At 45.8% G+C, this 57,671-nt stretch carries 46 protein-coding genes and 1 pseudogene (2 of these 47 cut by a window edge); 29 read left to right on the top strand and 18 right to left on the bottom strand.

The features are described from left to right. Window positions 1–524, bottom strand: partial view of a metal ABC transporter ATP-binding protein gene (locus HGH47_RS04415; protein ID WP_371922055.1) — the 5' portion only. Its footprint begins 160 nt before the window's first position; 524 of the gene's 684 nt are visible here — the first part of the coding sequence; its start codon is at window positions 522–524; its stop codon lies off the left edge, out of view. 78 nt (window positions 525–602) lie between these two features. Continuing rightward, window positions 603–2,090, bottom strand: coding sequence for an HDOD domain-containing protein (locus HGH47_RS04410; RefSeq protein ID WP_432910616.1), 1,488 nt, complete (start codon window positions 2,088–2,090; stop codon window positions 603–605). 529 nt (window positions 2,091–2,619) lie between these two features. Here HGH47_RS04410 and HGH47_RS04405 point away from each other — a divergent pair. The 4 genes from HGH47_RS04405 to HGH47_RS04390 are packed head-to-tail and all read left to right on the top strand — an operon-like array spanning window position 2,620 to window position 7,815. Then, the gene (locus HGH47_RS04405; RefSeq protein ID WP_212566492.1) at window positions 2,620–3,465 is read left to right on the top strand and encodes a sulfide/dihydroorotate dehydrogenase-like FAD/NAD-binding protein; all 846 of its coding nucleotides are present in this window, start codon (window positions 2,620–2,622) and stop codon (window positions 3,463–3,465) included. Between the two features lie 55 nt (window positions 3,466–3,520). Beyond that, window positions 3,521–5,032 (top strand): NADPH-dependent glutamate synthase, encoded by a 1,512-nt coding sequence (gltA, locus tag HGH47_RS04400; protein WP_212565694.1) that lies wholly within the window; start codon window positions 3,521–3,523, stop codon window positions 5,030–5,032. Between the two features lie 18 nt (window positions 5,033–5,050). Then, complete coding sequence (locus tag HGH47_RS04395; RefSeq protein WP_212565693.1) at window positions 5,051–6,430, top strand: tryptophanase; 1,380 nt, start codon at window positions 5,051–5,053, stop codon at window positions 6,428–6,430. Between the two features lie 59 nt (window positions 6,431–6,489). Continuing rightward, window positions 6,490–7,815, top strand: coding sequence for a sodium-dependent transporter (locus HGH47_RS04390; protein ID WP_212565692.1), 1,326 nt, complete (start codon window positions 6,490–6,492; stop codon window positions 7,813–7,815). 96 nt (window positions 7,816–7,911) lie between these two features. Here HGH47_RS04390 and HGH47_RS04385 read toward each other — a convergent pair. Continuing rightward, window positions 7,912–8,151, bottom strand: a pseudogene (locus HGH47_RS04385) (DHH family phosphoesterase); the annotation flags it as partial. A gap of 215 nt (window positions 8,152–8,366) precedes the next feature. Between HGH47_RS04385 and yedE the strand changes: the two are divergent. The 5 genes from yedE (at window position 8,367) to HGH47_RS04360 (ending at window position 12,776) form a co-directional block, all read left to right on the top strand. Next, window positions 8,367–9,416 (top strand): YedE family putative selenium transporter, encoded by a 1,050-nt coding sequence (gene yedE / locus HGH47_RS04380; protein WP_432910610.1) that lies wholly within the window; start codon window positions 8,367–8,369, stop codon window positions 9,414–9,416. Window positions 9,417–9,561: 145 nt separating this feature from the next. Next, window positions 9,562–9,771 carry a sulfurtransferase TusA family protein gene (locus tag HGH47_RS04375; protein WP_432910608.1) on the top strand — a complete coding sequence of 70 codons (210 nt, stop codon included), beginning with the start codon at window positions 9,562–9,564 and terminating at the stop codon, window positions 9,769–9,771. Then, complete coding sequence (locus tag HGH47_RS04370; RefSeq protein ID WP_432910605.1) at window positions 9,768–10,037, top strand: DUF3343 domain-containing protein; 270 nt, start codon at window positions 9,768–9,770, stop codon at window positions 10,035–10,037. The genes HGH47_RS04375 and HGH47_RS04370 overlap by 4 nt, the downstream gene beginning before the upstream one ends. A gap of 9 nt (window positions 10,038–10,046) precedes the next feature. Further along, window positions 10,047–11,114 (top strand): selenide, water dikinase SelD, encoded by a 1,068-nt coding sequence (gene selD / locus HGH47_RS04365; protein WP_432910603.1) that lies wholly within the window; start codon window positions 10,047–10,049, stop codon window positions 11,112–11,114. A gap of 156 nt (window positions 11,115–11,270) precedes the next feature. Beyond that, a complete protein-coding gene (locus HGH47_RS04360; RefSeq protein ID WP_432910601.1) occupies window positions 11,271–12,776 on the top strand; it encodes a CoA-acylating methylmalonate-semialdehyde dehydrogenase in 1,506 nt (501 codons plus the stop codon). Window positions 12,777–12,836: 60 nt separating this feature from the next. Here the strand turns inward: HGH47_RS04360 and HGH47_RS04355 are convergent, their stop codons facing one another. The 5 genes from HGH47_RS04355 to iolG (HGH47_RS04335) are packed head-to-tail and all read right to left on the bottom strand — an operon-like array spanning window position 12,837 to window position 17,331. Then, the gene (locus tag HGH47_RS04355; RefSeq protein ID WP_212565685.1) at window positions 12,837–13,625 is read right to left on the bottom strand and encodes a DeoR/GlpR family DNA-binding transcription regulator; all 789 of its coding nucleotides are present in this window, start codon (window positions 13,623–13,625) and stop codon (window positions 12,837–12,839) included. A gap of 12 nt (window positions 13,626–13,637) precedes the next feature. Then, the gene (locus HGH47_RS04350) at window positions 13,638–14,441 is read right to left on the bottom strand and encodes a 5-deoxy-glucuronate isomerase (protein WP_212565684.1); all 804 of its coding nucleotides are present in this window, start codon (window positions 14,439–14,441) and stop codon (window positions 13,638–13,640) included. Window positions 14,442–14,446: 5 nt separating this feature from the next. Next, entirely contained in the window at window positions 14,447–15,463 is a 1,017-nt protein-coding gene (iolC, locus tag HGH47_RS04345; RefSeq protein WP_432910596.1) for a 5-dehydro-2-deoxygluconokinase, read from the bottom strand. After that, entirely contained in the window at window positions 15,463–16,305 is an 843-nt protein-coding gene (locus HGH47_RS04340; protein WP_212565682.1) for a ketose-bisphosphate aldolase, read from the bottom strand. The genes iolC and HGH47_RS04340 overlap by 1 nt, the downstream gene beginning before the upstream one ends. A 15-nt stretch (window positions 16,306–16,320) precedes the next feature. Beyond that, complete coding sequence (iolG, locus tag HGH47_RS04335) at window positions 16,321–17,331, bottom strand: inositol 2-dehydrogenase (protein ID WP_432910594.1); 1,011 nt, start codon at window positions 17,329–17,331, stop codon at window positions 16,321–16,323. A 333-nt stretch (window positions 17,332–17,664) separates the two neighbouring features. Here iolG (HGH47_RS04335) and iolD point away from each other — a divergent pair, with 333 nt between their 5' ends. From iolD to iolG (HGH47_RS04305), 6 genes are all read left to right on the top strand, one after another. After that, complete coding sequence (iolD, locus tag HGH47_RS04330) at window positions 17,665–19,599, top strand: 3D-(3,5/4)-trihydroxycyclohexane-1,2-dione acylhydrolase (decyclizing) (RefSeq protein ID WP_432910592.1); 1,935 nt, start codon at window positions 17,665–17,667, stop codon at window positions 19,597–19,599. Window positions 19,600–19,771: 172 nt separating this feature from the next. Further along, window positions 19,772–20,668, top strand: a complete 897-nt coding sequence (gene iolE, locus HGH47_RS04325; protein WP_432910589.1) for a myo-inosose-2 dehydratase — start codon at window positions 19,772–19,774, stop codon at window positions 20,666–20,668. A 343-nt stretch (window positions 20,669–21,011) separates the two neighbouring features. Further along, window positions 21,012–21,980, top strand: a complete 969-nt coding sequence (locus HGH47_RS04320; RefSeq protein ID WP_432910587.1) for a substrate-binding domain-containing protein — start codon at window positions 21,012–21,014, stop codon at window positions 21,978–21,980. A gap of 58 nt (window positions 21,981–22,038) precedes the next feature. Continuing rightward, window positions 22,039–23,553: a sugar ABC transporter ATP-binding protein gene (locus HGH47_RS04315; protein WP_253675869.1), complete on the top strand. Its 1,515-nt coding sequence runs from the start codon at window positions 22,039–22,041 to the stop codon at window positions 23,551–23,553. 35 nt (window positions 23,554–23,588) lie between these two features. Next, entirely contained in the window at window positions 23,589–24,596 is a 1,008-nt protein-coding gene (locus HGH47_RS04310) for an ABC transporter permease (RefSeq protein ID WP_253675868.1), read from the top strand. Next, window positions 24,597–25,610 carry an inositol 2-dehydrogenase gene (gene iolG / locus HGH47_RS04305; protein WP_253675867.1) on the top strand — a complete coding sequence of 338 codons (1,014 nt, stop codon included), beginning with the start codon at window positions 24,597–24,599 and terminating at the stop codon, window positions 25,608–25,610. It begins immediately after the preceding gene. Here iolG (HGH47_RS04305) and HGH47_RS04300 read toward each other — a convergent pair. Beyond that, the gene (locus HGH47_RS04300) at window positions 25,607–27,367 is read right to left on the bottom strand and encodes a hypothetical protein (protein WP_432910583.1); all 1,761 of its coding nucleotides are present in this window, start codon (window positions 27,365–27,367) and stop codon (window positions 25,607–25,609) included. The genes iolG (HGH47_RS04305) and HGH47_RS04300 overlap by 4 nt on opposite strands. Window positions 27,368–27,464: 97 nt before the next feature. Beyond that, complete coding sequence (locus HGH47_RS04295; RefSeq protein ID WP_432910580.1) at window positions 27,465–29,105, bottom strand: hypothetical protein; 1,641 nt, start codon at window positions 29,103–29,105, stop codon at window positions 27,465–27,467. 210 nt (window positions 29,106–29,315) lie between these two features. Between HGH47_RS04295 and HGH47_RS04290 the strand changes: the two genes are divergently transcribed. Together HGH47_RS04290 and HGH47_RS04285 are read left to right on the top strand one after the other, a co-directional pair. Further along, window positions 29,316–30,497, top strand: a complete 1,182-nt coding sequence (locus tag HGH47_RS04290) for a glycosyltransferase (RefSeq protein WP_432910577.1) — start codon at window positions 29,316–29,318, stop codon at window positions 30,495–30,497. A gap of 568 nt (window positions 30,498–31,065) precedes the next feature. Continuing rightward, the gene (locus HGH47_RS04285; RefSeq protein WP_432910574.1) at window positions 31,066–32,721 is read left to right on the top strand and encodes an ABC-F family ATP-binding cassette domain-containing protein; all 1,656 of its coding nucleotides are present in this window, start codon (window positions 31,066–31,068) and stop codon (window positions 32,719–32,721) included. A gap of 126 nt (window positions 32,722–32,847) precedes the next feature. On the opposite strand, the gene HGH47_RS04280 is transcribed toward HGH47_RS04285, so the two are convergent. The 5 genes from HGH47_RS04280 to HGH47_RS04260 form a co-directional block, all read right to left on the bottom strand. Then, the gene (locus HGH47_RS04280; protein ID WP_432910572.1) at window positions 32,848–34,344 is read right to left on the bottom strand and encodes a hypothetical protein; all 1,497 of its coding nucleotides are present in this window, start codon (window positions 34,342–34,344) and stop codon (window positions 32,848–32,850) included. Window positions 34,345–34,480: 136 nt separating this feature from the next. Further along, window positions 34,481–35,020: a flavin reductase gene (locus HGH47_RS04275; RefSeq protein ID WP_212565671.1), complete on the bottom strand. Its 540-nt coding sequence runs from the start codon at window positions 35,018–35,020 to the stop codon at window positions 34,481–34,483. 29 nt (window positions 35,021–35,049) lie between these two features. Further along, on the bottom strand, window positions 35,050–35,946 hold the full coding sequence (locus HGH47_RS04270; RefSeq protein WP_432910568.1) for a DUF368 domain-containing protein: 897 nt from the start codon (window positions 35,944–35,946) through the stop codon (window positions 35,050–35,052). A gap of 69 nt (window positions 35,947–36,015) precedes the next feature. Then, complete coding sequence (locus HGH47_RS04265) at window positions 36,016–36,975, bottom strand: GGDEF domain-containing protein (protein WP_432910566.1); 960 nt, start codon at window positions 36,973–36,975, stop codon at window positions 36,016–36,018. After that, window positions 36,975–37,964, bottom strand: a complete 990-nt coding sequence (locus HGH47_RS04260) for a GGDEF domain-containing protein (protein WP_432910564.1) — start codon at window positions 37,962–37,964, stop codon at window positions 36,975–36,977. Before HGH47_RS04260 ends, HGH47_RS04265 begins: the two co-directional genes overlap by 1 nt. 267 nt (window positions 37,965–38,231) lie before the next feature. Between HGH47_RS04260 and HGH47_RS04255 the strand changes: the two genes are divergently transcribed. The 5 genes from HGH47_RS04255 (at window position 38,232) to HGH47_RS04235 (ending at window position 46,501) form a co-directional block, all read left to right on the top strand. Next, window positions 38,232–39,845: a Na+/H+ antiporter NhaC family protein gene (locus HGH47_RS04255; RefSeq protein WP_253675859.1), complete on the top strand. Its 1,614-nt coding sequence runs from the start codon at window positions 38,232–38,234 to the stop codon at window positions 39,843–39,845. 74 nt (window positions 39,846–39,919) lie between these two features. Further along, window positions 39,920–41,419, top strand: a complete 1,500-nt coding sequence (locus tag HGH47_RS04250; RefSeq protein ID WP_212565666.1) for a LamG-like jellyroll fold domain-containing protein — start codon at window positions 39,920–39,922, stop codon at window positions 41,417–41,419. A gap of 17 nt (window positions 41,420–41,436) precedes the next feature. Continuing rightward, entirely contained in the window at window positions 41,437–44,724 is a 3,288-nt protein-coding gene (locus HGH47_RS04245) for a tetratricopeptide repeat protein (protein ID WP_432910559.1), read from the top strand. A gap of 87 nt (window positions 44,725–44,811) precedes the next feature. Continuing rightward, window positions 44,812–45,459, top strand: coding sequence for a deoxyribose-phosphate aldolase (deoC, locus tag HGH47_RS04240; protein WP_212565663.1), 648 nt, complete (start codon window positions 44,812–44,814; stop codon window positions 45,457–45,459). A 139-nt stretch (window positions 45,460–45,598) separates the two neighbouring features. Continuing rightward, entirely contained in the window at window positions 45,599–46,501 is a 903-nt protein-coding gene (locus tag HGH47_RS04235; protein WP_253675856.1) for an adenosine deaminase, read from the top strand. Window positions 46,502–46,566: 65 nt separating this feature from the next. Here the strand turns inward: HGH47_RS04235 and mnmG are convergent, their stop codons facing one another. After that, a complete protein-coding gene (mnmG, locus tag HGH47_RS04230; RefSeq protein ID WP_212565662.1) occupies window positions 46,567–48,462 on the bottom strand; it encodes a tRNA uridine-5-carboxymethylaminomethyl(34) synthesis enzyme MnmG in 1,896 nt (631 codons plus the stop codon). Between the two features lie 93 nt (window positions 48,463–48,555). Between mnmG and HGH47_RS04225 the strand changes: the two genes are divergently transcribed. The 7 genes from HGH47_RS04225 (at window position 48,556) to HGH47_RS04195 (ending at window position 54,811) form a co-directional block, all read left to right on the top strand. Further along, window positions 48,556–48,948 (top strand): thioesterase family protein, encoded by a 393-nt coding sequence (locus tag HGH47_RS04225; RefSeq protein ID WP_212565661.1) that lies wholly within the window; start codon window positions 48,556–48,558, stop codon window positions 48,946–48,948. 83 nt (window positions 48,949–49,031) lie between these two features. Further along, window positions 49,032–50,096, top strand: coding sequence for a Holliday junction branch migration DNA helicase RuvB (gene ruvB, locus HGH47_RS04220; RefSeq protein ID WP_230974500.1), 1,065 nt, complete (start codon window positions 49,032–49,034; stop codon window positions 50,094–50,096). 199 nt (window positions 50,097–50,295) lie between these two features. Further along, entirely contained in the window at window positions 50,296–50,718 is a 423-nt protein-coding gene (sufU, locus tag HGH47_RS04215) for a Fe-S cluster assembly sulfur transfer protein SufU (RefSeq protein ID WP_016522648.1), read from the top strand. Window positions 50,719–50,760: 42 nt separating this feature from the next. Then, window positions 50,761–51,912 carry a haloacid dehalogenase-like hydrolase gene (locus HGH47_RS04210; RefSeq protein WP_212565660.1) on the top strand — a complete coding sequence of 384 codons (1,152 nt, stop codon included), beginning with the start codon at window positions 50,761–50,763 and terminating at the stop codon, window positions 51,910–51,912. Window positions 51,913–52,209: 297 nt separating this feature from the next. Next, window positions 52,210–52,992 (top strand): restriction endonuclease, encoded by a 783-nt coding sequence (locus tag HGH47_RS04205; protein WP_212565659.1) that lies wholly within the window; start codon window positions 52,210–52,212, stop codon window positions 52,990–52,992. Between the two features lie 10 nt (window positions 52,993–53,002). Continuing rightward, a complete protein-coding gene (locus HGH47_RS04200; RefSeq protein WP_212565658.1) occupies window positions 53,003–54,157 on the top strand; it encodes a site-specific DNA-methyltransferase in 1,155 nt (384 codons plus the stop codon). A 33-nt stretch (window positions 54,158–54,190) separates the two neighbouring features. After that, window positions 54,191–54,811, top strand: coding sequence for a hypothetical protein (locus HGH47_RS04195; RefSeq protein ID WP_212565657.1), 621 nt, complete (start codon window positions 54,191–54,193; stop codon window positions 54,809–54,811). A 93-nt stretch (window positions 54,812–54,904) separates the two neighbouring features. On the opposite strand, the gene HGH47_RS04190 is transcribed toward HGH47_RS04195, so the two are convergent. Beyond that, entirely contained in the window at window positions 54,905–57,307 is a 2,403-nt protein-coding gene (locus HGH47_RS04190; RefSeq protein WP_432910550.1) for a peptidase U32 family protein, read from the bottom strand. A 115-nt stretch (window positions 57,308–57,422) separates the two neighbouring features. Next, window positions 57,423–57,671 carry the 3' portion of a VWA domain-containing protein gene (locus HGH47_RS04185; protein WP_432910548.1) on the bottom strand. The gene runs 1,980 nt beyond the window's last position, so the window shows 249 of its 2,229 coding nt (coding positions 1,981–2,229); the start codon falls outside the window, past its right edge; it ends in the stop codon at window positions 57,423–57,425.

Genomic DNA, 57,671 nt, shown 5'->3' with positions numbered 1-57,671 from the left:
GTCAGGCCTTGTTCCGTATTTAATTTTTTAATAAAGGTATAAATTTCCTGCTGGCTTTGTATATCGATGCCTGTTGACGGTTCATCGAGGATGAGTAAATCAGGCTCACCGATAAGAGCACGGGCGATATACATTTTTTGCAGCTGCCCGCCGGATAGCGTCCCTGCCAACGCATATTTGTAATCGAGTAGCCTGACATCCGAAAGATAACGGTCGATAAGGCCTTTATCGCGCTGCTTGCGCAATATCCGATACGAATTTAAGGTTTCGTAAACGGTAATGGGAAAGCCTGTTATCGCCGCCTTTTTTTGCGGTACATAGCCGATACTGTGCGCCCCGCAGCGGATACTCCCCGTATCGGGAGTTAACAGTCCGAGGAGCAGCTTTATCAGTGTACTTTTTCCTGCGCCGTTTTCGCCGACAATCGAGATATATGCTCCTTTCTTAATTGTAAGACAGAGATTTTCAAATAATGGTTTTTTACCGGCTCCGTATTTAAACGATAAATCTTGAATACAGACCATTCCACACATGTCGCTGTGTTCGTGTGCGGGAATAGAAGTCTGCGGGAGTGTCGATTCCTGTTCGTTCATACGGATGTGTTATACGGGTTCGTGGAATTTTGAATTGAGCTTTCCGCATAGTTCACGTAGCTGCGCTTCATTTTCAATATTATGCTGCTGTAGCAAAACCGGCGGAATTTGATAGTAACTGATATTGCCATCAAAAAACTGTAACATAAATTCAGCAAAACTTACCGTAGAAACAAGCTCATAATATTTTTTAGGGGCAGCTTCCGGTTCGTATTGGTATTTTATCGTATTAATAATAGCTTCGGGTAAATGCCATTTTTCAGCAACAGCGACACCGATTGCTTGGTGCTCCATCCCCGACATCACGCTTTTGATGACCTGATCGGGAATGTTTTTTTCGGTTTGTAAGTCTTTAATCTTTCCCAATACTTCCGGATAAATGGAACTGAATACGATTTTACCTAAATCGTGCAAAAGGGCACAGACATATATTTCTTCGAGAAGCTTGGTTTTTCCTTGCATTTTAGCAAGATTATATGCGAAAAATGCACATCGATAGGTATGATTCCACAGCCTTTTTTGTTCGTTTCCTGTTACTTTTAAAACTTGTAGTGTTCCAACGGAATACAACAAATGCTGAATACCCCGTAAACCGGCCATTTTAACCGCTTCAGTAATACTCATACATTCTTTTGTAAGTCCGAACGCAACCGAGTTGACGAGTTTTAAAAGATCGGTTGTCAGCGCAATATCATCACTGATAAAAGATGCAATTGCCCCCATCGTTGCATTCGGATCATTGATGAGCCGCTGTATTTGCACGATTTTTTCGGGAAATTGCGGAATTTCTTCAATATAATCTACAATCGTCTTAGTCAATTCCACGAGGTGCTGGTTCACTGTAAAATCAATCGGAATGGTAATCCGATTGATCGTTAAGTCTTTTTCAGGGATCAATTCGAACGCATCTTCCTGCAAACCGATTTTTTTAAGCATAAGAAGCATGATAATTAAACCAAGTCCTGCCCCTTCCGTATCGTCAATCGCCTGCATAAAAGCTTGGTCTACATTTTCATAGTCCCGCGCGACAACCATCCGGTCAAAAATGCGTTTAAATTCAGTCGCAACCATCTGCACATTATTGCGTACCTCGAAAATAATATGCCCCTGCTTAACCTGCATAATGACTTTAATATAAAGCCCCTCTTTTTTTTGCTGCTGCAGATAGTAATCGATATTGCCGAGGCTTTCTTGTTTAAAATTGAGCATTCCTTCGTCGTAGGACTTCTGATCATAAATATCAAAGCCCTTTTCTTTAAAATACACTCGCTTGGTATTTGCTTTTTTTGCGTTTGTGGTCAGCTCATTGAGGCAATAGACGATATAGTCTTGAATGCCGTCCTGATGAACCGCTTCGAGGAAAGCCTTCGCAACATCGACGATGTAGGTTTCCGTTTCCTTGGGGAGCGTATACGTGTTAATCGAGATGGGTATATTCATCTGCACCGCTTGCTTAATCTTGTTTTTATCTACCGGTATAGTTGCAACATTATCCATATATTCAGTATAAGAGAAATTGATAATTTTCGCAATGCTTTATATTGATATTCCTAGGGTAAACGCATTAGGCCGTCTTTTTAACAACCCCGCAGAAAAATTGAAACTATTCGACCAGAGTTGAATCTCTTCGTGATTCAAATGGTCTCACAGTCTCAATTTTTCTGCGATTTTTATCTACCCTGCCTGATGTGTTTACCTATTTGCTAGAAAACTGTGCGAAATTTTATTTCCCTGAAATGCAACAGTTGAATAAAATATGAATTTTTGAAACCGTTGCATTGGTGCGCCTCAGGCGCACACGTCAATACGCAAGTTTTCGAAAGAAAACTTGACGGTTAAGATGAGCGGCAGCATTGTAGACGCTCATCTTATACCTATGAAATTTCGCACAGAAGGAAGGCAACCGCTAAAAATATTTTTGATACGGTTGCCCTGTTGATATTCCGTACCATTACGAGTAAAATAGCACGAAATGTGTATCACCTATAAATGATACCATATTTTATCTATATAAAGAGGTCGAATGATTCACACGATTTTAGAGAAGAAACAATTCTCAAAAGATGTTTTCTATCTGCGCGTTGCGGCACCGGAAATTGCCCGTCAGAGAAAGGCAGGACAATTTGTTATTATTCAGCTTGATATCGATTACGGCGAGCGCATTCCGCTTACCATCGCCGATGCCGATCCTTCCGAAGGGTGGATAGCCCTTGTCGTTCAGGCAGTTGGGGCAACCACGATTAAGCTCTGCCGAAAAGAAGTAGGCGATTCGATTGCGGCAATTCTCGGTCCGCTCGGTAATCCCACGCATATTGCAAAGGTCGGAAAAGTTGTCTGTGTCGGCGGCGGTATTGGTACGGCGCCTTTACACCCGATTGCCCAAGCTTATAAACGTGCCGGTAATGAAGTTATCATTATCATCGGCGGTCGTACAAAAGAACTCGTGATTTTCGAGGAAGAAATGCGCAAGATAGCGGATGAGCTCATTATCGTAACGGATGATGGAAGCTACGGCCGAAAAGCGCTGGTTACCGAACCGTTAAAGGAAATCTGCGAAAGCGCAGCGCCGCCTCAAGAGGTTATCGCAATCGGTCCACCGATTATGATGAAGTTCTGCGCAGCAACAACTCGTCCGTTCGGAATACACACGGTGGTCTCGTTAAATACGATTATGATTGATGGCACTGGAATGTGCGGAGGATGTCGCGTTACGGTTGACGGAAAGACAAAGTTTGTCTGTGTAGATGGACCTGAATTTGACGGACACAAAGTCGATTTTGACAATATGATGATGCGGATGAAGGCCTTTAAGGAACGGGAAGATCACGATCGTCATGCATGCAGAATTGGACTGTCAAACGGCGCCAATTAATCCGAACAAGGATGAACCGGCATTTTCGGAGACTTGCCGGATAGAGGAGTATGAAATGGAAAATGAAAATACAAATACCGAACATCACTATGTGCCCCGTGAAGAACTTGCGGAACAGGCAAAAACATATTGGGGCGAACTGAAAGATAAAGAATTAAAAATGAAGGATCGCGGCGCTATCCCGATACAGGAAATGCCGGTACTTGAACCGCATGCCAGAGCCCGCCTTATGGACGAGGTTGCAACCGGCTATACCGAAGAACAGGCGCGGATAGAGGCGGAACGTTGCTTAAACTGTAAGAACCGCCCCTGCGTACAGGGTTGTCCGGTCGGTATACCCATCCCCGAATTTATCACCTGTATTCAGAAGGGAGATTTTAAGGCCGCTGTCGATACGATTAAAACGACGAACTTGCTTCCCGCTATCTGCGGCCGCGTATGTCCGCAAGAAAAACAGTGCCAAGCAGTATGTACCGTCGGCAAAATGCATAAATCAGTGGATAAGGCGGTTGCAATCGGCAGATTGGAACGCTTTGTTGCAGATTGGGAACGAAATAATAACAAGACAACAATTCCGCCGGTTGCTCCCGATACCGGAAAGAAGGTTGCGATTATCGGATCGGGACCTGCAGGTCTTGCCGCCGCCGCCGATATCCGCCGTGCCGGTCATGCGGTAACCGTATTCGAAGCCTTCCATAAAACGGGCGGCGTTATGGTCTACGGAATCCCCGAATTCCGGCTCCCCAAAGACATTGTCGCGAAAGAAGTGGAAAATCTTAAAAAGATGGGCGTCAAATTTGAAACCAACTTCTTAGTCGGACGGACGGCAACACTGGAACAGCTGCTCCAAGAAGACGGTTTCGACGCCGCCTTTATCGGTACCGGCGCAGGACTCCCTAAATTTATGAACATCGACGGGGAAAACCTTATCGGCGTATTCAGCGCAAACGAGTATTTAACCCGCGCCAATTTGATGAAGGCCTATCAAGAAGATAAGGCGGACACACCGCTGTATCCTGCAAAGGTTGTTGCGGTTATCGGCGGCGGGAATGTCGCGATGGATGCCGCCCGTATGGGATACCGGCTCGGTGCCGATAAAGTGTACTGTATTTACCGCCGTACCCGTGCCGAAATGCCTGCCCGTGCCGAAGAAATCGCCCATGCGGAAGAAGAAGGTGTTGAGTTCTGCTTTTTGCAAAACCCGACGCGCTTTATCGGCGACAAAGACGGTAAGGTGTGTGCAGTCGAAGTGCTGAACTACGAGCTCGGTGAACCCGATGCTTCCGGCCGCCGCAGCCCCGTCGCCATTCCGGGTACTGAGCATCAAATCCCGGTGGATACGGTTATCGTTGCACTCGGTAACAGCTCTAACCCGCTGATGGCAAAAACGACGGAAGGATTGCAGGTAACAAAAAACGGCAACATCATCGTCGATGAAAACCAGAAAACCAGCATCCCGAAAGTCTGGTCGGGCGGAGATATCGTACTCGGTGCGGCAACCGTCATCCTCGCGATGGGTGAAGGACGCAAAGCGGCGGCGAGCATTAACGAATATTTAGCACAGTAACACAAAAGGAGAAATCGTATGAAAAAGTATGTACCGGAACCGTTTAGAATCAAAATGGTAGAGCCAATTAAAATGACAACCCGCGAAGAACGCCTCAAAAAGCTTGAAGCGGCAAAGTACAATATGTTCAACTTGCGCGGGGAAGATGTGTACATCGACTTATTAACCGATAGCGGCACAAACGCAATGAGCGATAGGCAATGGGCGGGTGTAATGGTCGGGGATGAGGCGTATGCCGGCGGCAAAAGCTATTTTAAATTGCTCGAAGCGGGACAGGATATTTTCGGATACGAATTTATCCAACCGGTACATCAAGGACGGGCGGCGGAAAAAGTGATGTTCCCCTTATTGCTTAAAAAAGGGCAGTTCGCTCTTTCCAATATGTTCTTTGATACGACAAGAGCGCATGTCACTTTGTCCGGCGGGAAACCGGTAGACTGCGTGTGTGCGGAAGCGAAAAAGCCGTCCGTCTATGCCCCCTTTAAGGGCAATATGGATGTTGAAAAACTTGAAAAGTATATCAATGAATACGGCAAAGAAAATATCGGCATGATTGTTATGACCATTACCAACAACTCTGCCGGCGGTCAGCCCGTGTCGATGCAAAATCTCCGTGAAGTGTCTGCGGTCGCAAAAAAATACGGTATTTTATTTAATATCGATGCGGCTCGTTTTGCGGAAAACGCCTATTTTATTAAAGAACGCGAAGCGGGATATAACAATAAATCCATTAAAGACATTGTACGCGAGATGTTCAGCTATGCCGACACCTTTACGATGAGCGCAAAAAAAGATGCAATCGTCAACATGGGCGGTCTTATCGGTATTAAGAACAACAAAGACATTTATCAACTGATTAAGGGCAACTGTATTTCGTTTGAGGGCTTTATTACCTACGGCGGTCTTTCCGGCCGTGATCTTGAAGCTTTGGCGATTGGTCTGTACGAAGGTATCGATGAAGAATATCTGAAATACCGCAATGCTTCTATGGAATATTTGGCATCTCAGCTGCTTGATGCCGGTGTTGCCATCCAAAATCCTGCGGGCGGACACGGTGTTTACGTCGATGCAAATGCGATGTTCCCGCACATTCCCTACTATGAATTTCCCGGCCATACGCTTTGCGTAGAGCTGTACAAAGAAGCCGGCATCCGTACTTGCGATATCGGTTCGTTTATGCTCGGCAATGATCCTGAAACGGGTAAGCAGATTAAATCAGAATTTGAGTTTGCACGGTTAGCTATTCCGCGGCGTGTGTATACGCAGGCTCATTTGGATGTCATTGCCGAAGCGTTAATCAACATCAAGGAACGGGCTTCGCAGGTGAAGGGTTACCGCATCATTTGGGAACCGCCGATTTTGCGCCACTTCCAAGCTCACTTGGAACCCATTAAATAGCCCTAAGTGGACATTCGGAACACGAAGCGTACTAATCCGCCTATTAAAAGGAACCAGCTATGATAAATACAGAAGCACGGCGCGATCAATTCGGATCACAGGTTGGGTTTATTCTTGCTTGCATCGGTTCCGCCGTCGGCATGGGGAATATCTGGCTGTTCCCGTTCCGTGCGGGGCAGTTCGGGGGAGCGGCATTTTTAATTCCTTACATCATCTTTGTTACTTTCATCGGATACACGGGTATTGTTGAAGAAATGTGCTTAGGACGGGCAATGAGAACAGGCCCGCACGGTGCATTTCTGAAAGCAACTCAAATGCACGGTAATAATTCAGGTGCCGCTATCGGATGGATCCCTGTTGCCGGTTCGCTCGGTATTGCAATCGGATACACAGTTGTAGTCGGATGGATTATCCGCTTTACAGTAGGAGCTTTTTTAGGCTCCATGCTTGCTGCAGAGAACAGCGGTGCATACTTCGGTGCCATTGCGGGACGGCTTTCAAGCTTACCGTGGCACAGTGCCGCAATTATCGGCTGCTTTATAATTATGGCGGCAGGTGTTTCATCAGGTATCGAAAAAGTCAACAAAGTGATGATGCCGGCATTTTTCGGCTTGTTTATTATTCTTGCCATTCGTGTTGCGACATTACCGAAAGCAGCTGACGGATATACCTTTCTATTTAAAGCAGACTGGAGTAAATTGGCGGATGTAAAAACGTGGGTTTATGCACTCGGTCAAGCATTCTTTTCGTTATCACTCGCCGGAAGCGGTACTGTGGTATACGGCAGCTATTTGAAGGATAATGAAGATGCTCCAACCAGTGCAAAATTCACGGCGATATTCGATACGTTCGCAGCGCTGCTTGCAGCATTGGTTATCATCCCCGCGGTCTTTGTGTATAACCTTGAACCGACAGCAGGGCCTCCGCTGATGTTTATCACCATGCCGATGATCTTTAAAGAGATGCCTGCCGGTACTCTGTTTTCGATTATATTCTTTGTCGCGGTATTGTTCGCCGGAATTACTTCGTTGATCAATCTGTATGAAACACCGGTAGAGATGCTGCAGCAAAAGTTTAAATTGAGCCGAAAGGTTTCGCTTCTCATCGTGCTCGGTCTCGGGTTCCTTATCGGACTTATTGTTGAAGACGGAAACATACTCGGTATATGGATGGATGTTATCAGTATTTATATTATTCCGCTCGGAGCCTTACTTGCCGGTATTATGTTCTTCTGGGTATGCAATAAAGATTTCGTGTTGCGCGAAGTTTCAAAAGGTCACTTAAAACCGGTCAGCAGCGCGTATGTTGTGCAAGGAAAATATCTTTACTGCGGCGTTACCGTCATCATATATATTCTCGGTATTTTCTACGGCGGTATCGGTTGATTCTGCTTGTATCGGTTTTATTTTCCTTGTTCAGAACGAGCTAATGCAATGACAGCGTTTAAAAATGCGGTTTTGCCGCAGTATCTTTCTGCATCTATCATCAATTTCATCAAGTTTTAAAAGCGGATAGCCTAAATATTCTACAAATTCTATTAACGATAAACTTTGAATATGACCACCATAAGCAATCTCCACTTTATAGCCGTAGCTTTCTAAAAGTTTTAAAAGAGCATAAGCCGCACCGAGGGCATCATGATCCGGAAAATCATGCGTTTGTATAAGTACCGGTTGGTCTTTACTTAAAACCGAGCAAAGCATCGATAATTTTTCTTTCATAAACACCAATCCTAAAGTAGAATTGATAATAATATAGCACAAAAAAAGCTGTTTTCCAATCGTATCAATTGACATCTATTAATTGATAATTGACATCGTATCAATTCGACCGAGGTCTTTAAAAGAAATCTTGACAGTCCCATAAAGTCCTTGTATCATACTATATATAATTTTTTTTATAGTTTTATTAAAAAAATCAAAGCTGGAGGAATGGAATGAAAAAACATTTCATGGTAGCACTGACGGGCGCATTCATTGGTATTGCGGCTGTCGTATTGGTCAAATTCGGAAACCCGGGAAATATGGGCTTCTGTATTGCCTGTTTCTTACGCGATATTGCGGGTACCTTAAAACTGCACAATGCGGCTGTGGTGCAGTATATGCGCCCCGAAGTCATCGGACTTATTGTCGGTGCGTTTGCTATTGCACTTATAAAAAAAGAATTTAAGCCCCGTGGCGGTTCAGCGCCTTTTACCCGCTTTGTGTTAGGCTTTTTCGTAATGATTGGTGCGTTGATGTTCTTAGGCTGCCCGCTTCGTATGTTTTTACGTTTGGGCGCAGGCGATTTGAATGCGATATTTGGACTTGTCGGGTTCATCATCGGTATCGCGATTGGAGTGGTATTCCTCAACAAGAACTTCTCGTTAAGCCGCGCATATCCCCAATCCGGACAGGAAGGGATGCTTGCCCCCATCGTGATGATCGTATTCTTCATTTTATTGGTTGCATTCCCTGCCGTTCTCGTTTTTAGCGAAAAAGGTCCCGGTTCAATGCATGCGCCGATTGCGCTCGCACTCGGTATCGGTCTTGTCGGCGGCGCACTAGCACAGCGCAGCCGGCTCTGTACCGCAGGCGGTATCCGCGATGCGATTATGCTCAAAGATTTTCACCTTTTAACGGGAAGTATTGCTATTTTAGTTGCTGTGTTTGTCGGAACGCTTGTAACCGGACAGTTTAAGCTCGGGCTTGCGGGGCAGGCAGTTGCCCACACCGACGGGTTGTGGAACGCGCTCGGTATGGTGCTGGTCGGCTGGGCAAGTGTCTTGCTCGGCGGCTGCCCCTTACGTCAGCTCATCTTAACCGGCGAGGGTAACACCGACTCGGCTGTAACCGTAACCGGTTTGATTGCAGGCGCCGCTTTCGCTCACAACTTCGGGCTTGCTTCTTCCGGGAAAGGGCCGACAAGCGCCGGTATGATCGCCGTTGTTATCGGATTAGTCGTAACAGCCTGTGTCAGCGTATACTACGCAGCAAAAAATAAATAATGTTTTCGCGGCATCCCTAATTATCGACCTCATTAGGGATGCCGTTTTTTAAAACGTACAAAATCTTTAAGCAGTACCCCTCATAAAGCATAGCAAATATTAAGCGGTGCCCGAATTTTTAGTAATTTAGCAGAAGGAGATCAAAATGGCAGATTATATGGTAGATGCACGGGGGCTTTCCTGCCCCGAACCGGTAGTACGGACAAAAAAAGCATTCGATGCGCATCAGAATTTTACGGTGCTTGTCGATAATGAAACCTCAAAAGAAAACGTTATCCGCTTTTGCGATAAGATGAAGGCAAAGACCTCCGTTTCAGCCGACGGCAGCGACTGGAAAATCACCGTTTCAAAATGAGCTGCGGTTACGTAATAACGTTTCACACTCATTACGAAGCGCTCGTTTGTATGCGCAGTCTTGAAAAGAGCGAGGCTGTGCAAAACGGTATGATTACCGTAAAGCTTATTCCCGTGCCGCGCGAACTCAGCTCCGCCTGCGGTACGGCGGTTAAAGTTACGATAAAAGGCGGCGCTGTGTTCGGCGCTGAGAACTTCGCAAACATTGAACGCGATGAAGTGTTCAGCTTTGACTCCGCCGGAACATACACCGCAGCGGACAAGTAAGAGGCAAACATGAGCTGTGCAATCCCTGATAAGAATTTCAGTTTAATTAAATCTTCGTCCTATTCGGGATGAGGGGCAAAATTAGGTGCGGGTGCACTGGACGGATTATTAAAAAGCTTTCCTATTTGCTCCGATCCCCGGCTATTGGTCGGCTTCGATACATCGGATGATGCGGCTGTTTATAAAATCAATGACGAAACGGCGTTAATTTTTACCGCCGATTTTTTTCCGGCCATTACGGATGATCCGTATATGTTCGGGCAGATAGCCGCCGCTAATGCGCTCAGCGATATTTATGCGATGGGCGGTGTTCCGAAACTGGCGCTCAATCTTTTTTGTATTTCGGAAAAAATGCCCGAACCCGTTATCAAAGAAATATTGCGAGGCGGCGCCGACAAGGCGTTTGAGGCAGGTGCAATTATCTGCGGCGGGCACACCATTTACGACAGCATTCCGAAATACGGTTTAGCGGTAACAGGTTTTGTGCATCCCAATAAAATACTGCGAAATTCAGCATGTAAAGCGGGTGATGTACTGATTTTAACCAAGCCCATCGGCTCCGGTATTTTAACGACGGCAGCGAAGGCTGATATGCTCGGTACAGACGAGCTTAAAAGCGTGTATGACGTTATGGCCTTTTTAAATGCCGCCGCCTGCACTGTGATGACTAAATACGAGGTTCATGCCTGTACGGATATCACCGGCTTCGGACTTTTGGGGCACTTATATGAGATGGGAAAGGGGAGCGGCCTCAGTATTGAGCTTACCTGTAAATCGCTGCCGATTTTTGACGCTGCCGTTGAATATGCCGAAATGGGCTTTGTTCCCGCCGGAGCGTATTCAAACAGAAGCTTTGTCGGCGATAATGCTGCTCTGGACGGAGTGCCGCGCGCCTATCAAGACATCCTGTTTGACCCGCAGACGTCAGGCGGTCTTGTTATTGCGGTAGCGCAACAAGACGCTCAACAGTTATACACAGAACTCTGCGCTGTTCTTGAAAATACCGTCTGCGGAAAACCGGCAATTATCGGCATGGTTGTAGAACGTACCGATAAGGTTGTACGGGTGGGTACCTAAGAATGATTCCCCCTGCAATTGCCGAAATGAATTTTGCATTATCATGATTCCCGAATATTTCAATTGACATATAACCATAGAGACCCTATAATATTACCATAAGTTGCTCATAAAATACTTATAACATACTGGTTTAATAAAACTAAGGAGGAACCAATGGTTAAAACATTGCCGCTTTTTATCGATGGGAAGCATATCGTTTCAAAAACACAGAAATTTTCAGATGCTTATGATCCAAGTACCGGAGAGGTAATTGCAAAAGTCCCTTGCTGTACGGCAGAGGAAGTAAATGCTGCGGTAGCAGCCGCAAAAAAAGCTTTTCCGGCATGGTCTGCAACTCCAGTGCAGAAACGGACGCAGATATTGTATAAGGTCAGAGATTTACTGATTGAGCACATGGATGAACTTACTCATTTGGTAGCGTTAGAAAACGGAAAAGCATGGGCAGAAGCGCAAGGCGATGTATTGAAAGCAAAAGAAGGTACCGAACAAGCGATTTCCGCCCCTTCGCTCATTATGGGTGAAAGTTTGATGGATGCTTCGTTCGGCTACGATACGGTACTTTACCGGGAACCGATCGGCGTATGCGCCGGTATTGTCCCCTTCAATTTTCCTGCGATGATACCGATGGGATGGATGACTCCTATTTGTGTTGCCTGCGGGAATACTATTGTACTAAAAGCAGCAACTTTTACACCGCAATCGGCGTTGCGTATCGCTGAACTTTATAAAGAAGCGGGGTTGCCGGATGGAGTTATTAACATTGTAACCTGTTCCCGTACCGAAGCGGAGATTTTATTAACTCACAAGGATATTAAAGCGATAACCTTTGTCGGTTCAACGTCGGTCGGTAAGCATATTTATTCAACGGCTGCCGCTACCGGTAAACGGGTTCAAGCGCTCTGTGAAGCAAAAAATCATGCATTGGTATTGGATGATGCGCCGATTGAACGGACTGCAGCCGGCATTATTAATGCGGCATACGGGTGCGCCGGTGAACGCTGTATGGCGCTGCCGGTTGTCGTTGTACAAGAGGGTATTGCCGATGCGCTCGTTGCGAAGCTTAAAGAGGCAGCCCAGAGGCTTACTGTCGGAAAAGCCTATGATAAGGCAACAAAGCTTGGGCCTGTTGTCAATGCCGAGCATAAGGCTTCCATTATTAAATGGATTGAAACAGGTATTAAAGAAGGAGCAACGCTCGTTTTAGACGGCAGAAATCATACCGTTGCCGGTGCAGAAAACGGCTTCTACCTTGGCCCGACTATCCTCGATAACGTTACGGAGAATATGACGGTCGGTACACAGGAAATTTTCGGCCCTGTGTTATGTATCAAGCGGGTAAAGACCTTTGAAGAAGGACTTGCAATTATGAATCGAAACCCGTTTGCAAACGGATCGGTTATCTACACCCAAAACGGGTACTATGCGCGGGAATTTGTGCGTCATACCGATGGGGGAATGGTTGGAATAAATGTCGGTATACCGGTACCTATCGGAATGTTCCCCTTCTCAGGGCATAAAGAATCGTTCATCGGTGATTTACATACGCTCGGCAAAGACGGTTATCGGTTCTTTACGGAAACAAAAGTTGTTACCACTCACTGGTTTGATGAACACGAAATTCATTCAAGCGAAGTAAGCACATGGGACGGCACTATTTAGCCTGAAAAACTTGTAAAATTTCTTTGCCGGTATATGAATTTCCATTTGTATACCGGCGGATTAATGAGCTTTATCATCGGAAGTTTGATACGATTGAGTAAGCACAATCTCAACATGATTTTTTTGAAGAGCAATAAGTAAATCGTCTGTCGGTTGTTTATCGGTTATCAGAGCATCCAAATTGCTGAAAGAGCTATAGGTTACCATTGATGTTTGATTAAATTTACTGCTATCTAACAAAAGATATACTTCCTGCGAACGGGCGATAGCAAGCTTCTTCACTACCGATTCCGCCGGAACCGTATTGCTGACTTCCGCATGGGCGCTAATACCGGTTGCCGCCATGAAAGCTTTGGAAATATTATAACTTTTCAAAACCTCAAGCGTATGCGGGCCGGTAAAAGAAAGCGTACTCCTATCCAGTTCGCCGGAGAGGCTAAAGACTTGTAAACCGGTATACGGCACTGCCTGAATAAGAAATTCAAGATTATTGGTAAGCACCGTAATCTGTTTGTTTTGCAGTCCTTCTATCATGTGACAGGTGGTGGTGCCTGAATCGATAAAGATAATATCTCCATCTTTTACATAATCACAAGCAGTGCGCGCAATCCGCTTTTTTAGAGCAAGATTCTGAACCGTTCGATCGCCAAAAGAAGGCAGCGCAATTGCATCCTTTACAACACGTACCCCGCCGTATGTTTTTTCAATTTTTTTTCCTTTAATAATTTCATCAATATCCCGCCGGATAGTGTTTTTTGATACTTTAAAGGCATCACAAAGTTGGTCAAGAGTTACCGCTTGATAATGATAAATAAAGTCTTCAATTTTCTCCAGTCGCTGTGTTCTCATAGTATGAATAATTTAATACCCAATACTACCGAATTGGTCAACTATCCAGCGGTGTTCGGGCGCATCGCATCGGCTTGTCCACGGGTTTCCGTCAAGATGCCGAATCATCCATACATAGGTCATGCGGTAGGCGGGAGCGGCAACCTGCGGATGGGTTAACCCGCCCGGGATGGCTGCAAAACTTTCATGTTTAATTTTAAACGCCTCGTCCCCGATAAAACAAGCGCCAAACCCTTGCGGCTTATCAAAGCGATAGTAGTATACTTCGGGCTGCTCATGGGTATGCGGAATAAAACTTGACCACAATCCCGCATGGTTAAAGATTTCTCCGATGACCATGTTGGAATATGGAGCCGTACTGTAATCAAAGATGGTTGTAACCTCCCGTACCGCCGTGTTGCCGGGTATATTGGCGCCGAAGGTGTTGATTTTTACCGTATCGGGAGTATAAAACACGGGGGCAAAACTACGGGAGTTTTCCGTTTGCTGTACCAGTACGAGCGAGGGCTGCTCCGCTGTAACGGTTGCCGCAGTATTTCTTGGGATATGCAGGCAATAACCGGTATTGTCCCAAGTAGTAGGTCGCTGGGCGGTTTCGGTTTTACCGTCCCACGCAAAGCGTACCGCTCCTTCAAGGAGCAGCAAAGCAGTTTCCTGCGCCGCATCCTGTAAAGAAAGCGTTTGCCCTGCCGTAAGCCGGTGGACGGAAATGTTCATCAGCATATTCGCATAAAGCCCTTTTGTTTCCGTGAGTGTCTGTACACCGTGTTCGTTAAACGTAGGATAGCCGAATAGTGATTTTCTATCGTAATTCATAACCTTTATCCCTCCCGCGCAACCATTTCGCCGTATTGCGCTTTACACTCTTTGATAAACTGCCTTACCTTTTCTTCAGACGGCATATCGGCGGAACAGCCGTGGCTTGCCACCAAAAGCGCTGCCGAAGCGCTGCCGAATTCAAGACATTCAATTATATCCCGACCGTTAAAGATACCGAATAAAAACGCCGAAGCATAGCCGTCGCCGCCGCCGAACGATTTAAGCGCTTTAACCGGAAAGGGCTTAATCGAAAAGTCTTTTCCGTCCTGCGTATATGCCGTCGAGCCTTTTTTTCCATGCTTAATAACAACGATTTTTGCTTTTTGCGCATGCCAATAGGCTGCCGTCTCCGCATCATTTTTACCCGGCCCTATCAGCCGTTCGGTTAAATCGTATTCCTCACGGGAACCGAGTATGATAGCGCTTTCATGCGCTACAATCGAATAATACAGAGCGGTTTCATCCTCGCTTTTCCAGTTATAGGGGCGGTAGTCAATGTCGAAAATAATCGGCGTTTTGGTTTTCTTTGCGAGTGCAACCGCTTTCAGCATCGCTTCGCGGGAAGGGCTTTGCGCCAATGCGGTACCGGAAATAAGCACTGCCTTTGCCGATTGAATATAATCTTCGTGGATATGCTCTGTAGAAAGCGATAAGTCTGCCGCTTGATTGCGGTACATCAGGATACTGCTTTCGTGTTCATTGAGAATTTCCGTAAATGTAAGACCGAGTTTTTCCCCGTGCGTTGTCCGCACCATTTGGGAAGTATCAACTCCTTCTTTTTGAAAAGTGTCGGTAATAAAGGTACCGAACTGATCATCGGAAACAGCTCCTACAAAGCCGACTTTTTTCCCGAGGCGGGCAAGTCCTACTGCAATATTCGCGGGAGAACCGCCGAGATATTTTTTGAACGAAACGCAATCCTGCAGCGGATGAAAATAATCAATAGGGTTTAAATCGACGGTTGCCCGTCCGAACAGTACAAGATCAAGCGGACGAGACCGTTCAAAATTAATATACATCAGCTTTTCTCCTCATTATTAAAAACCGCAATATGACGAAGGACATTTTTGTATACGCCTTGCACGGCAGCTTCATGTAAGCCAAAAAAACCGGGCGTATCATGTCGGGCGCAATAAGCGCGTATACCATCCGCAAAGGCGTCAAAATTTGCCGTTGCAATGTTTATCTTTCGTATACCGCAGTCTATGCAACGCCTGAAATCTTCATCGCTGATGCCGGTACCGCCATGCAAAACCAGCGGCGCCGGAGTCAGTGCATGTATTGTTTTAAGCACCTCAAAGTCAAGCTGCGGTGTTCCTTTATAATGGCCGTGCGCATTCCCGATAGCAACGGCCAGCGCATCAGCCGGGGCTTGGCGTAAAAATTCCTTTACGGTTTCGGGATTGGTGGTAATGGCTTTTTTCTCGGCGCCGCCTTCGCTGCCGCCGATTGTTCCCAATTCCGCTTCGACGCCCGCGCCGTATTTTTTCGCTGCGGCAAGCGTATCATTCGTTATTGCAATATTTTGTTCCAGCGGAAGCGCGGAACCGTCAATCATAACGGAGGTAAAGCCATAATCGAGCGCACTGTGAATCACATCGAGGGTTTGTCCGTGGTCAAGATGCACTGCTACGGCTACCTTTGCGGCGCGGGCGGCGCTCACCATCATCGGCGCGATTAAATGGAACGGGGAATAAACCAACCGCGCCTGTGCAATTTGCAGAATAATCGGGGTATTTGCCGTTTCCGCCGCCTTTATTGCGCCGATAATCATTTCCATATCGGCAACGTTAAAAGCGCCTACCGCCTTATTGTGCTGTTCGGCTTCCCGCAATAAATCCGTCATCAGTGCTAATGCCATGCCGATGCCTGCCTCTTACTTTATTTCCGATAAAAGTACCGGACGATGTTCTTTCAAAGAGCGCAATGCCGCGGCAGCGATCAATACCGGCTGTAATCCGTCGTTAATATCAACCGGTACGGGGCAGTCCTGTTCGATTGCCTGCACAAACATCCGTACCTCTTTTGTAAAGGAAGCCATATACCGTTCAAGGAAAAAGTAGAGCGGCTTTTCGGCATGGATACCGGTTTCACTGCTCAATATAAGCGATGAGTTTGTATCGTTGGAAACGCTTGCTTGACCTTTTGATCCGAATACCTCCGCACGTTGATCGTAGCCATAAGCCGCCTTACGGGAATTGTCTATAACGGCTAAGGCGCCGTTCGCCATTTTAAGCGAAATAATGGCCGTATCTATATCGCCCGCTTTTCCGATAAGCGGATCTACCAGTACGGCGCCGTTTGCAAATACCTCGACAACATCGCTTGCGGTTAAATAACGCACCATATCAAAATCATGGATAGTCATGTCGAGGAACATACCGCCTGAAACGGCTGCGTATTCGGGCGGCGGCGGCGCAGGGTCGCGAGATGTGATGCGTACAATATGCACATCGCCGACATCTCCATTTGCGACAGCGGCGCGTACCGCTTCAAAATTATGATCAAAGCGGCGGTTAAAGCCTACCTGATATTTAAGTTTTGTGCCCTTTAATTTTTCCATTACCTCACGGATTTTTGCGATGTCTTGAGATACGGGTTTTTCGCAAAATACGTGCTTTCCGGCTGCAATTGCCTCAAGCGATATATCCGCATGAGTGTTCGTTGATGAGCAGATTAAGACCGCATCAATTTCAGGATCGTTTAATATCTTTTTATAATCCTTCGTGCAATCGGAAACGCCGAGTGCGTGGAGTGAGGCTTCGGTTTCCTCATTCATAAAGGGATCAGCAATCGTTTTAAGCCGTGCCGAGGTAATGTGATTCATAATACTTTGTGCATGAACCTTTCCGATTCTTCCTGCACCGATAATGCCGAGAGAAATCATTTTCTTCAGCCTCCTTATAGTCTGGCTCAAGTATACTATAGGTTTTGGGTAAATTCAAGTAATAAATTGATAAATAATGGTATATTAAATATGATTTTAGTGTTATATTGCTGTTATCTATTGATGATGTTTGCTGTTTATATGGGTATGTAGTGAGCATTTTTCAAAAAAAATTCTTGACGGCATGCTCGTTCAATGCTACTATTTGAACTATAGAAACAAATTAACCGGCGCTCTTTTGAGACCCGAACGGGAACCTCTAAAAAGTTTGGTTTTTTAGAGGTTTTCCTTAGATATATGGATATATGGAGAAATCTAACGGAGGAATCGGCGATGGTACGAAAGACGGTTGGACAAGCGGTAACGACATTTCTTGACCGCCAGTATGTGATGCGGGACGGTAAGAAGATAAAGTTTGTAGAGGGAATATTTACGATATTCGGGCATGGGAATGTCTGCGGTCTCGGTGAGGCCTTAGCGGCCGACTCGGGTAGTTTACGGGTGTATCAGGGAAGGAATGAACAGGGAATGTGTCATGCGGCGGTCGGCTTTGCCAAACAGCATAACCGGCAAAAAATCATCGCCTGCACATCGTCTATCGGGCCGGGCGCCGCAAATATGGTAACCGCCTGCGCGCTTGCGACGGCAAACCATATTCCCCTCTTGGTCTTTACCGGCGACACCTTTGCAACACGGCAAAGCGATCCCGTGCTGCAACAGATAGAGCTGCCGCATAGCGCAGCGGTTACCACAAGCGATGCCTTTAAACCGGTGTGCCGGTACTGGGATCGTGTACATCGCCCCGAACAGCTGATGACGGCGCTCATCAACGCACTGCGGGTGTTGACCGACCCCGAACTGACCGGCGGGGTGTGTATTTCCTTGCCGCAGGATGTACAAGGTGAGGTCTGGGATTTCCCCGAAAGTTTTTTAGCGGAGCGGGTACACACAATTGAACGCCGCCGTCCGGATGAAATGCTGCTTAAGCAGGCGGTAGACTGCATCGTCGGCGCTCGAAAACCGCTGGTGATTTGCGGTGGCGGCGTGCGGTATTCGGAAGCAGGGCCTGAGCTTTTATCGTTTTGTAAGATATTCGGTATCCCCTTTGCGGAAACGCAGGCGGGAAAAGGTTGTATCGCAGGCAGTGAGCCGCTGAACCTCGGCGGTGTTGGAGTAACGGGAAACAGCGCCGCCAATACGATTGCAAAAGAGGCCGATTTGATTATCGGGGTAGGGACGCGCTTTACCGACTTTACCACTGCTTCAAAATGGCTGTTCCGGCATCCCGGCGTCCGGTTCCTTTCGATAAATGTCAGCGGCTTTGATGCGGGAAAGCTGGATGCGCTGCCGCTTGTGGGTGATGTGAAAGTCTGCCTTGCAGAACTGCTTCCGGCGCTTAAAAACGCGCAGTATCATACCGGATATTCGGGAGAAATCGAGGCTGCACAGGCCGGTTGGCATACGGAGATGGAGCGGCTTTCAGAATATGCCTATCTTAAAAACGGAACGGGATTTCAGCCGCTTATTGAAAGGCGCAATCCTCATTCGATTGATGATTTTATCCGCGCAACCGGCGGCGTTATTACGCAAACGGCTGCCCTTGCGCTTATCCGCAAGACAATCGAAGCCGATGCGGTTGTAACCGGCGCCTCGGGCAGTTTACCGGGGGATTTACAGCGGATGTGGACAACGGATTCACCCGGCGGCTATCATCTTGAATACGGGTATTCCTGTATGGGCTACGAGATTGCCTCCGCAGTCGGGGTAAAACTTGCGGAGCCTGCGCGCCCTGTGTACAGTATGGTTGGGGACGGCGCCTTTTTGATGCTGCATTCCGAGTTGATAACGGCGCGGCAGGAGGGAATTAAGATTACCGTATTGCTGTTTGATAATTGCGGTTTCGGCTGTATTAATAACCTGCAAATGGGGCAGGGGATTGCCAGCCTTGCAACGGAATTCCGGTTTAGGAATGCTGAAACGGGAAAGCAGGACGGTGAAATGATACCGATCGATTATGCAATGGTGGCGCAGGGCTACGGCCTTAAAGCTTATACGGCGCGGACGCTTGATGAACTGGCCTGCGCGTTGAAAGACGCAATGACCGTCCCTGAATCCGTATTGATCGATATTAAGGTGTTGCCTAAGACCATGACCGACGGATACGGCGCTTGGTGGCATGTCGGTATTGCAGGCAATTCGGCATCGGAATCGGTACAGGAAGCCTACAAGCAAAAAGAAGCTCATCTTGCTCAAGCAAGAAAATACTAAACTTTGCATACAGTACGGACACGGCTCAACAGCGACAAGGATTGTAGGGGCGGCGAAGCCGTTCCGAAGGAATGAAGCCGAAAGGCGGAACCCCGAAAAGCCTGTTTTTTGCGATTGTATCGCAAAAAGTCGCCCTAAAAATACTAATATATAAGTATAAGGAGAAAAGATTATGTTTGATGCAAAGAAAATTCGGCTCGGTATTGCGCCGATCGCATGGACAAATGATGATATGCCCGATTTAGGCAAGGAAAATTCATTTGAACAGTGCATCAGCGAGGCTGCATTGGCAGGGTATGCAGGAACGGAAATCGGTAATAAATATCCGCGTGATCCGGCCGTTTTAAAAAAATACCTTGGAATACGCAATCTTGAGGTTGCAAGCGCGTGGTTCAGTGCTTTTTTGACAACGAAGCCTTTTGAAGAAACGGCAGAGGCGTTCAAAAAGCACCGCGACTTTTTACATGCGATGGGGGCAAAGGTTATTGTCGTGTCGGAACAGGGGCACAGTATTCAGGGACAGCAGGATATGCCTATATTTGAAAAAAAGCACTGTATGAATGACGCCGAATGGAAGCTGCTTTGCGAAGGGTTAAACAAACTGGGCGCTCTTGCACAGGAAAAGGGTATGAAGGTTGTTTATCATCATCACATGGGGACGGTTGTACAGACAACGGCGGAAATCGATAGGATGATGGCCGAAACTGATCCGTCGTTAGTGTATCTGCTGTATGATACCGGACATCTGGTGTATTCGGGTGAGGATCACATTGCAATTTTGAAAAAGTACGCCGATCGTATTAAGCATGTGCATCTTAAAGATATTCGCCCTGCAATTGTTAAAAAAGTAAAGGATGAACATTTGAGCTTTCTGCAAGGTGTCCGGCTCGGCGCGTTTACCGTCCCGGGCGACGGTTCGATTGACTTCGACACGGCTTTTGCAGTCCTTGCAGAGCATAAGTACGAAGGATGGTTCCTTGTCGAAGCCGAGCAGGATCCGGCTCTTGCCAATCCGTTTGAATATGCGGTAAAGGCACGCCGCTTTATCCGCGAACATGCAGGAATATAAAAAAAGAAATATAAGAAAAATCGCAATGCATAATTCCTCAGTACCCTCCTAACTGATGAATTATGCATTATAATTAAATTCATTACGCCTTCCAGTGCAATAGCTAAACAAAACATCAAAGTTCTTGTCCTCTCTTCTGCAAGGAAATATTTTATCAATAGTTTGTTATATTTAACAATAAAATGGGTATATTTTGAGTATTTTATAAATATTTTTCTTGACGGCGCTATTTTTCAATGCTACTATTAACATATACGTATCTAAAAATGCCGGTTTATATAAAAATGAATCGGCGAAATGTACGCGGATTTTATCAAATCGGCGGAAACATTAGGAGGAAAAGATGAAAACTTTTGCAAAGCGAATGTTGTATGTTACGGCAGTGGCCGCAATGTTGTTGGGATGCGCAAAGAAAGAGGCTGACGCGCCTCAGGCATCCGATACGAAGAAAAACGGCTTTACGGTCGGTTATTGTATCAATAATCTCAATGATACTTTCCAGACTTATATTCTGGAGGCTGCAAAGGAAACTATTACCGAAGCGGGCGGCCAGATTGAGGTTAACGATGCAACCGAGGACACCATCAAGCAGCAGGATCAGGTAAACAGCTTTATTGCGAAGGGCGTTAAGGGATTAATTGTCGTACCGGTAGATACCAGTTCAATGGATGCCATCACCAATGCGGCGCGCAATGCCGGTATTCCGCTCTGCTATGTCAACCGAAATCCTTTTGCCGGTAAAGAAGATAGTATGCCTGACGGTGTGTACTATGTCGGATCGCAGGAGATTGTTGCAGGGCGGCTTCAAGGTGAGCGGGTTGGAGAGCTGCTGCAAGGAAAAGGCGGCGTTGCAATTCTGGTCGGTATCCTCGGAAATGAGGGCGCATTAAAGCGGACTGAGGGTAATAAAGAAGTGCTCGCTTCAAAATACCCCGAAATTACCGTACTTGCCGAACAAACGGCAAACTGGCAGCGCGACCAAGCGGTTACCGTTACCGAAAACTGGATTACGACATACGGAAATAAGTTGAATGCGATATTGGCAAACAACGACGAAATGGCTCTCGGCGCTATTAAAGCGTTGGAAGCAGGAAATAGAAAAGATGTTTTGGTTCTCGGTGTAGATGCAACGCTTGACGGGCGGAATGCCGTACGCGAAGGGTTGATGGCGGCAACGGTATTTCAGGATGCAAACGGACAAGGAGGCGGCGCTGCAAAGGTTATTACATCAAAGATAAAGGGTGGTAGCCCCGATAAAATAACGTGGGTGCCGTTCCAATTGGTTGATAAGGATTCCCCGTTATTGAAATAAAACGTCTCTAAAGAGCCGGTTTATTTTACGAGGCAGATCATTTATGGAGGGTGTACGGATGAGTGACGGCAATTATATTTTACAAATGAAGAATATTTCGAAGCTTTTTCCGGGTGTGCGTGCGTTGGATTCCGTACATCTCGATGTAAAACGCGGGGAAGTCCATGCCCTAATGGGAGAAAACGGCGCCGGAAAATCGACATTGATGAAATGTCTTATCGGTATTCAACCGGTGAGTTCGGGCGAGATTATCTTTGACGGCAGGCAGCTTCCGCAGTACTACACGACAGCGGAAGCGCTTTCGTGGGGGATATCTATGATCCATCAGGAACTTTCCCCCGTAGCCGAACGGCCGATTATGGAAAATATCTGGCTTGGAAGGGAGCCGCTTTATCGAACCGGTTTGGTCAATCATAAAAAAATGTATGAAATGACCAAAGCTGTGCTGGAACAGGTGCATCTGCAAGAAGATCCTAAGACGAAGGTTGGAACTTTAACGGTGGCAAAGATGCAGATGGTAGAAATTGCAAAAGCGGTTTCCTATGACGCAAAGCTTATCATTATGGATGAACCGACTTCCGCCTTAACGGATCGGGAGCGGGATCAACTTTTTTCCGTTATAAGAAAGCTTAAAAGCGAAGATAAAAGCATTATCTACATTACGCATAAGCTGGATGAAATTGCGCAAATTGCGGATACCGTCAGTATCTTCCGCGACGGTCATTTTATCGCGTCTCATGCAGCGAAAGATTTACCGATGGAACAGATGATAACCGAAATGGTCGGGCGGCCGGTGGATACAATGTTTCCCAAAATTCCCTGTCCGATCGGAGATGAGATCCTTTCGGTAGAAGGTTTAAGTGACGGGCGGCATTTTACCGATGTTTCTTTTTCGTTGCGGAAGGGAGAAATTTTAGGTCTTGCGGGTTTAGTGGGAGCCGGAAGAACTGAAATTATCGAAACCATCTTCGGTATCCGCCGCGCTGTAGCGGGAACGGTCAAAATAAACGGTAAACCGGTTCAGATTAAAAATCCCCGTGATGCAATTAAACATAAGATAGCGCTTCTTACCGAAGATCGGCGGCTTTCAGGTATCTTCCCGGTATTGCCGGTAAGCGACAATATCGTAATATCCAACATCAACCACTATATCAACCGTTTCGGTCTTTTAAATAAAAAGAATATTTTAAAAGATTGTAGTGAATATGTGCGGTCGATAGAAATTAAGACACCCGGTGTCGGACAGCAAATTCAATTTTTATCGGGAGGAAATCAACAAAAGGTACTCATCGCTCGATGGCTTTTAACCGAGCCGGATATTTTGTTTCTTGATGAACCGACGCGGGGAATTGACGTCGGTGCAAAGGCCGAAATTCACCGTTTTATCAGTATGCTTGCAGGACAAGGAAAAGCCATCATCATGGTTTCCTCCGAAATGCCTGAAATACTCGGTATGAGCGATAGAATTGTCGTCGTTGCGGAAGGACATGTTACCGGTATCCTCGAAAATAAAAATCTTACACAGGATACTATTATGGCCTATGCTTCAAACAAAGCGGACTTGGCGGTTTAAAAAACATACTGATAATTACGAGGAGGAATAAAGATATGGCTGGAGCAGGAACAAGCCGCTTTGATATAAAAACGTTAAAGGCGCTGGTACAAACCTATGGTATCGTACTGGTGCTCATTCTGATGATTATTGTTATCTCGATATTAAATCCGAGATTCTTAGGTTTAACAAATATTTTTAATGTACTGAGCCAAACGGCCATTTACGGTATTTTGGCGCTCGGTATGACCTTTGTCATCACCTCACAGGGAATTGATCTTTCCGTCGGTTCGGTGCTCGCATTGGCGGGCTGTATTATGGCAAGCATCGGGCAGGTCGCAGGAGCTGTACCGCGCTATTTTCCGAACTTACCTCAAATGCCGCTTATTGTTCCCATCCTTGCGGCCTTATCGGTAGGCGCCGCTTCAGGTGCGCTGAACGGATGGCTTATTTCGGCAACGCGCATCCCGCCGTTTATTGCAACGCTCGGTATGTACACCGTTGCGCGCGGTCTTGTGCTTGTCTATACGGGCGGCACGCCGATCAGCAATTTGCTGTCCGGCTTTGATGTAATCGGACAGGGCAAGCTTTTCGGATATATTCCGGTTGCGGTACTGGTGTATGTTGTGATGATTATCATTTCGTGGATACTGCTGCATAATACCAAGTTCGGCAAGGCTGTCTATGCACTCGGCGGGAATAAACGGGCTGCGGAAATTTCCGGCGTAAATGTGAATAAAACGCTGATTATCATCTATGCTTATTGCGGATTGCTTGCCGGTGTTGCAGCTATTGTGTATGCAGGACGGGCGGGCAGTATGCATCCTTCCGCCGCAACCGGCTATGAGTTGACGGCAATTGCTGCAACGACGGTCGGCGGTACCAGTCATACCGGCGGCATCGGCACTATTTGGGGCGCAGTTATCGGAGCATTGCTTATTTCCGTACTGAGAAACGGGTTAACGCTTTTGTCGGTCAGCTCCTATTGGCAGCAGATTGCCGAAGGCGTCATTATCGTAGCGGCAGTTATCGTCGATATGCGGAAAAATAAGGGGAAAAAATAAATGAACAAGATACGGATAGGTTCAGTCGGTTTAGGTCGCTTAGGACTCGAACACGCAAAAAATATTGCAACAAGAATTCCGGGCGCGGAACTGGTCGCTTTGTGCGACATCGATACCGAAAAACTGCATCGGGTTGGGAAAGAACTCGGTGTCCGCCATTACTGTACGTCTTTTGAAGAAATGCTTGCCGTTGAGGAGCTTGATGCGGTAGCGATTGTTTCCCCATCGGCTCTCCACTGTACGCAGATTGCGCAGGCTTTGGAGCGCGGTAAGCACGTGTTTTGTGAAAAACCGCTTGGCACCAGCCTTGAAGAATGCCGCCTTGCGGAAAAAGCGGTAGAAGCCCATCCCGACGCAGTGTTTATGCTTGGGTTTATGCGCCGTTTTGATGAATCCTACCGCTATGCAAAAGAAAAAATCGATGCAGGCGAGATCGGCCGGCCGATACTGTTCCGCTCTTATAGTCAGGATCCGATCAGCTGTATTGACGGCGCGATTGCGTTTGCTCCGCACAGCGGCGGCGAATTCTATGATATGTCTTCTCACGATATCGACCTTGCCCGTTGGATGCTTTCAAGCGAACCTGTTTCGGTCTATGCGGTTGGCGGTTGTTATGCGTATCCCGAATTTGCTCAGTATGAAGACGGTGATAATGTCTCCTGCTTAATGAAGTTTAAAAACGATGCAATGGCCTTCCTCTTTGCCGGTAGAACCGCACCGCACGGGTATAACGTCGAAACGGAAATTATCGGAACGAAGGCAACGCTGCGAATCGCTTCCGTGCCTCAAAAAAACTTGGTTGAAATTCTTGACCGGTACGGTGTCCGCAAAGAGTGTTCGGAGAATTTTCAGGAGCGGTTTGCACAGGCTTATCTGCACGAAATGGAAGCATTTGTAGACTGCATCCGCTCAAAGCGGAAACCGTCCGTCTCCGTATATGACGGTACGGCGGTATCCGTTATTGCCGGTAAATGTACCGAATCCTTTCGGAGCGGAAAACTGATAGATATTTAATACGCAAACTCTGCGCTTAACCGAATATAGTGGTTGAACTGTTTCCCGATAGCTTTGGCACGCCAGTCTGCAAGCTGTCTGGCGGCTTCTGCCCGGACAGCTGCTTCTCCCACATTGCCATCCGAGTCAGTAATGTCGCTCAGCTTTTTGCCATACCAGTTTTTTTGAGTTGCTTTATAGATACTTTGCCCTACACCCGGGTTGATGTTTGCTTCGAACACATAGCCGAATTTAAACAGCATATACCCGCCGGACTTTAGAATCGGCAAATGGCAGCTGACGTCCAATGCAAGCTGATTCACGTATTGGATGGTTTGCTGGCGCATAAAGGGATTGGAATAGAGGAATGCGTGGTGTATTGCACCTGTATCATTTGTTATCGTTGCATGGTTGTGCGTAGATCCGTCAGTTGTGTATTCCTTTGATACATAGTCTTTTAGAATAGCAATATCAGTAATGCTTTCATTTACGTTTGCATGGCGGATAAACGTATTTGATACATTAACATCCAAACCATACAGCGGTTTAAACTTGAGTTTCAACAGGATTCTATCCGAATTAGGTTCTAAATTACTACCGATAGGAACTCCATTATGGGTATAATTCTGATAATTCGGTGCGCTTATAGTAGAACCATCAAAATGCGTATATGTATAGGGGAATACAAAGGTATAATTCAAATCGACAAAAGAAAACCAATGTGTCTTCGGCATGGTATAGCTTACTCCGAATTGCCCCGACATACGCCATTTTGCATCTTTTTTGAACTTAACAATTTCGTTAAATCCGAGGTCATCAGCATAGAGAGCTCCGTCTAATCGTAAACCCTTGACCGGTTTAATCGTAAAAGTTCCGCCTATAAGGCTGTTATCGGGAAAGGCATACAACCCTTGACTGACAAAAAATGCTGAGAAAGGAAGTAAGTAAATAGGCTCAAACCGGTTACCATAAATAATCGTATCAACAATCCCAAATGAAAGCCATGGCAGCGGGCGTATATTCAATGAATGGATTGCTAAAAACTTACCCGGCTTACGGCTACGGCTATCGCCGCGGTCACTTGTTGCGGTTAACGTAAGTAGTGCTTGATTATATGTCCATTTTTCTTTATTGACAACAAAGGTAAATTGCCCTTGATGCATTGCTTGAGATCCGACAAAGAGGCTGTTATCGTAAAATGGACCATGATTGGTACGTGCAATACCGGCAGTAACATAATACTGAGGAGTACCAAAAGCAATCCCTGTGTTAAATACCGGCAGTACCAGAAATTTGCCGGCAAAGACGCCGTCATCCGCAAGATCATATTTTGAATATTGAAAGAGCGGAGTCAGCGCCTGGGAAAAAAGCTTATTTGTTAGGAAAACACTCACCCTTCCGGAAATCGTAAAAAGTCTATGCAATGAATAATTAATATCTATAAAGGGAGCCAAATTTAATTCATACTGCTTTTGGGGCGCTTTTACCGCTACTTCAGCCAGCCCGCCGAAATGAAATACTCTTCCGAAAAAGCGGTTATAATATTCTTGCGCCCGCCGCCGCTGACCGGCATCGCCTGTATCAATAACAATTTGTAAGATACGTTGTATTTCTTGCAAAGGATATGGCCGAATATTGGGGGCATCATTAATTAAACCGCAGCCCTCCCATATCGACAAATCCTCATAAAAGGGATCAAACACATTGACTGCGACCTGGGCGCCTATATTCATATATAGTGCAGCAAACAAAAGCCCAACGCACAAAATCTTTTTCATCATAACCTCGTTTTTTCATAATGATTTCTATAGTATTTCACGAAATTACCAGAAATCGGCAATATGCTCAAGCAGGAACATACCATATAAGGAGACTTTACCGTATCGTATATTTAACCGAAGAATAAATATCCACTGCGTGTCCCTTCTTTCTACCGGATACAATTGTCCAGTTCAGCCCTGCATTCAGTTCAAGCTGTTTAATCACCCGATACGAACCTTCCACCGAAATCGTATGGAAGTATGCCGGATTCCCGGAAGGAGTCTTTGCCTGCGCTATGGCTTCATAGTGATCGGCATCAGGGTAATAGACACCCGGCTTTCCTGGTTTTTCTTTGCTGGGATCAAAAAAATTATCCTCGTTTTCTCCTTTTACCAAAAAACGATAACCAAGCTTTGCGCGGTACTTTTGCAGCTCCGTTAGAGAAACCTGCAAAAAAGCCCCCATGGTGTCCGGTCCATAAGGATTTGCAACCCATTGCCGGATATATGAGTTCGTCATTCCCTTACCTGCAACGGTATCTTTTCGGCGGTGGTACAAACTGATATATTTATTCTCCATAATATACATCCATGGATTCGCGTATAAAAACTCTCCCGTTACCGAAAGATGTCCAAAGCTGAACGGATGGATATACTCAACACCGGCTAAACCGCCGAGGCTGTTAGGAATATTCCGAGCGGCCGGATAGTTTTTCAGCTCAAATGATGTTTGAAATTGATTTTGACCGTATTGACCATATAGCCGCAAACCTCGTATGGGGACCACATCTAAACCGATACCGAATTGGCAGCCGATGCTTGATTTTCCGGATTCTTCAGAAGCATTTGCATTAAAAGTCTTCTCTCGCCAGCCGAAAAAATTATGAAAAATCATCATCGGGTTTAAGTATTTAGGATCAAACGGAGCATTAAGTACGATGCCTTCGTAAAAGCGAAGCGTAATCCAATTAATTGGGCGGAACGAAGCTTCGTGGGAGAATACAAATCGAGTGGGGGCCAATTCCAATACATTCAGTGCTAATCGCACTTTCTTATAAAAGAATGAGGCAGTTATATAATCCATTCGGTCTACGGTATCTGCAAGCAGCATACTACCCGCTAGTGACCTGCCGATATTCAAAGCTCCGCGTCCGATGGTAAAATTAAAAAAGTAATTTCCAAGGCTCAGTCCCGCCTGCGTAGGAAAGGACGCATCAAAGGCATTCCCTTCTAAGGGCAGATTTGTATACGGATAGGACAATTCCGCTGCCCAATAATTCTTCTTTAAGCTGAGGTTAGCAAAAAAATCAACATACCGGGTAAACATCAGATGCATCGGGATGGAAACAACAGCGGGTGTTCTATTATACCGCAAAAAACTATCAAGCCGAGGTTCGTTTTCACGATTGTGTACATATTGCCCCTGCAGCGCAAAAATGCCGTTCACATCAAATGTAAAATATTTACGAGTAAATAAAAACGAATGCCCTGAAAAATATCCCTGCATCATACGGTATAGCGGTTCACTCGCCTGCGGTATAGCAGCATTTTTAAAAGTAGAAAAATATTCGGCAAGCTCACCCTTAGAAAGCGGTTGACGGTCTGCAAGCGTTGTCTGCCGCGATTCAACCGAAAGGATATGCATTGCATCATAAATCCAATGGTCATTTTCCACAAATAACGCATAAGGCGTATCTGCAAAACAAAATACGGCAGGTGTTAACAATAGTAATAGAATAATGATAAAACGTTTCATTTTTTAACCCTGAGAGATATTTGGTAAGTAATAATAGATAAAACAAAGAAAGATGTCCACTGCGCATATCAACAGATAGATCAAAAGCCCTTAGATGTATACCGGCACGTTCTTACAAAATATCATAGTTGTTTTGAAGTTCTGATTTGATGCTTGCTTTTACCGTCTTACCGTGATAGGATTAAAGTCATACTTATAAAGGTTACCAGTATGCGAATTGCTATTATCACCGAGTGTTATCTTCCGGAAATTAACGGCGCCGTATATCATATCGAAGCGCTGAGAAAAGGTTTAATTGAATTGGGGCATGAGGTTCTTATCGTTAAGCCTGATGCGAATACAAAGCATCACCATATTACTGACGGTATTTTATACAGCCCTGCCGTAAAATTGCACAATCTTTACAATTATTCCGTTTCTTACCCGCGTAGTAGAACCAGATTAAGGTTGCTAAAAGAATGGAATCCCGATATTATTCATATTCACCATGAATTCAGCCAAGGACTGTTCGCCTTGTATGCAGGACGTAAACTCAATATACCGATTGTATATACCTGCCATAGTATGTATTACGATTATATTCACTATTTCGGTGCATTGCAAAATCTTAAAGCGGTAAAAGATTTTATCGACCATGGTATTTTACGGTATACCAATGCCGCTAAAGCGGTTATCTGTGCATCGACAAAACTGGAAGATTTTTTAAAGCAATGCAAAGTAATAACACCGATTTATAAAATTCCCAATGCATGTATTACCACCGATTTTGCCGAAGATACGCTCAATCAGGATGTCATTCAGAATCTTAAAATCCAGTATGCCATTAAACCTGATGATTTTATCGCCTGTTTTTGTGGAAGACTTGCTGCGGAAAAAAATCTTTCACTCACATTAGAATATTGGAAATACTTTGTAGACGGAATGCCGAATGCTAAATTATTTATAATCGGAAACGGTCCTGCTAGAGCAGAGCTTGAACAGCAGGCAAAAGATTATGGCCTTACCCATTCGGTTATCTTTACCGGTGCCGTACTGCATGAGAATATCAAATACTATTACCACTTATGTGATGCATACATTATGACCTCGCTTTCGGAAAACCATTCGGTTTCGGCTTTGGAAGCAATTGCCTGCGGCATACCTGTAATTCATCTGTATGACGAAGAAAATGAAGATCAATATATCGAAGGAGTAACAGGCTTCGCTTTTAAAGATTCGGCCGCATTCGTTAACATTCTGCACAACATCTATGATAAAAAACAACATACTAAGGACGGTAAAACGCTCAAAGAGGAAATAAACTCAGCCGCATTGCAAGACAATTATCAAACGATGACAAAAAAAATCGTGGAGGTTTACCGACAGGTACTTGCAGAAACCCATAATCCGTAACAGCCCTTCTGTGCGAAATTTCATAGGTATAAGGTGAGCGTCTACAATGACGCCGCTCACCTTAACCGTCAAGTTTTCTTTCGAAAACTTGCGTATTGATATGTGCGCTTTTCGCGCACGAATGCAACAGTTTCCAAAATTCATATTTTGTTCAACTGTTGCATTTTAAGGAAATAAAATTTCGCACATTTTTCCCACATTTTTCCCACAAATGGATAAACGCATCAGGTAGACTAGATAAAAACCGCGGAAAAACTGAGACTGTGAGACCATTTGAACCATCTTCAACTGTTGTACATCCGTGTACAACAGTTGAAGGCGAGTTTTGTGCGTGCACAAAACATCACTGCACTGACAGGAAGTCAGTGGTTCCAAACAGTATCGAGTTTTTCATCAGAAAAACTCGAAGCTAAACAATGTACAAGGATGTACATTGTTTAGCGATGCCATCCTTGGCAGTTCTGGTCGAATAGTCTCAGTTTTTCCGTGGGGGTGTTAAAAAACGACCTGATGCGTTTATTCATCCATCCCGTTCACTCTTTTTTTCTTTTAGGCTATACTGACCTTTATGATTACAGTAAGCGATGTTAGTTTAAAATTTTCGGAAAAACCTCTTTTTAAAGATGTCAATTTAAAATTTACCCCCGGGAACTGCTACGGCATTATCGGAGCGAATGGAGCAGGCAAGTCAACATTCCTCAAGCTGCTTTCAGGCGAATTGGAACACGATAGCGGAGAAATCAGCATTACGCCGGGTGAACGGATGGCGGTACTGCGGCAGGATCACTTTGCGTTTGATGAGTATTCCGTCAAAGACACCGTATACATGGGCTACCCGCAGCTCTACAAGATTATGAAAGAGCGGGAAACCATTTACGAAAAGGAAGATTTCAGCGAAGCGGACGGTATCCGCGCCTCGGAGCTTGAAGGTGAGTTTGCCGACATGGGCGGCTGGGAGGCGGAAAATCAGGTAGAACAGATGCTCTCCGGACTCGGTTTGGAAGAAGCAAACCACGAGCGTATGATGAGCGAGCTTGACGAAAGCCAGAAGGTGCGGGTACTGCTGGCGCAGGCGCTGTTCGGCAATCCCGATATCCTCTTATTAGACGAACCGACGAACGGTCTCGACCTTGAATCCATCAGCTGGCTGGAGGAGTTTTTAATTGAATTCCCGAATACGGTGATCGTGGTATCGCACGACCGACACTTTCTGAACACCGTGTGTACGCATATCTGCGATATCGACTTTGGCAAAATCCGTATGTACAGCGGTAACTACGACTTCTGGTATCAGATGAGTCAGATTATGCAGCGACAAGCACGCGACCAGCAGAAAAAGCGCGAAGAAAAGATGAAAGACCTGCGCGAATTTATCCTACGGTTTGCTTCTAACGCGGCAAAAAGCCGGCAGGCAACCAGCCGCAAAAAAGTGTACGACAAACTTGCGCTGGAAGAACTGGAAGTTACCACCCGGAAATTTCCGTATGTCCACTTTAAACCGGATAGAGAAATCGGCAATAACGTTGTCCGCGTAGAAAAGCTCAACTATACCTCTAAGGAAGAAGGTTCCGGCAAGGGTATCGTGCTGCTCAAGGATTTCAGCTTGACCGTGAACCGCACGGATAAAATCGCCTTTGTCGGGCAGGAGCATAACTCAAAATCGGCATTTTTCGATATTATCGCCGGTGTTAAAACTGCCGATTCAGGCGATGTGTATTGGGGACAGACCGTTACGCAGGCGTATTTAGCCAAGGACAATTCCAGCTACTTTGAAACCGATTTGAACATTACCGACTGGCTGCGGCAGTTTTCCACCGAACAGGACGAAGCCTATGTGCGCGGCTTTTTGGGGCGGATGCTCTTTACCGGTGATGAGTCGCTGAAACCCGTCAAGGTGCTTTCCGGAGGGGAAAAGGTACGCTGTATGCTCAGTAAGCTGATGCTTTCCGGTGCCAATGTGCTGATTATGGATGAACCGACCAATCACCTTGACTTGGAAGCGATTACCAGTTTGAACGAGGCGCTCATCGCCTTTCCGGGAGTGGTGCTGTTCAACTCGCACGACCACGAATTCATCTCGTCCATCGCAAACCGCATTGTGGAAATTACCCCCGGCGGTGTAATCGACCGGATGATGCCCTTTGACGACTACATCCGCGACGAGCAGGTTCACGAATTGCGCAACAAGTATTACGGCGGCGCTGCAAAGAAGATATTGATTTAATACAGGCACCCTTCCGTGAGTCTTAATCTTTAGAAGCGATGTTTAAAATTAAGTTGTGAGTGTATCAAGACTTAGTTGTAATAGAGACGACCTAACCCCTTCGCGCAAATGGAAAGTTGACCAGCATTAGAACTTGCCGCCGCCGAGCTTAAAGCTGAGGTTATAGCCGATAGAGCCTTTACTGTGCGACGAAGGACTCAGCGGATACGAGAATATCGGCCCGGTACTCATCTGCACAAACTTAAATATTCTCCAGTTCAAGCTGAGTGTTGTCAGCCCTTCAAGCTCGCTGATTGCGAATTGCTGGAACAAATTTGCCGTCAAATCTTCCGTGCCGATTTTGTTCTGAGATACGGTAAACGCGATATAATGCTGACCTCGGTTTCCCATTCCGGCAACCTCACCGGATTTGTCGAGTATATCCTTTGCTCCAGGCGCGAAATAATTTCGTGCGGCGAGTAAGGCAGTTGCACTGTCGATAATCCGATCGGCGGCCTTTGTGTTTGCATAGCCGAAGCCGTTATAGTAATACTGGAATGCAAGCATAGTATGCGAGTCTGCATTTGAATACGAGCCGCCGAGCGTCGCTTGGAAAAACGGCTTGTTTTTTACCGTATACGGCGTCAGTGCAGCATCGTCTCTATAATACGTATAATCGCTGCCCCATGCAAATACGCCTTCCGCAAAGACGGCAACCTTTCCCGCAATACTGCCGGAGAGGGTTGTAATAAACCGCGGCGCCTTTTCGTACCGATACCAGCCGCCGACACCCAACTCCCAGTCGCCGAACACAAACTCTGCCTTTGCAGCTCCTGCCGTATACTGCGGCTTAAACGTTTCCGTGTCGGGCAGCAAATACAACCATATATTGTACTGCGTCTTAGGAATAACAATATGCGTTCGCAGCGAAACGGGACCTTCTCGGTCTGCCGTCGGTTTTTCAGGGTCTATCCGCGAAATATTGATAACATCAGCCGGACTATAAAAATAACCGGTTCCCCACTTAACCGTATGTTTTCCAAACCGGAAAAACGCAATATCCTTTGTCGAGAAATCGGTATACAGTTCCCAAATTTTAAAATTCGGTGAACCGTTTACACTCACCGGCGCTGCTAATCCGTCGGGGAACAAACTCTGTAACGCAGGCGGCAGCTGCTCTTTTCCGATTGAAAGGGCTCCATTCAAGTTTTTTTCAAACGGAAATTCAAAGATGAACTTGCCGTACAGCTTTAAGTCCTGTACCGGACGCGCATCAAAAAAGAGATTCGCACCGATTGTCGGCTGCAGCTGTGCCAGTGCAGGGTTTAGAAAAGCTTTTTTCGTATTGCTCTTTTTTGTGTATGGATCATTCCACACATATTTAAGCCCCAATTCAGCGTTTAACGAGCCGCCGATACGCAATTTATTGCTTTCGAGTGCGAGTGTTGCGGTTTTAAGATCGCCCGTTAGGGAAACACCGTTTTTTTGAGTTTCGGCGTTCGCCTGCTCCGGTGTTACGAGTGCTTCAGTATCACCGCCGAACAGCTCATCTTCAAGGCTGCCTGTTTCAGTTTGCGCTGCGTCCTGTGCAAACACGGCGCTTGCAAGTATCATCATAAAAAACAACGTAATTATTTTTTTCATAGAAACCTCTTATACACTTCTTAAAATCAACGGGCATCTCTAAAAACTTGGTAGTTTTTAAAGATGCCCTGTTATCAATTAGAACCGCAAAGCGGCGGTTCCGTTACATACAAGAAAAGCAGCTTTCGGCAGTGTTCTATTTGCTGCGAAGATAGGCATCGCGGATTTCGCAGAAATAGACGTAGTGAAAATCTTTTTTGGGATAACAGTCGATAATGACCTGTGGGTCTAAAAACGAGTCCATATCGAACTGACTCCGGTAGAGTTTCCGGCATGATACGGTGAGTATGGCTTCCTCAAATCCGATAACGGTATTGTCGTGGAATACCGGTGTAAGCCCCGCACTGGCAGCTTTATCTTCATCCCTACCCGACACGGTACCGCAAATTTTAAGGGCTTCGCACATTTTTTCATCGGCAGTATCCAAAAAGGACACGCTCAAGTAATCTTCTTCTTCGGCAAATACCGCGGTATGCCGCTGCGGTCTAATAAACAAAGCAGCCATCGGTCGGTTCCATAAATGCCCCATCAATGCCCACGATGCAGTCATAGTATTCCACTCGCCGTGTTCCGTTCCATGTCCGGCACTGACGAGTACACCATGTTTAGCTAACGCAGAAAAAGGCTTAATCACCTTGTCTACTAATTCCGATGTTACTTGTAAAGATTCAAACATACATTCCTCCCACTGAAAAAGATATACGGTTATTCCTCATCTGCGGCATCTTTCTGCTGTTCCATTGCTTCTCGCCTCGAAAAGAACGAAACAGCCGCGTAGCCGATAACACATACTATTCCGGAAACAACCCGCATCGTAAAAGGCTGGCAGCTGGTGTTCGGATAGAGATAGAATACCGAGCCTGCAACCAAGCCGAGAATAAAAGCATACATCAGCGCAGGGAAGCGTTCCAGCAATACGGCAATCAGCCGCGCTCCGAATACCAGCCCTGCTCCAACGCCAAGCGCAATAGGTATAAGCAATAGCATATTAAAGTCCGCGACTGCTTGCAGTACCGTCGGATATGCGCCGAAAATCAACAACACAAACGAGCCGGAAATCCCCGGAATCAACATCGCAACCGCAGCCAAAGCTCCCATTACCGCTAATTTTGCCGCAAATGGCAGCGAGAAGGCGGTAACAACGGCAGCAGCTTGTACACCGTGACGCTGTAAGAAAAACATTCCCAGCATCAGTGCGAAACCGGCAATTCCGCAGCATAGCGTTCCATACAGCCATCCGGCTGTCAAAGAGCCATTCTCTGCAACTGCCGCAGCGGGGATACCGGCACGAGCCTTTCGGAATAAAAACGGAATGCTCCCCGCCACAACCCCGATAAAAAAGGCGCTTGTCTGTGCCGGATACGCGCGGTATAGCAGCGTAATCACCTTTGCAAACAGCACAATTCCCGCACCGATTCCCAAGGCAAGGCTTAGTATATCCTGCCAAGCCTCTTTTATCCGTTTACAATTAAGTGAACTCAATATGATTAGTTTATCGTAGACATTGCAAATTACCGCAATCGTACCGCCGGAAACTCCGGGTACAACATTGGCGATTCCAATGAATACTCCCACACCGAAGAGCTTTAGAAGTGAAATCATACCGTATAAACCTTATATTTTTTCATATTGATACGACTTGATATGACAGCTCCGCGTTTTTGTACTGTACTAAGCTGTGCATACACGGTTTCGCCCCTGCTCTTTTGCACAGTATAGCGCTTCGTCGGAATGCTTGAGTATATCCTGCACATTATCGTTATGGGCGCAGGGAACTAAGCCGATTGAACAAGAAACCGCCAAATCGGGATGCTCGCTAAATCTGATAGCGTTTACTCCCTCACAGACATTTTGGCAAAGCGTTTCAGCTCGTTCAAAATTTCCTCCGACAATAAAACAGAACTCGTCGCCGCCGTACCGGATCAGCGTATCCTGATGGTCAAAGGTTTTCTTAAACACATCGGTAATTGCAAGTAAAATGCTGTCGCAGAACACACTTCCGTAGGTTTTGTTTAAAGTACCGAAACGGTCGACATCCACCATTGCAAAACTGGCGCCGGTGGTTTCCGTGTTTCGGCGGATAAGGTTTCCGATATTATCATCCAAATAGCGCCGGTTAAAGAGCCCTGTAAAGGGATCGGTGATGGCGCGCTTCTTAGCTTCGTCGCCCCACTGAATAACCTGCGTTAAAAAGCTGTTTGTCCGCAAAAGACGGGAAACCGTACTTGAAAGCATTTGTTGTAGGATAGAAACGGCAATAACAGGGTCGTTTACAATAATCTGCGAAAAATCCCGTGCTTTAAGCATAAAGCAAGAAGTATTTTCCACCGCTGTACAAGAAGCTGAACGGGCGGTTTGCTCCAGCAGCGACATTTCACCGAAAAAGTCTCCGGAACGCAGTCTGCCCAGTTCGATATTTTCTTCTCCCGATTTTACCGAAATCGATATGCATCCTTGCACAATAATAAAAAGCTCCGAACCGATTTCCCCTTCATACACGAGGGTCTGCCCTGCTTCAACCTCGCAATAGAAAAGGGATGAAAGGACAACGCCCATTTGATCAGGTGTTAAGCGTGAAAAAAGAGAGGTTTTCCGTAAAACTTCAAGCCATCGCTGTTTTACTTCGAGCATTATATATCCTCCGGAAATAAAATCATCGAACCGCCGCGTTGTCTACCTATGAGCGGCATACTGGAACACCGTGTTACAATATCGGTGTAAATTTTCCCGTGCTGGGGAAAGAGGACAACACCAAGGCTCATACTTAAAAAGATTTTCTCTCCATTAAAAAGATGAGAAAGATCTAACGTTTCCAACTCATGTTTGATTTTCTCTGCAAATGTTCGAGCAGACTCCTTATCGGCATAGAGATGCGTAAGGACTGCAAATTCGTTCCCTTCGTAACGCACCAAAATGGTATTTTCCGAAAAGGCTTTTTTTAGATGACCGGCAATAAAAATAAGAGCCGTGTCCCCCGCTTCATGACCGAAACTGTCGTTGATCTGCTTAAAGTTATCGGGCTTCATCATAATAAGTGCAAAAGGTCCCTTGCAAAATTCTGCAAAAGATTCCTCTAAATAGGTGCGGTTAAATAGACCGGAAAGTTTATCGCTATAGACTTGATTCCGCAGCTCGCGTACAACCGGTGAATTCTCTTTAATGAGCATATTGGCAGCTCTGGTACGTTGAGAGGTGAAAATCAATAATGATTGAAAGAGATGTGCAAGTATCCGCGGATTATCGTGGAATAAGGTTTCAAGCGGAACCCCTCCTTTGGGAAATTCTAAGACACGGGCTTGTTTACGCGCTATTGCATACGCATCGTGTGGTTTACCGGTCAGCAAGGCGATTTCGCCGAATAACTCCCCTGCAACAAATTCAGCCAACGCAGCCTTTTTATCGGGAGCAAGGACTTCCACACTGCCGTTCAGTAACAGATAGACCTTCGAGCCGTTCTCTTCGGGTGTAAATATTACGCTGCCATCCTCAAATTCATTTACTTGACAGTGCATCATAATTTCGTCCAGTTCAATGTCAGTCCAGCCGGAAAAGAATGAGGTTTTCTGTAAAAACATTTTTGCTTGAACAGCTAAGTCCGCTGATAATGGTATTTCTTGCATACCCTGTACTATATCATAAAACGAACAGGTAGTCATTAACGAAGAACGCATTTTTTTTGATTGTAAAGATGTTTTCCGAATTTGTAGGATGGATTATAAACTCATTCCTATAATACTAAGTATACCAAGCATCCCATTCCTACTGTACAGATATAAAATATATGCTACAATGCCTCTTCGGTTATCTCTAAACATTTGGTTAGATTTTGGAGGTTTTCTCTTTTTTAGCTTATCTCAACCTTGATAAAAAAGGAGCATTATATCTTTATGGATCACTTTGGACTGTGGGGTATTATCCCTCCCGTTTTAACTATTGCGCTTGCCTTCATCACAAAAGATGTTATTGTCTCGCTTTTCTTGGGGATATTATCCGGCTGTCTAATCGTTGCCGGTGGAAATCCTGCTGCGGCGCTTATGCAAGTAACGGATTTACTTGCAGGTTCTTTAGCAGACGGTTGGAATATCCGCATCTTCCTATTCTGCGGATTACTCGGCGCACTGGTCGGTATGTTGTCAAAAACGGGGGCGGCACAGGCATTTGGTTTATGGATGTCCAAAAAACTGAAAAACGGAACAGCTTCTCAGTTTGCAACGTTTATATTCGGGTTAATCGTTTTTATCGATGACTATTTTAACTCTTTAACCGTCGGAACCGTTATGCGTCCGATAAATGATCAGCATAAGGTTCCGCGTGCAAAGCTCGCATATATTTTGGATTCCACCGCAGCTCCGATATGTATTTTAGCGCCTGTTTCAAGCTGGGTTGTTACCGTTATGTCTATCGTAAGAAATTCCGAAGGATTCAGTAAACTAGGCATGAGCGATTTTGAATTTTTTATCCGCGCTATTCCGTACAACCTTTACGCGCTCACAACGATTCTGATGATTCTTGTCATCATCTTTTTTAAAACGGATTTTGGCGCTATGAAAAGATCAGAGAACTTAGCAAGAACTTCCGGTCTCCTCTGGAACGAAGAAGTCTACGGGGTTATCTCCGGCGATGTCCCCGAAGAGCAAACAACTCTCGCAAAGCCGATCGATATGCTGCTGCCCATTTTGCTCCTTATTGTTTTTGCTATTGTCTTTTTCCCCGCCGTTTCGTGGATCAATGCCATAGACGGCTCCACAATTACCAATATATCACAAGCAGCCGCATCGATGAGTCTCCGCGACGCTTTTATCAATACCGATTCATCCTATGCGCTTTTTTATGCCATTATTTTTACTTTAACCGTTACATACGTTTACTATCTTGCACGCCGCCTTATGAATCTAAAAGAAGCAAGCGAAGCTGTCCGCGACGGTATAAAGTCTATGGTTCCCGCTCTTATTATTTTGACGATGGCGTGGTCAATCGGAGCGGTCATACGCTCATCTCCTGCAGACGGCGGTTTGGGACTGGGACGTTACCTTTCCGAATTGGTTGTCAGCAGCTCTTTCCCGTTGTGGATACTTCCTGCTATCGTCTTTGCGTTGTCAGCAGTTATTGCATTTGCAACCGGCACCAGTTGGGGTACGTTCGGTATTATGATCCCGATTATTATGCCGATAGCTGTCGGGTTAACGGAAAACGCCGGATTAGCGCAAAATACCGCGCTCAACGCCGTCTTCATCTGTATTTCGGCCGTCCTCGGTGGGGCTGTTTTCGGTGATCATGCATCCCCTATTTCAGATACTACAATTTTATCCTCTACGGGGGCAGCTTGCCCGCATTTGGAGCATGTCGCAACACAGATGCCGTATGCGCTTTTTGTTGCAACGTGTTCGTTAGCAGGTTTTATCACCGGTGGAATCTTTATGAATATTCTTTCCGCATGGATCGCTGTTTTAGTTGTATTTATCGGCGGCATCATTGTTTTACCTAAGATAACGAAAGCGTAAAAGTAACTGCTATAATTACCTTGTCTATTAAAACTTTCTTAAATGATATATACTTTTATCCGATAATTAAGACGATGATGTGTACGAAAAAATTTTTTTCAGTGCTATTTTTTTTCTCAAGCATTCTTACTGCTTCGTTTACCGGTAATGCAGTATTTGAATTAGGCGGAAAGCATGGGTGGGGAATGCTGCAGTATACGGAAAATATACAGATGTGTCCGGGAAAGTACGGGAATCCCGGTATTTCGCTCAGCAGCAGTGTCCCAAAGATAACGCAGGAAACCGATCTTTACCTTAATTTCGATTCTCCCTCTATTATAGAAGAGACCAGCTCCTATACGGTTGTCTCCTCGAATATGCGTTTTGCAGGCGCTGAACAAGCAAAGCTCGGCGCTGGCGCTGCAATGTGCAGTCCTCATGTAAAAACAGCCGGTTTGGTTTTAAAGCCTCAAAAAGGATCTTTTTTCGGAGGTGAAAGTTCTGCCGGTTCGTTTACGATTGAATTTTGGATTGCGCCGTCGGTTACCGAAAACGGGAGTATTATTCTCCAATGGTATTCCTCATATTTTGAAAGCGAACGCCTAACCGACCAACACATTATCGCACAGATCATTCAGAATAAGTTGCAATGGGATTTTTTTAATATTTGGCAAGATAAATACAATAACGGTATTCCTATTCAGCTGAGGGGGCGCACTAATTTAATTCCTTCGCAATGGTCACATCATTTGATTACGTATGATGAAGAAATCGGGCTGTTGGAGTACCGGATGAACGGGCATACAGAGAACATCGTCTACATTACCGAGAATGGGCGGGAAAGCGATGCCGTTTTATTGTCAAAAATGGGGAATGCGGCTGATCTTTCAATCGGTGTGCATTATTCGGGAATGCTTGATGAGATGAGGGTAACCAAACGGTTTGTCGAACCGCCGACTTTTGCCGAGCAGACAGCGCTATTTGACCGGTATCACCTTAACGGCGGTCGTTTTGAATCTCTGATTATTGATTCAGGCGGTTCTCTGTCCGAAGCAAAGATGTTGACTGTTTCTGTGGACACGCCGGTACAAACGGACGCAGTGTTCTTTATTCGATCCGGAGAGAACCGTTACGCATGGACGGATACGGAGCCTGCATGGAAACCCGTACACAGCGGACAGGCAATTACGGGAATGCAAGGACGATTCTTTCAAATTGCAGGAAATCTGTACCCTGATGCGGAAGGACAAAAAACGCCGATTGTGCATTCCATCAGCCTTGAATATGAAAAAGATTCCGAGCCGCTACCGCCAGCACGGTTATTTGCAGCGCCTAAGGACGGCGAAATCGAGCTGTCATGGACACCGTCAATTGATTTTGATGTAAAAGGTTATATGGTTTATTACGGCGAGCGCCGTGGAGAATATTTTTCGGCGGGTTCGCCACTGAATGTGGGTAAGGTTCTTTCTTATCGCATACCGAATTTGCATAATGGTAAAATTTATTTTTTTGCCGTTGCCGCCTATGATGATGAGGTCGGTACGCGGGTAGGGGCGTTTTCTCAAGAAGTATGGGCAAGGCCGCGGAAGGAATAACGGTTTGTAGAGGAACTATGTCGGAGTCACTTGATTTTATCTTTGAACGTGCAAATTCAGCTTTAATTACTCAAGATTTTGAATATGCCGAACGGTTATTGACCAATGTGCTCACCAAACGTCCTGATATATCGCCGGAAGATAAGGAAAAAATCGAAAACTTATTGGCGCGTATCTATGGGGATGAAGGTAACTCTGAACGCTCGTTGGAAGCCTATCTTCGGTTATATGAGCGCGAACCTGACAATCTGCACCTTATGCTGAGCATCGGACGTGTTTATCGGCATCTATGCCGCTATGAAGATGCGCTTAACATATTGCAAAAAGCAAGAGATGCCGGCGGTGATACCAATGAGGTGCTGTATAGCTTTGCAAAGACCTACAAAAAGATGGGGGATTATGCGAAAGCTGCCGGATATTTTTTGCGTGCGATAGAACTTAAACCCGACCATGCTCATGCGTATGACCGGCTTGGTAATCTGTATGTTTTAACCGGTGAAACGGATAAAGCGATTGAAATATATAAACAAGGTATTCGTGTAGACGCTAATCATCCCTATTTAAATTTCCACCTTGCCGAACTTTTACGCCAAGAAAAGCGATATGAAGAAGCGATTGTATATTATAACTCGGTACTTCGTGTTAATCCTGCGTGGGCAGAAGTATTGGCGGGGATTGCTGCTGCGTATTTAGGGTTGGATAAACTTGATGATGCACTGAATACCTATCGATCGCTGCTTCGTGTAACCGGTGAAAACGCCCCGATTTATACGGAGCTCGGGTATCTTTTTGAAAAGAAGCAACTTCAGCAGGAAGCTGAACAATATTATTACGATGCTTTGACGATTGATCCCGGATACGCCCCTGCTGCACTTGCCTTAACGGCTCTTTTAGAAAAAAGACAGCGGTATAACGAAGCGCTTTCGATCTTACTTGCTGCAGAAGCTGCTCCGGTAAATGCCGACAATCATGCATTACGGCTTAAAGCCATTCAAATGTGCATGTATGCGAAAGATTATGCAAAAGCCCATGAGCTTTTTGGACGGTTGGACACGGAACACAGTAACAGCCTTAACGCACTCAAGCTGCGGGGACAACTGTATGCCCTTACCGGCGAGCTTGAACAAGCTGAAGAGACATTCAAACAAATATTAACAACAGCGCCATCCGCGATAGAGTTCCGCCAAGAACTTGCCGAACAATACCTTTTGGCGCATAAATATGAAGCAGCTAAGGAGCAGCTTAAACTTTTCTTGAGGCAAAAGCCGAACGATATTTCTGCATTGATGGCATTAGGCAAAGCTGAAGAATTGCTAAATAATCCTCAGGCAGCGTATCAAGAATATCAGAAAGTGCTTGAGTTAAAACCGAATGCTATTGAAGCCCACTCCGCTCTTTCTCGGTTATTTCAAAAACGGGGAGATACGCTTGAGGCTTTAAAAACGGCAAATGAGATTCTTAATATGCAGAGCGGCTCCGAATCGGACGAACCTGAACAAGATATGTCCGCCTCGCTCGATCTCTATGAGCAGGCTGCAGAAAACTATATAGCCGATCCATTGTTAACCAAAAACCTTGAACAGCTAAAATCAGATGATTCACATCTTTATATTTCTCCGGCAGAATTGAATCCGGATCCGAAACAAAATATTCCTTCATTGCGAGACATATCAATGTCCGAACGGGAGCTCCCGTTTGAAATGCTCATCGAAGGGACTGAAGAGGTAAAGGAACTTCCGCCGGAGAAAGATGATACTTCTATTGACGGTATCCAGTTGATTGGCGCTCAACAATCGGATATATCCGGTCTGTCCGCATTTCCAGCTTATTCCCGTGCGGTGTCTGCACCCCATGCGTTCGGCGCCGGAAATTTTGATGCTGCGAGTCTTGCTGCAGCATCAGGGAGCAGCATCGGTGGTGCCCCGCAAATAAACAGCAGCTTACCGAATGGTCAAGGAGGCGCAGCCGCCAATGAGACAGTTGCTTCACCTGTCGATGAACTGTATCTTAATCCGGATCATTCTGAAAACAACACCGCCCTTGATGTAGGCGGCATTTCGCAAAAAAATACACAAGCGTTGCAAAAGTTGCAAAACCTTATTCGTGACGAAGCGACGCAGAAAAGATTAAAAGAAATAGATAGCCGCGGTACCAGCATAGGTTTTTTGCAGGATATTATTTCGGATATCGATAAGCAGTTTGATGAGAATCGCTATGTGCAAGTCGTCGAGGTTTTAGCTGAAAGAATTGCTGAAAACCTGAGCCGTAAAATGCCGCTTCAACCGGTTGCTCCAAAAGAAGAACCTGAGGATCAGTCGGTTCAATCGGAACCGCAAGCATTGCAAGAACCGGAGGAAATACCCCAAGCAGCAGCAACGGAAGCTGCCGCAGAAGAGTGCCCCGTCGCAGTAACAACAGCAGGAGAAGCTGAAGCAACAGCAGCAGCAGCAGCAGAAGAAGAAGAAGAAGAAGAAGGTTTACAGATTGCCGAAACGCAAGAATCTTTCCCTGAGATGGAAAAAGATTGTGAACCGGTTAATGAGAATGTATCGGTGAATGACGATAATGTTCAGGTTGTCGAAACTTCGGAAGAAGATATTTTCGGTGACGAAGAAAATCATGCAATTTCGCTTGAAACCGACACTGTTCCGATAGTTGAGATGACGGACAAAGACCCTGCAGAAGCGGTTACGGAAGAAGCAACGGAAGCAGAAGCTGTAGATGTTCAACCTGATTTCGCTCAAGAAGACAATCCCGAAATTATCGTTGATAATGATGAAGATGCTGCTACCGAAGATTCGGTGTCCGAGGATTCGGAGAACGAGGCAGAATGTGAGCCGAGCGATAACCAAGTGCCGTTTGTTCTTGATCAAGAACAGCAAAACCTTTTGTGGTGTCACGCAAAACATCAGATTAAAGATTCTCCTTCGTTTGAGCAATATCTTAATACGACCGACCCCGAGCAACTTGCTCAGTTGTTCTTGTATTTGCGCGATTTAGCTATCTATCTTCCGCAGGAAGAACTTGAAATTTTTCTTAACAGCAGTGAACGAATACAGATTTATTATATTATTGCTCGGTTATCGGGCGAACTGGGGCTTAAAGAACGTGCGAACCTTATTAAGCAGGCTTGTAGTGTAGTGAGTGAACCGCAGCCGTATAATGATGCGGCAGTATTTAAACTGCTGAGTTATTTACGTGATTTAAGTATTGACTTGCCGGATCAAGAATTGGGAACAAGAGTAAGACAAGAATTGGAACAATTAATGGCGAATATGTCGGCGGTGTTGCCTAACTTATCATAAGCTAAAGAGATGTCGCAAATTACATCTAAGGAAAACCTCTAAAAACTGAAGTTTTTAGAAGTTCCCTATTATTTTTAGGAGAAAAAAATGGAGTTGAATAAGTATATCGATCATACTTTATTAAAGCCGAATGCCGTAGAATCGGAAATTATTGCATTGTGTAAGGAAGCGAAGGAGTATCATTTTGCTTCAGTGTGTGTGAATCCTTGCAATGTCGCATTGGTCAAAAAGGAACTTGCCGGTTCCGATGTGATGACGTGCAGCGTTATCGGATTCCCGTTTGGAACACAGACCACCGAAGTAAAGTGCGCCGAAACCGAGCAGGCTTTGAAAGACGGTGCCGATGAAATCGATATGGTTATTAATATCGGGAAACTGCTTGAGGGCAACACCGGCTATGTTGAAAAAGAAATCGCTGCACTTGCTTCTATCTGCCATGCAAAGAAAGCTCATTTAAAGGTAATCGTGGAGACGTGTTATCTGTCCGAAAAGGATATTGCAAATGTCTGCGCTGCGGTTGAACAAGCCGGAGCTGATTTTATTAAAACGTCTACCGGTTACGGTTCACGCGGGGCAGCGCTTGAGGATATTGCATTATTTAAAAAATACCTCAAAAAAGATACAAAGATTAAGGCGTCCGGCGGTATCCGCAGCCGCGAGGATGCCCTTAAATATATAGAAGCAGGGTGTTCAAGGATTGGCACCAGCAGCGGTATTAAAATTATCAAAGGATAAATCGCCGTTAATGGATATTTTGCTGTATAATGCAGTAAGGCTGTCAGATTTAAGATTTTTCGATATTCACCGATAATTACACTGTCGGTTTGTCGGAATATATGTCGGATACCAGTAGAGGCGCAAAAAGGGTTTTAGAATGAAAGATCTTGAGTATTTAAAATCGCGACCGAAGTCGGATACGCATAATCATCTCAATTTGAGTATGAAATACGAACGTTACAAGCATTGGGCGGGCGTAATCATTCCAAATTTTCCCCGCAAAATGGCAGGTCTTGATGAAATGCACCAAGTAATCGGCGCTTATACTCGTCCGCGCTGTAAAACGGCAAAAGACGTCAAAGCCCTTTTTGAAATGTCTATACAGGATGCGATTGCCGATAATGTTGTATGGCTTGAAACATCAATTGATATCGGTTTTATAAAACATTACGATAACAATATTGATAAGTTTTTATCAGACATTTCGGAGCTTGTGGCAAAATATAAAAAGCAAATTGAAATACGCCCCGAGGTTGGCATTCCCAAAACGCTCGATCGTAATTTTATTCGTACATGGGTATATCCGCTTTTTGGAAGTAAGGTGTTTAAGAATGTCGATTTATACGGCCCCGAAGTATTTGAAGGCATTGAGGATTTTGACTATATCTTTAAACTGGCCGAAAAGCATAACATCAAAAAGAAAGCGCACATCGGAGAATTTTCCGATGCAAAATCCGTTCGTAAATTTGTTGAGTTTTTTAATTTGGATGAAGTGCAGCACGGTATCGGAGCCGCTTCCGACGATTCGGTGTTGAAATTTTTAGCTGACCGAAAAATACGTTGTAATGTGTGCCCGATGAGTAATGTGATGCTGAGCGCAGTACCGAGTTTAAAAGAACACCCCATCAAAAAGATGATTGATGCGGGGATTCCGATAGGGCTCGGTACCGATGATCTATTGTTCTTTGGAAAGACAAATAGCGATCAACTCTACGATATGCTGAAATGCGGGGTGATTACGGACGCCGATGCAGAAATGCTGATGGCGGTACGTGGTTAAGTGATGCACCGCTTATGCTTCTCTTGAAAATCTCCAAACCTAACTGAGTTTTTAGAAACACACTCTTATTTTATCGCGACCATCAAAACCATAATATCCGAAGGCCTGATGCCGGGAATTCTGCTTGCCTGTCCGATTGTGGCAGGCATTACCCGCTTTAACCGTGCAAGCGATTCCGTAGAAAGCCCCGAAACCGCATCGTAGTTAAAGCTCGGCGGGATACGGCTCGTTTCCATCTTCTTCATTTTATCAATTCGTTTATCCTGCGCGACAATGTAATGCTCATAGCGGATTTCCAGTTCCGCCGCGTTTTTAATTGCCTCGGAATACTGTGCGCTTGCAGGATCGCATCGGCAGATCAGCTCGAGCGGGATGAGCGGGTCGTGCAGCGCGTCGGCGAGGGACTTACCGAGATGACACTGCAAAGCGGGTTCCGCTTCCACAATGCTGCCGGTAATTTTCAACTCCCGCCAGTGTTTGATAAGCTCGCCGCGCTGCACAAGTTTTTCCTGTAGGCGGGTATAGGCGCTTTGTTTTTGCAAGCCGATGCGGTATGCGCGCTCGGTGAGCCGCTCGTCGGCGGTATCGTGCCGGAGCTTGAGCCGGTATTCGGCGCGGGCGGTGAACATCCGGTAGGGTTCATCGACCCCTTGCGTAATAAGGTCGTCGATCATTACGCCGATGTAGGCTTCGTCGCGGCGGAGTGTAAACGGTTCGTAGGTTGCCGGTTGTGCGTGGTTGAAAGCTCTGGCATACAACGCTGCGTTGATGCCGGCGATGAGGCCTTGACCGCCCGCTTCTTCGTAGCCGGAGGTTCCGTTGATTTGCCCCGCGGTAAAAAGCCCCGCAATCCGGCGGGTTTGTAAGTCCGGTCCCAGCTGTAGCGGAGAAACTACTGCGTAGTCAACCGCATACGCGGGGCGGGTAATCACGGCATCAGCAAAACCGGTCAGGGTGCGGAGCATTTGATCTTGCACATCCTCCGGCAGCGAAGACGAAAATCCGTTGATGTACAGCTCATCGCTCATCAGCCCTTCCGGTTCGATATACAGCTGATGCCGCGTGCGTTCGGGGAACTTCCGTACCTTGTCTTCGATGGAAGGGCAGTAGCGGGCGCCCGTTGCGTGAATTTTCCCCGAAAAAAGCGGCGAGCGATGAAAGTTTTGCCGAATAACCTCGTGAGTATGCTCGTTGGTGTAGCAGACATAGCACACTGCCGAAGGGCGGAATATTTCCGCCGTGTCGAAGGAGAACGGGCGCATCACTGCATCTGCTTCTTGTATTTCCAGCTGAGAAAGATCGACGGATTTCCGTAATACGCGGCAGGGGGTACCGGTTTTGAGCCTACTCATCGTGAAGCCCTTGCGCGCAAGGGCGGCGCCAAGCCCGATCGCCGCTTTTTCACCGAGGCGGCCTTCTTCCGCTTCGAACTCGCCGATGTAGATTTTCCCTTCCATAAAGGTGCCGGTGGTGAGCACTACCGCTTGTGCGGAAATTGTTCGGCCGCGCGCCGTCAGTACCGCCTGTATGCTGCCGTTTTCCACAAGCCCGCTTTCCGCAGTCTGCGAGGAGATGACATCAACAACCGTATCTTGGTAAATATGGAGATTTTTTTCTTTTTCGAGGGTGTACTGCGCGGTCTGCGCATATAGGAATTTATCCGCCTGAATGCGGGGCGACTGCACTGCCGGCCCGCGGCTTTTGTTAAGCAGGCGGTATTGAATCATACACGCATCGGCGAGTTTTCCCATCTCGCCGCCGAGCGCATCTATTTCCCGCACGATGTTACCTTTGGAAACGCCCCCAATCGAGGGGTTGCAGGACATTCTGCCGATAGTATCAACTGTTTGTGTAATAAGAAGGGTTTGCGCACCCATTCGTGCGGCGGCGAGCGAGGCTTCGATGCCTGCGTGTCCCCCGCCGACGACAATCACGTCATAGTCCGAATAACGAAAATTCATAGCGGGTATTATAGCGAAACGGCTCTTGTTTGTCTGGTATAGATTTGTATTTTCGGCTATAACTATGTTGCATATTTATAATTGGAGGTGGTTATGGAAGTAGGAATTAAAGGTGATGCCAGCTTTGTTGTTACAAAGGAAATGCTCGCAACTGCGGTGGGGAGCGGAACGGTGGATGTATTTGCAACGCCGGCTATGATTGCTCGGATGGAAGATACGGCAACGCGCAGCGTGATGCCATATTTGGACGAAGGGCTGGCAACGGTGGGAATCCATGTGGATGTACGGCATCTTGATGCAACCCCCGAGGGAATGAAGGTGTCCATCCACACTGAATTGATAGAAATCAATGCAAACGGAAAATTCCTAACCTTTCAGGTTGAAGCGCGTGATGAACGCGGCGTGATCGGCAGCGGTATCCATGAACGCGCGATTATCAATGTCGGCCGCTTTATGGAAAAAGTGGATAAAAAGAAAAACGCATAACGTAAATTACATTTAAGGACACTCTCAAAAAACGAGATTTTTAGAGGTTCCCACTATTTTAATACGATGAGTATCTTTTAAAAATGCAGATGAACGGCGAAACATATCAAGATAATGAAATAGACGAATTCGGCATTATACGCGGAGAGAAGCGTGCGGGGGATGAAAAAGACCGCGCGCTGCGCCCGCAGCTTTTGAAGGATTTTCAGGGGCAGCAAAACATCAAAGAAAACCTGTCGGTCTTTATCCAAGCGGCGCGGAGTAGGGGAGAGAGCCTTGATCATCTTTTTTTGATTGGACCTCCCGGGCTGGGAAAAACGACCCTTGCGCAAATTACCGCGCAGGAGCTTGGCGTTGAATGCAAGATCACCGGCGCCCCTGCCCTCGATAAGCCTAAAGACTTGGCGGGTATTTTGACAACGCTGTCCGAACGAAGCGTGTTCTTTATCGACGAAATTCATCGGTTAAAGCCCGCCATCGAAGAAATGCTCTATATTGCTATGGAAGATTATGAGCTTGACTGGATTATCGGGCAGGGGCCGGGAGCGCGGACTGTCCGTATCCCGTTGCCGCCGTTTACGCTGATCGGTGCGACAACCCGTGCAGGCATGGTTTCAAGCCCGCTTATCAGCCGGTTCGGTATTGTGCAACGCTTTGAATTTTACAGCAACGAAGAGCTTGCTTCCATTATTATGCGTTCTGCTGATATTCTCGGAATCGATATCGGGGAAAAAGCAGCGCTCGCCCTTGCCCGCTGCTCCCGCGGGACGCCACGCGTTGCCAACCGGCTGCTCAGGCGTATGCGGGATTTTGCGTTCATTGAAGGCAGTGATACCATCCTCGAAACAACCGTTACACAGGGATTGAAAAAATTGCACATCGACCGGCTCGGCTTGGAAAACTATGACCGGCAGATACTTCGCTCTATCATCGAAAACTACGGTGGGGGGCCGGTCGGGGCAGAAACACTTGCGATTTCAATCGGGGAGTCACAGGATACGCTCGAAGACTACTACGAACCCTACCTTATTCAAATGGGATTGCTGCAGCGTACGCCGCGTGGACGTATGGTTACGGAAAAAGCATATACGCATCTCGGCCTTAAAATTCCGGCAATAGCGGCGCAAACCGGCAGCCTCTTTGACTAGGAAAGTGTTGATTAAAGCGAGGAGCGCATTTGATCAGTGGTTTCCTAGACGAGACATGGGGAAACTCCCCATCATACTGACGGTTTTCCTGAGGGATACGTCGAGCATTCATTTTTGTGTATTACGATTGTTCCCTATACCAATAGAACTCTTTTGTGTAAAATCATCATCGAGCTTTTTTGCAATAGAGGAGTGGGACGTGAGCATCGAAACGGTATATCAACAGACATTATTGGATTATTCGCGGAGAGCGGAACATAAACATCAGTTGGATGGAGCAACCGGCATTGAGCGCGGGCATAATCCCAGTTGCGGCGACGATTTAACCTTGCTGATTAAGCAAAAGGACGGGATTGTTGAGGACGCTTCTTTTTTAGGTGCGGGGTGTGCGGTTTCAACCGCTTCTACCAATATGCTGATCGATTTAATCAAAGGCAAAACGGTTAAAGAGGCGCAGCATTGCCTTGAGGTGTTTTTTAATATGATGGCAGGAAAGCCTCAGTCCGAGGAAGAATTGGAGAGCCTCGGCGATGCGCAGATTCTCAGCTATTTTGCCGAAATGCCTGCCCGCATTAAATGCGCGACACTGAGCTGGCACAGCGCACAGGTTTTACTCAAATAAGATAATCGAACATTTCAGGACACCCTCACCGGAACATCAGACATGGAAACCAAGACAACGAATAAGACTCATAAAACAAATAAACCGGCATTAACGGGAAATTGGGAGCCGCAGAACAAACTGCGGTTGGAACGCTTGATTGCGGAAAAAGCTTTTGCGGACAACTATGCCGTCTTTGATTGGGATTACACGTGTATCTTCTACGATATACAGGATAGTCTTTTTCTGTATCAGCTTGAGCACCTTTGCTTCAATCTGACGCCCGAACAGTTTGCCGTTACCATCCGATATGAAATTCCGCAGGATATTCCGCTTGTCGGCTGCTTTAATAGCGAAGGACGTCAGCTCGCTGCAGCTGATCTTTCGGCAGATTTGGATGACCGCTACCGGTTCTTATATCATGCATATCAACATTTGAACGGGATGCTCCCGCTTGAGGACGTCGTACAAACCGAGGAATACCTCGATTTTAAGACAAAAATTCTGACGCTGATGCGGTATGCGGTAACGGTCTGTGATACCGATATTTCGCAATCGGTATGTACGGGATTAACGCTTCCCCAATTGAATAGTCTTGTAGAAAAAACGATTGCCGAAGCGCTTACTGCTGAAATAAAACAATACACGCTCGTATCACCTGCGCGGCAGGCTGGGAGAGCCGGTATCGTTACCGCAACGTATCGGAAGGGGATACGGATACAGCCGGAAATACGGGAGCTGTTCCGCCGCTTTGAAGAGTATGGCATTACGCCCTATATTTGCTCCGCCTCGCAGGAGGACGGCGTGCGGGTGTTTGCCTGTAATCCCGCGTATGGCTATTGCCTCCAGTCCGAACAAGTGTTCGGTAGGCGGCGGCTTCGGAATGCCGACAGTGTTTTTACCGATGAGCGTGATTACTCCATTCCGCAGACGTGGCGGAAAGGAAAGGCTGAGGCAATACGGACGTTGATTGCTCCGCGGCATGGCGGGAAAGCGCCTATCCTTGTTGCAGGCGACAGTGACGGCGACTTTTGGATGATGGATGCGTTTAAGGATGAGGCGCTGCTGCTTATCCTGTATCGCAATCAAAAGCCGCACGAACAGCTCTACCCGCTGATACAGCAGGGGATCGCCGAGCGCAATGCCCCCGATGCATCGATTATCGTGCAGCATCGGGATGAAGAGACGGGGCTATTCGTCGCTTCGGAATGGTAGAAGGTAGGAAAATTATTCTCAGAGATCACAAAGTACGCAGAGGATAATAGGGCAATGGTGCCGTTCAGTCATTTGTTGTTGTATTCTTTGCGATCTTGACGAGCTCTGCGGTATTTTTCGAGCGAAGGTGTCATACGCCGGATCGGCCTTTCGATTATTGTAGAAAACCAGATATTGAGGTATAGTATGGAAGCTAAACAGATGGTAGGGCATTTCTAAAAACTGAGGTTAGATTCGCTTCGCAGCCTTCAAAATAGAAGCACCCCCGTCAGTATAGCCGATAGCGAGGAACCGGTCGTGAATCATTGGACACAGTTAAGTATTGAATACGCAAACCAAAGAAATTATCTCGATCATTTATTTCGAGTATATCCTACAATTCCAGATGGAATCCGCGATATAGATGAAAATCGTTGGGAGGCCGTCACAGATGCTTTCAATGCAATGGATAATATTTCATTGGTAACTCATTTATTGTATCTGGACTTATTTCCGATAAAAGATTCTTATGTTGCTTTTTTAAAAAGAGATCATAATGCGATAGAACGGAATCCTGAAACGATAAATAGATTATGCGGCCGTTTATATGAGATGGGATTGGATAAAATATTTGAAAAATGTTCCGAACCTAAAGAAACAAACAGACAGATTGGTCCATTATTTAAACGTTGGGTAAATTCAAAAGCCCTAGGAATAGTGCCTGTCGGTTTAAATGAATTTATGAATACTACAGAAAATGCAATTTTAAATGCTAGTGATGCCGAAATGCAGTTGTGGGCAAAAAAATATTTAGGTTATGAGAGAAATAAAGGGCTTGATTTTGTAGCCCGTTTCAACGGTAAATATGTTATCGGCGAAGCAAAATTTTTAACGGATTTCGGAGGACATCAAAACGCACAATTTGCAGATGCCATTTCTACGATTATGACACCGAATGTTAATGCTATAAAAATAGCAATACTTGACGGAGTATTATATATAAAAGGCAATAATAAGATGTATACCGATATTACAGAAACATATTCTAATGAAAATATACTAAGTGCTTTATTACTAAGAGATTTTTTATATTCAATATAGGGTTAGTAATATGGAATTATTTTATCCGGGAAAGAAAAATAGGAGTGAGATTTTAAATATATCTAATCCATATTCGTTCTCGAAAAAATGGAATAGCAAAAGGAACTTATTAATTGAAGGCGATAATTTTTCATCAATGCAGTCATTATTGCATGAATATTCTTTAAAAGGAAAAATTGATTTTATCTATATCGATCCACCATTCGCAACAAATAGTACTTTTACTATAGGGGATGAAAGAGTAAGTACAATTAGTTCAAGTAAAAAGGATAAAATTGCCTATCAAGATATATTGATCGGAGAATCCTTTATAGAATTTTTACGTGAACGACTGATACTGGCCTATGAATTACTTTCTGAAAAAGGTTCTTTTTATCTGCATATCGATTATAAAATTGGGCATTATGTTAAAATTATTTTAGATGAAATTTTCGGTATTGAAAATTTTAAAAATGATATTACGCGCATAAAATGCAATCCCAAAAATTTTACAAGACGAGCTTATGGAAACGTTAAAGATTTAATCTTATTTTATACAAAATCAAAAAATGCTATCTGGCACGAACCTTGTGAACCGTTTTCAGAAGACGATATAAAAAGATTATATAAAAAAGTAGATAAAAATGGACGCTTGTATACAACAATTCCGCTTCATGCCCCCGGAGAAACAAAAAGTGGAGTAACCGGTGGTGAATTTAATGGAATAAAACCACCTGCAGGACGGCATTGGCGTTCCGATCCAAAAGAACTAGAAGAATTAGACAAACAAGGTTTAATTGAATGGTCGGCAAATGGAGTACCGCGCAAAATTATTTATGCAGATGAACAAAAGGGGAAAAAAATACAGGATATTTTGGATTTCAAAGATTATCAGTATCCCGTATATCCGACAGAAAAAAATCTTGCATTGCTTAAATTATTGATTCAAGCATCTTCCAATCCGGATAGTATCGTATTGGATTTCTTTTGCGGGTCAGGTACTACATTGATAGCGGCTCAAGAATTGGGGCGCCAGTGGATTGGAATTGATAAATCAAACGAAGCAATAAAAATTGTGAAAAAAAAATTAGCTTATTGTCAAAATGAATTGTTCTCATCGATGGAATACGATTATTTGTCACTAAAGCCGGTAATAAAAAATGAATTATCGGTTGCTAACCAATAACAATAAATATGGTTCATGGTTGTAGAGGTAAAAATGAAGAACATATTCGCTCAATCACCGGAATTCCTTAGAACTGTTAATGCGACAGTAGGAGCTTCTTTCATTCGCGATTATTCATATGCTGTTGCGTATTGGAGTGCGGGTGATATTTTAGTTAAGGATGCATTGGAGAGCGATAAAGACAAACGAGATGGTTTATTTTATCCAATTTGTTTTATGTACCGGCATTTTATTGAACTAACATTAAAGCAATTGATTATTTATGCAGAATCGTTTTATGAAAAAACAGAAATTATTGGATATGAACTACAAAAATATACTAAACCGAAAAAGGAATTGGAATCGATTCATAGTTTAGAAATATTAGTAGGACGATTAATAGCTGTTTTAACATGCATTTCAGAAGGACATTTTGACGATGAAATAAAAAAAATAATACTTGAATTTCATGCTATTGATCTGGTCGGTCAGACCTTTAGATATCCAACTAACCGGAAGCACGAAAAATCATTTTCTCAAGTGCAGAATTTTAATATAGCTACAATTAAGGCTGAAACCAATAAAGTGGCACAATATTTTATGGGGATAGATGCTTATCTTGAATATTATACAACGCTAGCTGATGGCATAATCAGTGAACAAAATCCTCAATAATTATCTATGCGGTTAACCCCTTTTAAACTTTGCATTCTTTGCGATCTCTGCGGTTAAAAAATGACCATAGAACCGTATAAACAAGTACGTATTTTATCGCTTTCTGTTGCCCTGCTGCCGTCCGCTTGTTATTCGGGGATCCCGGCGGTTCTGTGAACGTCCTTTAGGCGGTTTTGTTCGTCCGCCGGAACGTTTGGTGCCGCGCTCTGCCGCCGATTTTTGTCCCAGCTGTTTGAGCTCTTCCACCCGCTGCGGATCGTAAAAGCCTTCCTTCCAGTTAAAGCGCACCGAGTCGGGGAGGGGGGTACCGCTCCGCAGCGACTGTAAAATAAACCGATAAGCGCGGCGTTCAACGCTCGTATGCGAAAAATCCAGCAAAAAGCGTGAGAACTGATGATGCTGTAAGGCGTGGTAGCGGTCTACAATCGAGAACGGCTTGTCGGATAGCACAAAAGAGGCGGACGGTGTAGAAAAAGCTCTGAACGCCTCGCCCTGCTTGTCGGAAAAATAGAGGAAGTTGTAGTTTTTCGGCAGCGTAAAGCGCATCCTGAACAGCACGGAATACGAAAAAAGTGGCAGCAGTACCTGCGGGCGCAGCTCCGGCGCAAACACCGTTTCGATATTCGCCTGAGAGCTTTCGGCAGGGGGGATATAGGCGCAGATGCCGTTCTCCTGCAGCCACGAAACCGCCCAGCAGTTAAAGGTGTAAAGGTACGGCCCCGCGACCAAAAAGTTCTTTTTATTGCGGAGCATGGAAATATGCGCCGGATTATTCACGATAAATTGCGTATACCCCTGTGCGGTTAGCTGTTCAAGCTGTTCTGCAAGGATCGGTTCCTGTTCCTGCGGCACAAAGGGATCAAGCGAAATAAAGATTTCCCGTTTGGAGAACGGCAGCGGTTTTGTCTGTTGCTGATTTTGCTGCTGCGGATTGGATTGTTGTCCAGCTAGCGCCGGATAGGTGTCCTCATTCAAATTGATAATAACTCGTACCGGTTTATCCGCAAGGATAGTATGCAAATCCGCAATGGAAGAAACCTGAACGTAGAGCCCTTCGGGGAAGATATCTGCAGGCTTTTTCGCAAGACTTTTTTTGACGGATGGTGCGGTCGCTGCAGCCGCTGATCTTGCGGGCAGCGCCGCTCCGGCAGATGGTGCGGATGCGGATTTTGAGGGCGCGGACTTGCTTGTATCGCCGATGGTAGGGAAGCCTGCTTCGAGCGTCAGCATCGGCAGCGCTTCGTCATTCGGCTGTTTGCGGTATTTTTCGAGCGAGGCAGGCAGTAAACGAGGGTAGCGTTTGGTCATCGCCTTGGTCTGCAAGAGATATACGCTGTCTCCTTTGCCGGAATCCGCAGGCAGCTGCAGCCATGTGCCGGATTTGCTTTCCATTATATCCTGAATTTTCCAGCTTTCGCGTCCGCTGTCGTCCTTCTTATGAATGCGCACCGAATCGCCTTTCTCCGGCGTATAGTGCCCGTCTTTCAGCTGTACATAGTGTACCGCTCGCGTACCGTCTTTGAACGGGACTTCCTCCACGGCGCCTTTTTTAATGCCGTCGATAATGCCGAGGTAGATGCCGGTGCCGCCTGCCTGATCGGGGTTGAGTACTTCTTCCGCGCGGGCGCTTTTAAAGCGGTAGCCGGTCTTTTTCCGTGCAAAGTCGTTCGCTAGGATACGCTTTCCCGTTTCGACCGCCGCCTTTTTATCGGCTTCCCAGTTGTCGATGACATACCGATAGGCGGATACCACCGTGCCGACATACTCGGCGCTTTTCATTCTTCCTTCTATTTTAAATGAGGCAACGCCTGCCTGTATCAAATCGGGGATATACTCGATGAGCTGTAAGTCTGCGGGGGAGAAGAAATAGCCTTCCCGGTCGCCCTCCGGCTCATGCGCCGTGTAGAGGCGGCGGCACGCTTGGGTACACATCCCGCGGTTTGCCGACTTTCCGCCGAGGTAGCTTGAAAACAGGCAGAGTCCCGATTCGCTGACACAGAGCGCCCCGTGCACAAACACCTCGAGCTCGCAGGAGGTGTTTGCATGTACCGCTCGGATTTCTTCTAAACTCAGTTCCCGGGCAAGCACCGTCCGCGACACCCCCCAGCGGCTCATCGCATTGGCTGCTTTTGCACTCGCAATATTGAGCTGCGTAGAAGCGTGGAGCTTGAGATTCGGAAAGTGTTTGTGCGCCATTTGAATCAGCCCGAGATCCTGCACGATAATGCCGTCCGGGCCGACATTGTTGAGATATGCCAAGAACCGGTAGAGCCGCTCCATCTCGTTCTCGGTTACAACCGTATTGACGGTAACATATATTTTTTTATTCCGCTTATGCAGTACATCAACCGTTGCCTCAAACTGATTCCATGCAAAGTTTGAAGACCGCATACGGGCATTAAAACTCTTTAAACCTAAATAAACGGCGTCCGCCCCTTCCGCAATCGCTGCTTCCAATGCTTCGGGATTCCCCGCCGGTGCTAATAACTCGACCATCCCGCTATCATACCGAAAAACCGCGGCACTGCATAGATATAGATATAGATATGGGCTTGTCTGTGTCGTGCTGCATAGATATAGTGTTCATGTTGTCGGTGTGACAAGGGGCTTGTTATTCCCGTGTTTTCAGTTCATGCAGCTGCTCAACAAGATGCCGGGACGCGCGGGTATCATTGGTGTCGTACAGCCAGTTGTGATTAAAACAGGCGATGGTATTTTTGTTGCCGCTTGCTCCGATAACAAGGCTGTAAAAGCCGGTGTTCTTTTCTTTTTCCTGTTCGATAGCCGTAACAAGATCATCTGAAAGATTTGCCATTACAAAATCCGAAATCATCAGCACATCGGCATTTTTATATCCGGT

The organism is Treponema sp. OMZ 805, from assembly GCF_050937395.1.
GTDB lineage: Bacteria > Spirochaetota > Spirochaetia > Treponematales > Treponemataceae > Treponema.
This window is presented reverse-complemented; position numbering and strand designations above follow the sequence as displayed.

Excerpts from the sequence above, each read along its gene's own strand:
- HGH47_RS04410 (WP_432910616.1), bottom strand. The coding sequence starts at position 2,090 with ATGGATAATGTTGCAACTATACCGGTAGATAAAAACAAGATTAAGCAA.
- gltA (WP_212565694.1), top strand. The coding sequence starts at position 3,521 with ATGGAAAATGAAAATACAAATACCGAACATCACTATGTGCCCCGTGAA.
- HGH47_RS04395 (WP_212565693.1), top strand. The coding sequence starts at position 5,051 with ATGAAAAAGTATGTACCGGAACCGTTTAGAATCAAAATGGTAGAGCCA.
- HGH47_RS04390 (WP_212565692.1), top strand. The coding sequence starts at position 6,490 with ATGATAAATACAGAAGCACGGCGCGATCAATTCGGATCACAGGTTGGG.
- yedE (WP_432910610.1), top strand. The coding sequence starts at position 8,367 with ATGAAAAAACATTTCATGGTAGCACTGACGGGCGCATTCATTGGTATT.
- HGH47_RS04375 (WP_432910608.1), top strand. The coding sequence starts at position 9,562 with ATGGCAGATTATATGGTAGATGCACGGGGGCTTTCCTGCCCCGAACCG.
- HGH47_RS04370 (WP_432910605.1), top strand. The coding sequence starts at position 9,768 with ATGAGCTGCGGTTACGTAATAACGTTTCACACTCATTACGAAGCGCTC.
- HGH47_RS04360 (WP_432910601.1), top strand. The coding sequence starts at position 11,271 with ATGGTTAAAACATTGCCGCTTTTTATCGATGGGAAGCATATCGTTTCA.
- HGH47_RS04355 (WP_212565685.1), bottom strand. The coding sequence starts at position 13,625 with ATGAGAACACAGCGACTGGAGAAAATTGAAGACTTTATTTATCATTAT.
- HGH47_RS04350 (WP_212565684.1), bottom strand. The coding sequence starts at position 14,441 with ATGAATTACGATAGAAAATCACTATTCGGCTATCCTACGTTTAACGAA.
- iolC (WP_432910596.1), bottom strand. The coding sequence starts at position 15,463 with ATGTATATTAATTTTGAACGGTCTCGTCCGCTTGATCTTGTACTGTTC.
- HGH47_RS04340 (WP_212565682.1), bottom strand. The coding sequence starts at position 16,305 with ATGGCATTAGCACTGATGACGGATTTATTGCGGGAAGCCGAACAGCAC.
- iolG (WP_432910594.1), bottom strand. The coding sequence starts at position 17,331 with ATGATTTCTCTCGGCATTATCGGTGCAGGAAGAATCGGAAAGGTTCAT.
- iolD (WP_432910592.1), top strand. The coding sequence starts at position 17,665 with ATGGTACGAAAGACGGTTGGACAAGCGGTAACGACATTTCTTGACCGC.
- iolE (WP_432910589.1), top strand. The coding sequence starts at position 19,772 with ATGTTTGATGCAAAGAAAATTCGGCTCGGTATTGCGCCGATCGCATGG.
- HGH47_RS04320 (WP_432910587.1), top strand. The coding sequence starts at position 21,012 with ATGAAAACTTTTGCAAAGCGAATGTTGTATGTTACGGCAGTGGCCGCA.
- HGH47_RS04315 (WP_253675869.1), top strand. The coding sequence starts at position 22,039 with ATGAGTGACGGCAATTATATTTTACAAATGAAGAATATTTCGAAGCTT.
- HGH47_RS04310 (WP_253675868.1), top strand. The coding sequence starts at position 23,589 with ATGGCTGGAGCAGGAACAAGCCGCTTTGATATAAAAACGTTAAAGGCG.
- iolG (WP_253675867.1), top strand. The coding sequence starts at position 24,597 with ATGAACAAGATACGGATAGGTTCAGTCGGTTTAGGTCGCTTAGGACTC.
- HGH47_RS04300 (WP_432910583.1), bottom strand. The coding sequence starts at position 27,367 with ATGAAAAAGATTTTGTGCGTTGGGCTTTTGTTTGCTGCACTATATATG.
- HGH47_RS04295 (WP_432910580.1), bottom strand. The coding sequence starts at position 29,105 with ATGAAACGTTTTATCATTATTCTATTACTATTGTTAACACCTGCCGTA.
- HGH47_RS04290 (WP_432910577.1), top strand. The coding sequence starts at position 29,316 with ATGCGAATTGCTATTATCACCGAGTGTTATCTTCCGGAAATTAACGGC.
- HGH47_RS04285 (WP_432910574.1), top strand. The coding sequence starts at position 31,066 with ATGATTACAGTAAGCGATGTTAGTTTAAAATTTTCGGAAAAACCTCTT.
- HGH47_RS04280 (WP_432910572.1), bottom strand. The coding sequence starts at position 34,344 with ATGAAAAAAATAATTACGTTGTTTTTTATGATGATACTTGCAAGCGCC.
- HGH47_RS04275 (WP_212565671.1), bottom strand. The coding sequence starts at position 35,020 with ATGTTTGAATCTTTACAAGTAACATCGGAATTAGTAGACAAGGTGATT.
- HGH47_RS04270 (WP_432910568.1), bottom strand. The coding sequence starts at position 35,946 with ATGATTTCACTTCTAAAGCTCTTCGGTGTGGGAGTATTCATTGGAATC.
- HGH47_RS04265 (WP_432910566.1), bottom strand. The coding sequence starts at position 36,975 with ATGCTCGAAGTAAAACAGCGATGGCTTGAAGTTTTACGGAAAACCTCT.
- HGH47_RS04260 (WP_432910564.1), bottom strand. The coding sequence starts at position 37,964 with ATGCAAGAAATACCATTATCAGCGGACTTAGCTGTTCAAGCAAAAATG.
- HGH47_RS04255 (WP_253675859.1), top strand. The coding sequence starts at position 38,232 with ATGGATCACTTTGGACTGTGGGGTATTATCCCTCCCGTTTTAACTATT.
- HGH47_RS04250 (WP_212565666.1), top strand. The coding sequence starts at position 39,920 with ATGATGTGTACGAAAAAATTTTTTTCAGTGCTATTTTTTTTCTCAAGC.
- HGH47_RS04245 (WP_432910559.1), top strand. The coding sequence starts at position 41,437 with ATGTCGGAGTCACTTGATTTTATCTTTGAACGTGCAAATTCAGCTTTA.
- deoC (WP_212565663.1), top strand. The coding sequence starts at position 44,812 with ATGGAGTTGAATAAGTATATCGATCATACTTTATTAAAGCCGAATGCC.
- HGH47_RS04235 (WP_253675856.1), top strand. The coding sequence starts at position 45,599 with ATGAAAGATCTTGAGTATTTAAAATCGCGACCGAAGTCGGATACGCAT.
- mnmG (WP_212565662.1), bottom strand. The coding sequence starts at position 48,462 with ATGAATTTTCGTTATTCGGACTATGACGTGATTGTCGTCGGCGGGGGA.
- HGH47_RS04225 (WP_212565661.1), top strand. The coding sequence starts at position 48,556 with ATGGAAGTAGGAATTAAAGGTGATGCCAGCTTTGTTGTTACAAAGGAA.
- ruvB (WP_230974500.1), top strand. The coding sequence starts at position 49,032 with ATGCAGATGAACGGCGAAACATATCAAGATAATGAAATAGACGAATTC.
- HGH47_RS04210 (WP_212565660.1), top strand. The coding sequence starts at position 50,761 with ATGGAAACCAAGACAACGAATAAGACTCATAAAACAAATAAACCGGCA.
- HGH47_RS04200 (WP_212565658.1), top strand. The coding sequence starts at position 53,003 with ATGGAATTATTTTATCCGGGAAAGAAAAATAGGAGTGAGATTTTAAAT.
- HGH47_RS04195 (WP_212565657.1), top strand. The coding sequence starts at position 54,191 with ATGAAGAACATATTCGCTCAATCACCGGAATTCCTTAGAACTGTTAAT.
- HGH47_RS04190 (WP_432910550.1), bottom strand. The coding sequence starts at position 57,307 with ATGGTCGAGTTATTAGCACCGGCGGGGAATCCCGAAGCATTGGAAGCA.